Source organism: Chitinophaga jiangningensis, from assembly GCF_900142605.1.
Lineage (GTDB): Bacteria > Bacteroidota > Bacteroidia > Chitinophagales > Chitinophagaceae > Chitinophaga > Chitinophaga jiangningensis.
On the sequence record NZ_FRBL01000008.1, the window covers coordinates 288358 to 346028 of the forward strand.

44 protein-coding genes (2 of these 44 only partly in view) are annotated in these 57671 nt (G+C 49.7%); 9 read left to right on the forward strand and 35 right to left on the reverse strand.

Features of this window, described 5'->3' with window-relative positions:
• The 10 genes from BUB18_RS21770 to BUB18_RS21815 all read right to left on the reverse strand — a co-directional run.
• Positions 1–528 carry the start of a TonB-dependent receptor gene (locus BUB18_RS21770; RefSeq protein WP_073085132.1) on the reverse strand. It extends 2733 nt beyond the left edge of the window, so the window shows 528 of its 3261 coding nt (coding positions 1–528); the start codon lies at positions 526–528; its stop codon lies beyond the left edge, outside the window.
• A gap of 27 nt (positions 529–555) precedes the next feature.
• Complete coding sequence (locus BUB18_RS21775) at positions 556–1551, reverse strand: fasciclin domain-containing protein (RefSeq protein ID WP_083550506.1); 996 nt, start codon at positions 1549–1551, stop codon at positions 556–558.
• The gene (locus BUB18_RS21780) at positions 1551–2783 is read right to left on the reverse strand and encodes a fasciclin domain-containing protein (RefSeq protein ID WP_073085135.1); all 1233 of its coding nucleotides are present in this window, start codon (positions 2781–2783) and stop codon (positions 1551–1553) included. Before BUB18_RS21780 ends, BUB18_RS21775 begins: the two co-directional genes overlap by 1 nt.
• Positions 2784–2787: 4 nt before the next feature.
• Positions 2788–3861: a fasciclin domain-containing protein gene (locus BUB18_RS21785; protein ID WP_073085137.1), complete on the reverse strand. Its 1074-nt coding sequence runs from the start codon at positions 3859–3861 to the stop codon at positions 2788–2790.
• Positions 3862–3881: 20 nt separating this feature from the next.
• Entirely contained in the window at positions 3882–5057 is a 1176-nt protein-coding gene (locus BUB18_RS21790; RefSeq protein ID WP_143160042.1) for a hypothetical protein, read from the reverse strand.
• A 5-nt stretch (positions 5058–5062) separates the two neighbouring features.
• The gene (locus BUB18_RS21795) at positions 5063–6790 is read right to left on the reverse strand and encodes a DUF4397 domain-containing protein (protein WP_073085141.1); all 1728 of its coding nucleotides are present in this window, start codon (positions 6788–6790) and stop codon (positions 5063–5065) included.
• Positions 6791–6811: 21 nt separating this feature from the next.
• Positions 6812–10390 (reverse strand): TonB-dependent receptor, encoded by a 3579-nt coding sequence (locus BUB18_RS21800; RefSeq protein WP_218588080.1) that lies wholly within the window; start codon positions 10388–10390, stop codon positions 6812–6814.
• 185 nt (positions 10391–10575) lie between these two features.
• Positions 10576–11562: a FecR family protein gene (locus BUB18_RS21805; RefSeq protein WP_073085143.1), complete on the reverse strand. Its 987-nt coding sequence runs from the start codon at positions 11560–11562 to the stop codon at positions 10576–10578.
• A gap of 81 nt (positions 11563–11643) precedes the next feature.
• Entirely contained in the window at positions 11644–12228 is a 585-nt protein-coding gene (locus tag BUB18_RS21810; protein ID WP_073085145.1) for an RNA polymerase sigma-70 factor, read from the reverse strand.
• Positions 12229–12426: 198 nt separating this feature from the next.
• Positions 12427–13242, reverse strand: coding sequence for an HAD-IIA family hydrolase (locus BUB18_RS21815; protein ID WP_073085147.1), 816 nt, complete (start codon positions 13240–13242; stop codon positions 12427–12429).
• A 462-nt stretch (positions 13243–13704) separates the two neighbouring features.
• Here BUB18_RS21815 and BUB18_RS21820 point away from each other — a divergent pair, with 462 nt between their 5' ends.
• From BUB18_RS21820 to BUB18_RS21835, 4 genes are all read left to right on the forward strand, one after another.
• Positions 13705–14430 (forward strand): pirin family protein, encoded by a 726-nt coding sequence (locus tag BUB18_RS21820; protein ID WP_073085149.1) that lies wholly within the window; start codon positions 13705–13707, stop codon positions 14428–14430.
• Between the two features lie 4 nt (positions 14431–14434).
• A complete protein-coding gene (locus BUB18_RS21825) occupies positions 14435–14734 on the forward strand; it encodes a hypothetical protein (RefSeq protein WP_073085151.1) in 300 nt (99 codons plus the stop codon).
• An 18-nt stretch (positions 14735–14752) separates the two neighbouring features.
• Complete coding sequence (locus BUB18_RS21830) at positions 14753–15688, forward strand: ring-cleaving dioxygenase (protein WP_073085153.1); 936 nt, start codon at positions 14753–14755, stop codon at positions 15686–15688.
• 179 nt (positions 15689–15867) lie between these two features.
• Positions 15868–16488, forward strand: coding sequence for an alpha/beta hydrolase (locus BUB18_RS21835; protein WP_073085154.1), 621 nt, complete (start codon positions 15868–15870; stop codon positions 16486–16488).
• Positions 16489–16500: 12 nt separating this feature from the next.
• Here BUB18_RS21835 and BUB18_RS21840 read toward each other — a convergent pair whose 3' ends face one another.
• The gene (locus tag BUB18_RS21840; RefSeq protein WP_073085155.1) at positions 16501–17082 is read right to left on the reverse strand and encodes a Crp/Fnr family transcriptional regulator; all 582 of its coding nucleotides are present in this window, start codon (positions 17080–17082) and stop codon (positions 16501–16503) included.
• 285 nt (positions 17083–17367) lie between these two features.
• Here BUB18_RS21840 and BUB18_RS21845 point away from each other — a divergent pair, with 285 nt between their 5' ends.
• Positions 17368–18378 (forward strand): RNA ligase (ATP), encoded by a 1011-nt coding sequence (locus BUB18_RS21845; RefSeq protein ID WP_073085156.1) that lies wholly within the window; start codon positions 17368–17370, stop codon positions 18376–18378.
• A gap of 73 nt (positions 18379–18451) precedes the next feature.
• Here BUB18_RS21845 and BUB18_RS21850 read toward each other — a convergent pair whose 3' ends face one another.
• The gene (locus tag BUB18_RS21850; RefSeq protein ID WP_073085157.1) at positions 18452–19498 is read right to left on the reverse strand and encodes an NAD(P)-dependent alcohol dehydrogenase; all 1047 of its coding nucleotides are present in this window, start codon (positions 19496–19498) and stop codon (positions 18452–18454) included.
• Positions 19499–19606: 108 nt separating this feature from the next.
• Positions 19607–20479 carry an AraC family transcriptional regulator gene (locus tag BUB18_RS21855; protein ID WP_073085158.1) on the reverse strand — a complete coding sequence of 291 codons (873 nt, stop codon included), beginning with the start codon at positions 20477–20479 and terminating at the stop codon, positions 19607–19609.
• Between the two features lie 175 nt (positions 20480–20654).
• On the opposite strand from BUB18_RS21855, the gene BUB18_RS21860 reads away from it, so the two are divergent.
• Together BUB18_RS21860 and BUB18_RS21865 are read left to right on the forward strand one after the other, a co-directional pair.
• Positions 20655–21179, forward strand: a complete 525-nt coding sequence (locus BUB18_RS21860) for a TetR/AcrR family transcriptional regulator (protein ID WP_073085159.1) — start codon at positions 20655–20657, stop codon at positions 21177–21179.
• 4 nt (positions 21180–21183) lie between these two features.
• Positions 21184–21594: a nuclear transport factor 2 family protein gene (locus tag BUB18_RS21865; RefSeq protein ID WP_178372177.1), complete on the forward strand. Its 411-nt coding sequence runs from the start codon at positions 21184–21186 to the stop codon at positions 21592–21594.
• 22 nt (positions 21595–21616) lie between these two features.
• Here BUB18_RS21865 and BUB18_RS21870 read toward each other — a convergent pair whose 3' ends face one another.
• From BUB18_RS21870 to BUB18_RS21885, 4 genes are read right to left on the reverse strand one after another with little or no spacing between them, the layout of a single operon-like run.
• On the reverse strand, positions 21617–24745 hold the full coding sequence (locus BUB18_RS21870; protein ID WP_073085161.1) for an efflux RND transporter permease subunit: 3129 nt from the start codon (positions 24743–24745) through the stop codon (positions 21617–21619).
• Positions 24742–25047 carry a DUF190 domain-containing protein gene (locus BUB18_RS21875; RefSeq protein ID WP_073085163.1) on the reverse strand — a complete coding sequence of 102 codons (306 nt, stop codon included), beginning with the start codon at positions 25045–25047 and terminating at the stop codon, positions 24742–24744. Before BUB18_RS21875 ends, BUB18_RS21870 begins: the two co-directional genes overlap by 4 nt.
• 10 nt (positions 25048–25057) lie before the next feature.
• On the reverse strand, positions 25058–26110 hold the full coding sequence (locus BUB18_RS21880) for an efflux RND transporter periplasmic adaptor subunit (protein ID WP_073085165.1): 1053 nt from the start codon (positions 26108–26110) through the stop codon (positions 25058–25060).
• Between the two features lie 8 nt (positions 26111–26118).
• Positions 26119–27378, reverse strand: a complete 1260-nt coding sequence (locus BUB18_RS21885; RefSeq protein WP_245805717.1) for a TolC family protein — start codon at positions 27376–27378, stop codon at positions 26119–26121.
• Between BUB18_RS21885 and BUB18_RS29470 the strand changes: the two genes are divergently transcribed.
• Complete coding sequence (locus tag BUB18_RS29470; RefSeq protein ID WP_143160043.1) at positions 27377–27580, forward strand: hypothetical protein; 204 nt, start codon at positions 27377–27379, stop codon at positions 27578–27580. The genes BUB18_RS21885 and BUB18_RS29470 overlap by 2 nt on opposite strands.
• Before the next feature lie 134 nt (positions 27581–27714).
• Here the strand turns inward: BUB18_RS29470 and BUB18_RS21890 are convergent, their stop codons facing one another.
• The 6 genes from BUB18_RS21890 to BUB18_RS21915 all read right to left on the reverse strand — a co-directional run bounded on the left by BUB18_RS21890 (position 27715) and on the right by BUB18_RS21915 (position 36029).
• Positions 27715–30096, reverse strand: coding sequence for an ABC transporter permease (locus BUB18_RS21890; RefSeq protein ID WP_178372178.1), 2382 nt, complete (start codon positions 30094–30096; stop codon positions 27715–27717).
• A 124-nt stretch (positions 30097–30220) separates the two neighbouring features.
• The gene (locus tag BUB18_RS21895; protein WP_073085169.1) at positions 30221–30790 is read right to left on the reverse strand and encodes a cysteine hydrolase family protein; all 570 of its coding nucleotides are present in this window, start codon (positions 30788–30790) and stop codon (positions 30221–30223) included.
• A gap of 7 nt (positions 30791–30797) precedes the next feature.
• A complete protein-coding gene (locus BUB18_RS21900) occupies positions 30798–32045 on the reverse strand; it encodes an MFS transporter (RefSeq protein ID WP_073085171.1) in 1248 nt (415 codons plus the stop codon).
• 44 nt (positions 32046–32089) lie between these two features.
• Positions 32090–32683, reverse strand: coding sequence for a TetR/AcrR family transcriptional regulator (locus BUB18_RS21905; RefSeq protein WP_073085173.1), 594 nt, complete (start codon positions 32681–32683; stop codon positions 32090–32092).
• A gap of 88 nt (positions 32684–32771) precedes the next feature.
• Entirely contained in the window at positions 32772–33431 is a 660-nt protein-coding gene (locus tag BUB18_RS21910; protein ID WP_178372179.1) for an Imm19 family immunity protein, read from the reverse strand.
• A gap of 213 nt (positions 33432–33644) precedes the next feature.
• Positions 33645–36029: a glycoside hydrolase family 95 protein gene (locus BUB18_RS21915; protein ID WP_218588081.1), complete on the reverse strand. Its 2385-nt coding sequence runs from the start codon at positions 36027–36029 to the stop codon at positions 33645–33647.
• Between the two features lie 247 nt (positions 36030–36276).
• Here BUB18_RS21915 and BUB18_RS21920 point away from each other — a divergent pair, with 247 nt between their 5' ends.
• A complete protein-coding gene (locus tag BUB18_RS21920; RefSeq protein ID WP_073085179.1) occupies positions 36277–36726 on the forward strand; it encodes a DinB family protein in 450 nt (149 codons plus the stop codon).
• 81 nt (positions 36727–36807) lie between these two features.
• Here BUB18_RS21920 and BUB18_RS21925 read toward each other — a convergent pair whose 3' ends face one another.
• The 12 genes from BUB18_RS21925 to BUB18_RS21980 all read right to left on the reverse strand — a co-directional run.
• Positions 36808–37950, reverse strand: coding sequence for a TlpA disulfide reductase family protein (locus tag BUB18_RS21925; RefSeq protein WP_073085181.1), 1143 nt, complete (start codon positions 37948–37950; stop codon positions 36808–36810).
• A 13-nt stretch (positions 37951–37963) separates the two neighbouring features.
• A complete protein-coding gene (locus BUB18_RS21930) occupies positions 37964–39397 on the reverse strand; it encodes a RagB/SusD family nutrient uptake outer membrane protein (RefSeq protein WP_073085183.1) in 1434 nt (477 codons plus the stop codon).
• Between the two features lie 18 nt (positions 39398–39415).
• Entirely contained in the window at positions 39416–43000 is a 3585-nt protein-coding gene (locus BUB18_RS21935) for a SusC/RagA family TonB-linked outer membrane protein (protein ID WP_073085185.1), read from the reverse strand.
• Between the two features lie 19 nt (positions 43001–43019).
• Complete coding sequence (locus tag BUB18_RS21940) at positions 43020–44195, reverse strand: FecR family protein (RefSeq protein ID WP_073085187.1); 1176 nt, start codon at positions 44193–44195, stop codon at positions 43020–43022.
• 91 nt (positions 44196–44286) lie between these two features.
• A complete protein-coding gene (locus tag BUB18_RS21945; protein WP_073085189.1) occupies positions 44287–44874 on the reverse strand; it encodes an RNA polymerase sigma factor in 588 nt (195 codons plus the stop codon).
• A 150-nt stretch (positions 44875–45024) separates the two neighbouring features.
• Positions 45025–47256 carry a GH92 family glycosyl hydrolase gene (locus BUB18_RS21950; RefSeq protein ID WP_143160044.1) on the reverse strand — a complete coding sequence of 744 codons (2232 nt, stop codon included), beginning with the start codon at positions 47254–47256 and terminating at the stop codon, positions 45025–45027.
• A gap of 16 nt (positions 47257–47272) precedes the next feature.
• Positions 47273–48208 carry a family 43 glycosylhydrolase gene (locus BUB18_RS21955; RefSeq protein WP_083550518.1) on the reverse strand — a complete coding sequence of 312 codons (936 nt, stop codon included), beginning with the start codon at positions 48206–48208 and terminating at the stop codon, positions 47273–47275.
• Positions 48209–48296: 88 nt separating this feature from the next.
• Positions 48297–49007, reverse strand: a complete 711-nt coding sequence (locus tag BUB18_RS21960) for a DUF3823 domain-containing protein (RefSeq protein ID WP_073085191.1) — start codon at positions 49005–49007, stop codon at positions 48297–48299.
• 18 nt (positions 49008–49025) lie between these two features.
• Positions 49026–50873 carry a RagB/SusD family nutrient uptake outer membrane protein gene (locus tag BUB18_RS21965; protein ID WP_073085193.1) on the reverse strand — a complete coding sequence of 616 codons (1848 nt, stop codon included), beginning with the start codon at positions 50871–50873 and terminating at the stop codon, positions 49026–49028.
• An 11-nt stretch (positions 50874–50884) separates the two neighbouring features.
• Positions 50885–54022 carry a SusC/RagA family TonB-linked outer membrane protein gene (locus BUB18_RS21970; RefSeq protein WP_073085195.1) on the reverse strand — a complete coding sequence of 1046 codons (3138 nt, stop codon included), beginning with the start codon at positions 54020–54022 and terminating at the stop codon, positions 50885–50887.
• A gap of 250 nt (positions 54023–54272) precedes the next feature.
• Positions 54273–55517: a glycoside hydrolase family 99 protein gene (locus tag BUB18_RS21975; protein ID WP_073085197.1), complete on the reverse strand. Its 1245-nt coding sequence runs from the start codon at positions 55515–55517 to the stop codon at positions 54273–54275.
• 6 nt (positions 55518–55523) lie between these two features.
• Positions 55524–57671 carry the 3' portion of a glycoside hydrolase family 3 N-terminal domain-containing protein gene (locus tag BUB18_RS21980; protein ID WP_083550522.1) on the reverse strand. The gene runs 72 nt beyond the window's last position, so only the last 2148 of its 2220 coding nucleotides appear in the window; its start codon lies beyond the right edge, outside the window; the stop codon is at positions 55524–55526.

Here is a 57671-nt window from a genome sequence, read left to right on the forward strand (position 1 = left end):
GCTGGAGCCGCCAAAGCTGTTGTCTTTAGAAGCCTGTGGTACCATACGGGTAATATCCTGCAGGCTGCGGTTCACGGTGGGCATGTTGTTGAGCTGTTGTTTGCTGATATGCTGGCCTGCGCCGTAGCTGTTGGCTCGCGGGCCGGCCTTTGTTCCTTTTACAACCACCTCACCCAGCTTTGTGCTTTGATCGGCAAGCGTGATGTTCAGCAGCTGCGGCTCGCCCAGCTTCACGGTAATATTATCAATGGTTTGTGTTTGCATGCCCATCATAGTGGCGGTAATGCTATAAGGACCGCCGATGCGCATGCCATTAATGCGGTAGCGCCCACTATTATCGGTGATGATGGGATACTTAGTGCCTGAAGGGCCGTGCACGGCTATTACCGTCACCCCGGGCAGGGCCTCTCCTGTGGCTGATTGCACCCTGCCGATAAGGCCGCCGCCTGTTTCCTGTGCCAGCACTGCAAATGGCAGTAGCAGCAACAGTAAAAAGAAGCGTATATGCTTAAACGTAAAAACTTGCATGTCTGATAGCTTGAGTAACTTTGATGATTATTGGGTGATGCGCAGCACCTGGTCCGTGATATGCAGCACGCCGTTGCCAGAGATAATATCCTGTTTTACCAGTTTCACATCCGTTGTATTGCCGATCCCCCGGAGCGTGATGCCGGTGAAAGCGCCAGGCTGCTGCGGGTTAGGCGTGAGTGATACCGTAATGGAATTATGATCGCTCATCCCCTGCGTGGTAGTGGTTTTTCCGGTGGCGGTAGTAAGGATATAATCGTTTACAAAGCGGCGGTCAGCCACTACGTGGTATTTCACCAATGCGGTGATGGCTGCAACAGGAGCGGCGTTGATAGCTTCCAGCGTGGCATAGCCGCTGGCTATCATCGCGTCATTGTTTGGTGCATATATAGTAAAAGGACCTTTGCCTTTGAGCTGATCCGTCATCCCTGCCCGTTGCACGGCCTGCCAGAAAAGGGTGAGTGCAGTTTCTGCGGCTATGGCATCTCCTATATTTTCATGGAGATAGGGTTGCAGCATGCGATCGATGACCTGTACCCGGCCATTGGAAGCAGTGATAGAAGACGACAGCAAACGGCTTCCGTTAATGGTCAGTATGGTATCCTGCCCTTTCACCCAGCGGGTTACAAACAGCTTGCCGCCCCTGGAAGTAATTTCCTGGTTAAAGAGAAACGGGAGTTTATTCAGGTCGTAAGTACCTTCTACGGTATGATAAGCACCCAGGGACGTGATCAGCCCGGAGCTGGCTCCCAGCACAGCTACCACATTGATATAGCCTGATTTCACAAAGGCCTCGTCCGACGGTGCGAAGAGGGTAAATGGCCCCGGCGTATTCAGGTCCGTACGCAGATTGGAGCGCGACACCACCGTGTTCATCATGGTGAGGTTGAAGTTATCCGCCAGCACCTGCACGATCCGGTTTCCGTCTTTCGGCGCCGCGGCCTCTTCTTTGGAGCATGCCGCTGTCAGCAACAACATGCCACAGGCAGCCAGTATTTTTATATGAATGTTATACTTTTTCATCAGTACTTAACTTTATCGGAAAGAATCAGGTTTTCCATCACATGCACAGGTCCCTGGAAGGTCATGATATCTGCCTCTTCAATCGCAGCACCAGGATGACTGCTACCTTTTACCTGCACGGTGATTTTTCCACCGCTGTTACCAAAGTTCAGCGGCATAGTATAAGGTGGTACCCTGCCACCACTGCTGGTGGTCAGGTCAAACTTACCGATGATGCGGTTATCCAGGTCATTGGAAAAAAACATTGCCGGGGCACCATAGCCGGCGCCATAGGCAGGCTCAGTGGGCGTATACATACGGCCCCATTCGTGAAAGGCCAGCAGTGAATCAGTAACGAAGCCATTGATCATTTCAAAATAATCCCAGTCCAGATAAGGCATGGATCGTGCGTTTAGGGCCATGAGATCTTCTACTGAATTAAATCCCGCCTTTTTGAAAGCCTCATCAGTAGGTGCAAAAAAAGCATTGCTGCTGATTTCGTTCCCTCCTGTCGGGCCCAGGCCGGAAAAGCTGGTCCTTGGAAAATATCCCATACCTTCCGTTTCCCAGATGTCATTGGTTTGCTGTATCAGCGCGGCAAATATGGTGAAGCGCGGATCGCGGCGCAGGAAATCGAGCGTACTTTCCGTTGGGCGTTTCAGTAATTGATTTACCGGCCAGATGATGCCATTGGTGGCGTACAGTGGTGTGTGTTTGCCTGTATTTTTTCCGTTCACCAGCAAGCTGCCATCTGCGGTCATACCCAGGAATTGTTTGTAGGTATAATGTTCCATCATCGGCACACTGGAACCGGGTTTTACAATACTTTCAATAAGCACTGCATCTTTCAGCATTGTTGTACGGCGCACACTGCCTAATTGCCCACGTAAAGCTGTGGTATCAATGTATTCTGTAATAATGTGGAAGCAGACCAGCGAATCGAGGTGCGCTGTAGTTGCTGCGGCAATTACTTCACGCGTGTAGCCCGCAGCGGTCATGGCCGCATCGTCAGGCGCCATGATGGTAAACCGCATGTTCTTTCCTTCTTTTGCCAGCCGGGTATTAACAGTGCTCTTTTGCCACGCTGCATTAAACAATTTATAACCGCTCATACCGAGCAGCGTTGGCAGGTCATACCGCGCAGTATCGGTATAAGGTACAGGCTCCCCGTGTGGTGGTTGCTGGAATTCTTCTTTCCGGCAGGCAGTCATCAGCAGCAGTAAAGCGAGCGTAGAAAATAGTAAGTTTCTCATATCATTATTTTTTTTGCGCCTCTTCCGGCAGGATCACTAATCCCGGCATGTCATGCACAATGCCGTTATCGGTCAGGTTATCCGTAAGGCGGGAGGTGTTGCTGCTTACAGTACGTATCACTCCCAGTACAGGACGCGCAGGATCTTTATAACCAAAGGTGAACTCCGCAGGTGCCAGCTGGCCGAAATTTTTTGTAGCGTTAAGGGTATAATTATACACGTCTCCTTCAATCGAAAGTTCCACGCCTGTAGTGCCGTAAATGATGGCAAACGCGGGGAAATCAGTCAGGAAAAAGCGTTTATTCCGAAGCAGGTATATGCCGAATAATCGTGCACCGATATATCGCTCCGGTGTTAAAGCTTTAAGAGATTCCATGGTGATCCCCGCTCTTTTCATCGCTTCATTATCCGGAGCAAAAACCGTCATGGAACCGGCGGCACTCATATCTCCCCACAAACCAAATTGTTTGAGCGCAGCTACAAACACGCTATACTCCGCCCTGGCGGCCAGCCAGTCCTGCACCGTACCTGGTGTATACTTCATCACTTTATCCAGCACATACAACACGCCATTGGCCAGCACCACATCTTTTTTCACGGCATAGGAGCCGTTAATAAACAGCTGGTTTTGTGGAAACTGCGGATAGTCCACCGGGAAGCTGGCATAGGTCAGATATACTTCCCTGCCGGCCATATTGCCATAGCGTATATCCACACCGTTAGCAGGAATTGCCGAAGCAGGCAGCCGGCGGGTAAGGATATGATATTGCAGCGCGGCTTTCAGACTATCCTTATTCAATCGCAGAAAATCGGAGGCACGGGTAATACCCAGCTCATTAAAGGCGGTATTACCGGGCACCAACAGCGTATACGGCCCCGGGCCGTTCATCTCCGCTGCCAGTCCGGTGTATTCCATGGCGGCATTAAACAGCGACAAATCGTAGTTGTTTTTTATAAAGTCACCTGCCAGCCTGTACGATTCCTTTTGATCGGGCATCACCAGTTCATCATGCTTGCAGGCGGTGAAAGCCAGCGGCAGCAAGGCAAGCAGCATGCAGGATCTGATATATGTAAACATTGTTTTTACTTTTTGAGCAATTAATAAACAGGTGGGGCGTACTTACGCTGAATGGTGGTGAGATAGGCGTTACCGTTAACAATCTCAATCGTGTTCACTGTCGCAAAGGAGCGTGGATTATAATTACCGGAATGGATATTGACAATCATGCCCGGCAGATACAGCGCCCCTCTTTGGAAATCCTGCGGGCTGCCGTTACCATAGCAGGCCACCAGCCCATAACCTCCATCGGTAACCGCGTAATAATCAGGGTAGGGATTTTGTTCCGGATCAATACCAGGTGCCAGTAAGGTAATACGCTGCCAGATGTCCGTTACAATGTGATTGGAAGCACTGTCGGCAAACAGCGGAAAGCTGTAATACGGCGACACCTGGTTGCCTGTATTCCTCCTGAGTTGCCCAAGGTAGGCAAACCGGTAGCCGGGAATGGTTTTAACACCTCCCGGTTTGCAGAGCGACAACCAGATGTTCATTTCATCGCGTACACCATATTGCATTACACCGGAAGTGTACTGGTTCTTCTTCAGGTTTATATCCGCCTGCCAGAAGCCGTCGGCACTGTAGTTGTAAAAGTTGATGTACACCAGGGAGTCGGACAATGGCAGCTTATGAAAGTTTTCCGTTCGTAATACAATGCCCTTTTCCTGTGTTACGAAATTGCTTTGCAGTACATGCATGGTATATACTTCCTGCACGCCCAGGTCGATCACTGTGTCTACCACCTTCTTGCTGCGCACGGCAGGCTCCAGGTCAAAAAAGGGAATATCGTTCATAGGCCGGTAATAGAATACCACGCGGTGTTTGCCGGAGGGTACCTGTGCCCAGCCCGACAAATCGAATCCGTTTAACACCGGCCCTACGAGCACATTTTCTTTGCCCGGATACTCGGGATTATTTTTACGGGTACTGCTGCCGATGTGTGATGGATAAGGAGGAGCGTAAGGATCGCGCTGATCCAGGTAGTCGCCTTTCAGTGCAGCGGATACAGGCACACCATCCTTATTGATTTCCGGATCTATCAGCATGCAGAGATAGGGTCTGTCTTCATCTTTATTCTCCAATCCTATCTTCAGGTTCAGGTCATTGAACACCCGCAGGTAGGCGGGCTTTTCTATCTCCGTATATTCCACCTTGCTGCAGGAGCTGAAACCCCATAACAGTGCACAGGCGGCCAGGAGATGCATTATCTTGGTCATAACTATTACTTCGTGTGTTTAATGATGATCATTTTTGCTTTCTTCGCTTCCGGCAGACTGCCGTTTAACTGACCAATCAGTGCTACCGTATAGATGCCAGGCTCCTGCACCGGTTTTACCGGGCGGGTATAGGCATCCGGGCGTGTGATGAAGTCCGTGCTTTTTAAAACAGGTACAGCGGACAACCACGTGCCCGGGTATACGCCGGGACCTGATTTATACGCCAGTATCTGGTAGGCAGGATGCACCTGGTTAAAGCGGGCATAGGGCAGTTCTGTTGCTGCTACGCCCGGCTGCAGGTTGCGGGTGCCGGTTTCGGAGCCTGCGGGTTGACCATTATCCAGTGTAAAACTCACGTATGGTAAGTCGCTGCACAGATTGAGGAAACGGATATTAAAAGGATATTCATGCAGCAGGCGGTTATAAGTACCATCCTGTCCACTATTGCCTGTACCCACCTCATACCAGCTGCCACTCAGGTTATTATTCACCAGTGTTAGCACCGCCTTACCCGCGGCGTTTTTGTATAACCAGGCCGTGTAATTCATGCCTGGCATCAGTTGTTGTTGGGCAGATGCTATTACATTCCCTGCGGCGTTTACCGCGTCCACGGTGGTTTTACCCGTCACATATACGCCGTAGGCCGTACTGGTACCATACCCCGCATTACCGAGCTGGACGCCGTTTACAACAAAGGTGACCTTTGCCTCATCCGGATCGGCTTGTACGGCCTGCAGGCGGTAATATTCATTATTGACTGGTTCACTAACGTCAGCGATTACACGAAATGCGTTTTGATAAAACGGAAACGATTCACCGGGTGTACCATACACATAAGGTGCGGTCATTTTGGTAACCCCTACTACGATGGTGTATACGCCGCCTGCCTGGTAAGTTTTTACCGGGGCGTAGGTAAGTCCTGTGCTTACAGCATTGGGAAAGCCGGTAGCAGGTTTTACCAGCGTAGACGTGGCCGGGTCCACCAGGTTGGTCTGCTCCAGGTTGTTGCCAGGAATGCTGCTTACTTCCGTACCTGATGGCGTGAGCACTTTGAACTGGTAGGTACCATAAGGCAGCTCTACATATGACGACCAGCTGCGAGTTTGCACATCAGTGGTCGCAGTGCTTACCTTCGTACCATCGGCAAACACCAGGGTAAGTGGTACCGCTAAATTTTCAGCATTATTACTGGCTGCTACCTGGTCAGCAAAGTTTACCAGCCGTATTTTGAAATAGCCTGCTTTCGAAGGAGCGGTCACTTCACGCGGCACTTCTACCACGCGCGTTACTGCTGCAGCAGTATAAGGCAAACTTTTCAGCATGTAATAGTCCTTCGGCTGGCTGTATATTTCCGTCACTTCAAATCCGATGGAATCGCGCAGGCTCTGGTATGCAAGGTAATCGCTACTCACCATGGCTTTGCCCGTGGTGAGGAACTGGCGTGGAATAGTGAAGGTGGTACCCAATTTACCATTGGCCGGAAACCAGTAGGTGCCGGGGTATAGTGGCTCGCCACCACCGGGTAGCGGGTTTAAGGCGAGGTAGCCGGTAAGACTATCCCCGTTCAGCGACAGCTGGTTATTGGCTACCAGGTTCACTAACCGGATGGTAGAGTTGCCGCTTACCGTGGTATCCGGGCGGTTGTCGTAGGAGTAATTCACCTTTTCCTTTTTGCACGACAGCATGCAACCGGCTAACAAGAGCATGCCTGCGGCAAAACATTTATAAAACATATCTTCCCTTTTTAGTAGTTTTTAGAACAGCTTATAAGTGAAACCCATCATGATTTCAGCACCGCGTTTATAGCTGCGGTTTACATAGCGCCTGCCGTACCAGAAGCCACCGGTACCGGGATTGGCGTACACCGTTTCTATGGCAGGATTCAGGATATTTTTAGCATAGCCTTTAAACAGTAATCGCTTTCCCAGCTGTTGGGAGAAAATGAAATCCAGGGTGGGTGCAGGACGCGTATACAGATCAGGTTCACCGGTGAGGTTGATCTGTACAAGACGCTCCCCTACCATGTTAAAGGCAGCAGTGAGGTCCGTTCCCAATCGTGTGTTCTTATAGTTCAGCCAGCCGTTGATGGAATACGGTGCCTGTTCAAACAGGGGGCTGTTATCAGGAGTGTGCCTGTCCAGCGATTTATTGGCTTCATAACGGGCGTCCGTTTTTTTGATATTGCTTTGTGCCAGCAGCAGGTTGGAGCCAATGAAAAAGTTTTTCAGCGCAGGTGTTAATCTCCCTAAATCCTTTACTAACTCCAGCTCCATGCCCCATACCGTACCTGTGTTAGGATCGTTCTGGAACTGAATAGTGGGATATTCCGGGAACCTGGCGGCCAGTCCATCCGTTTGCAGACTGAATACTTTCACCAGCTGGTTGTTGATGCGTTTACCAAAAGCAGATAAGGAAAATACCTCACCCGGATTTGGGAACCACTCCCAGCGGAAGTCCAGGTTTTCCGTATGCTGATTCACAAGGTTAGGATTACCTACTACCAACCCCATCTGGAAGGCATCAAATTCAAACACATTGGTTAGCTCTCTCAGCTCAGGCCTTGCCAGCGTGGTATTAAATGCCATTCGGAAGTTCATATCCTCCCGGTAAGTATAAGTCATATTCAGGGCGTAATAGGGCTTATAACCGGTTTTATACACCGTATTCGGATTGATCAGCACTACCGGCACACTGGTACCATCTGCATTTTTGGTGGTCAGCGACGGATCGAGGAATACGTTGGCGGTGTCTACGGCCGACTGGATATTCGTTTTCTCGAAACGCACGCCGCCGGCTAAACGAAAATTTTTAAGCGGGTGCAGGTCCAGCATAGCATAGAAGGCATTGGTTTCAAAGAAACCATTGTAGTTGTTGGGTGATTTCTGTGTGTTATACAGGAAGCCCCCCACCGGGTCGGCACCTTCGCCGGTGCTGCCGGAAGGCTGTTGAATACCGATCACTTTCGGGCCCACCAGTGCATCCAGGTTACCGTTAACGGTATAAATAGTATTGGCTTTGTTTTGGGAGAAGTTAGAGCCGGGCAGGAACATCATATTCTCTCTGAACTGGCGGTCGCGGTTCAGGTAATTAATACCCGTTTTGAATTCCTGCTTCTGACCGAACAACGGGAATGGAAATGCCAGGTCCGCCTTGTAATTCCAGTTGGTTTCGTCCAGCTGTCGCCAGCGGCGGCCGTTGGGCTCTGCCTGGATGATACCGTAGGTACCATAACCATTTACATAGCCGGAGTTCAGGGCGTATAAATGTTCCGTATATACGTAGCTGCCGTTACCGAGGTCCTGCCCGATGGCAGGCTGAAAGCGCCAGGCGCCGCCACGGGGTTTGTAATCGGTGAGCGTTACAAACCGGAAGTCCGGATCGTTCTGTGCGGAGGTGGAAGTGGCCAGGTTATAACTTAACCGCGGTGAATACTGCCCTTCGAGCAACTTATGTTCCCCTTGCAGGTTAAATGTATTCAGGTTACGGCGGGTTTGTTTGAGTGAATAGATGGTGCTGTTTACATCACCCGGTAAGCCTGTATACTCGTATTTACCGTACATATTTACTGCCTGCGCCTCACTACCCCAGCTGCCCATGTACTGCATGCTGATTTCATTTCGTGTGTCAAAGCGGAAGGTTAAGCCTGCGAGCACGCCGTAGTTGAGGGTTTCTGTGCCTGTGTTTTCCTTATAGGTTTGGTACTTTCCCATATACAGGCTGTTAGGGGTGATATAGTTCGGGATGTTACGCGGACTATATACTGCCGGGTTGCCGGTAATCACACCCTGGTAGATGCTGTATTGGGTAAGGTCTCCGCCATATACATCCGTAGTCCGGCGGTAGTAGTTGGCACCGGCTACGAGTCCCAGTGTTTTGTTTTTAAATACTTTGAAGCTATTGCCATAGGTGGCGGAGTAAAGTTGATTAAGTGGTGCGTTTTTGTAGCGCGTGGTAAGCACCGGATCAAAACTGTGCATCACTTTATTAATGCGGGCGGCTTCCTGCTGCATAGCGGGGCTGCCATTACTTTCTGCGATCATTTTCTGCATCTGGCTTAAACCGCCGGGGTATTGGCCGGCGAGGTGCAGGAAGTCGCTGCTCAGCTTTTTATCATTTACTTTATTACCGAGGAAGCCGAGGTCGCTGTTATAAAAGCTGTTCATGCGGCCGCCAGGTCCAATATTAGTGTTGAAGCCTGTTTGCGCGATAATTTCCAGGGTGGCTTTGTCCGGTACCGATTTGGTTTTAAGCTCTACGATACCGGCCGCAGCGTCCGCAGGTTTATCTGGTGTAACTGTTTTATAGATGGTGATATTATCCAGCAGGGAGGCGGGCACGAGGTCCAGCGGGATTGCGCTCCTGTCAGGATCAGAAGACGCCAGCCGCACACCGTTGAGTTGGCCGATCACGCTTCTGTCGCCCAAACCGCGGATGGCTACATATTTATCATCCGTGATGGTGACTCCGCTCACGCGCTGCAACGCCTGTGTGGTGGTGATGGAGGCTGTTCTTTCGATTTGTTGTGCAGAGATGGCATCCTGCACGATGGCTGCGTTTCTTCTTTCCTGCAGGACGGTAATTTCAGTGTTTGTTTTACGACGGGCCTGTACCTGTACCTCTCCGAGGGTGCGGGTGCTTACGTTGAGGAGCACGGTGATAGGGGCTGAACCGCCGGCCACTTTTACCTCTTTGGCTTCGTAGCCCATGAGGGAGAAGAGGAGGATGGCACCTTCAGACGGGATTTCTACGGTGAAGTAGCCATTGATATCCGTGGCAGCGCCGCCGCTGCCGTTTTTAATGCGTACGGACACGCCAGGCAGCGCGTCTTTTGTTTTTGCTTCCAGCACGCGACCGGAAATTTTCACCGGTATTTTTTTCCGGGCTACTACTACGTAGCCATTGAGCAGGTGATAGTCGAGGGTTGTACCGCTCAAAATGCCGGCTATGGCATCTTTCACGGTTATATCAAGTTTGTGTAAATTGATTTTTTTATTTACGGAAGACAGAAGAGCTTCCGGCAGCAAAAAATGTACGCCACTTTCGCTTTCAATTTTCAGCAAGCTTTCTCTGACGTCTGCATCGTGGAGATGTAGGTTCAGACGGCGGGAAAGATCCTGGCTCTTCAGGTTATCTGCAAACAGCAGGCTCACGAAGGTCAACTGTGTTGCTAATACGATAAATGAGCATTTCATCAGGAAGTAAATTTTGTGTAGGTGCTTTGTGGTGGCTGGAGGCGAACCTGCTGCACCAATGGGCTTTAACACAAATTCAAAGCTGTCGGGCACAGGTTCCATGAAAAATCCTAAAGGATCTTTTTTTAATCCTTTTTCCATACTTTTGAATATTGATAGTTAGTCCCGGTATGCCCGGGAAATCTGTTAATAATTCGGCTGCTGTGGTCCTGAGAAAACTGTTGGCAGTCCGGATAAAATCTTAGAACGTTCCTGCTGCGGTCCAATGCTGGCGGGGACGTTTTTTGTTTTGTGTGGTAGTATTACTGCATGCTTATGATAAATATTTAGTGAATAGTTACTTCGTGGCCTTTCGTTGTATAGCTAAAATTATTGCCTGCTGCCAGTGTTTGCAGGGTGGTTTTAAGTTCCCCTGCAGCAAAGAGGGTGATTGTCACTTTCTCATTTGCTTTTTGTGGGCGGGTGAAATTTATTTTCACGTCGTACCAACGTTCCAGGGTGGCGGCTATTGTTGCTAAAGTTTGATTATTGAATACCAGGCGGCCTTTTTGCCAGGCGGCAACATCGGCTGCATTTACGGATTGCAGGGTAGCCTGCTGCTGGTGCCAGGATACCTGTTTGCCAGCGGTGAGTATGGCCAGTTCCTGCAAGTTCCCGTTGGCATTTGATTCCACTTTCACCTTTCCGCTGGCTACGGCCACTGTGATTGGCTGGCCGGCGAAGGCGGCGATTTTAAAGGCCGTACCGAGTACAGTGGTGGCTACATCTCCCGTATGAATAATAAAAGGATGCCTGGGATCAGTAGTAATATCAAAGTAGGCTTCCCCGGTGAGTGTTATTTCGCGGGTGTTGCCGGTAAACTGCTCCGGGTATTCCAGGCTGCTGGCGGCCCCCAGGTGAATGGTGGAACCGTCGCTCAACTGAATTATTTTTCGCTGACCGGGTTTATTTTGTTGATGAGATATCACCATAGCCGGTGGTTTGGTGCTGCTGATAGAAAAAATGCCCGTCAGGCCGGCTATAAGTAAGAGAGATGCGGCCGCTGCCACGTAATACCATTTTCGTACAGGCATTACCGTATCCTTTATCCCCATGCGGTTGTGCATGGCGGACGTCCATTTTTTTTGCTGTGCATGATCAGTGGGCATTTGCATACTTGCCGCTATATCCTTTTGCAGGCGTTCTTCCAGCAATACGCTGAGTATGGCGCTGCTACCAGGTTGTTGCAGGTATGATTCTACCAGCGCTGCTTCTTCGGCAGTGCATTGCTGATCGAGGTATTTAGTTAAGAGTGCTTTTGTAATTGTTGCCATGTGATGCAGGTGATACTTGGTCACCTACTATATAAAGGCCAAAAAAAATGCGAAAGGGCTAATGGTTACAAAAATATTTTGTCAGGAGATAAAAATCAGGATTATCACACTGGTGATATCGATATAATCTTTGAGTTCCGTACGAAAAAAGGTCAGGGATGCCTTGATGTGATTTTTAACGGTGAACAGGGAGAGATTCATTTCTTTGGCGATTTCCGCGTGGGATAAATCATCGTGGCGACTGAGTCGGAATACTTTCTGTCGCTGCTGGCTGAGGCTATTCAACTTTTCATGATAGAGTTCACTGAGTTCATTTTCCCGGAGGCGGTTGGCAGCGTCTTCCACGGCAGTTTCATGCGCAAAATCCAGGGGCAGGGTTTCTGTTTGATGGCGGGTTAATACTTTGATGACGGCGTGTTTCATGGCCCTGAATAAGTAAGGGGCCAGTTGAATGTCCGGGTCCAGCTGGTGACGCTTATCCCAGAGCCAGAACATCAGGTCCATCATGGCCTCTTCTGCCTGCGCTTCGTTGCGGATATATTTGAGCGCATAATAATACAGCTTTCCGGAGTACCGGTTGAAGAGTACGTCATAAGCCCTGGTGTTGTCTTTCCTGCATTCTTGCAGCAATAATACATCCGATTGTTCAGGTAAAGTTAATCGCATAGTTTGCCACTATTTTCCCAGAGGCAAACTTAAGTGCAATTTTCAGGTGTGCGTATTAAGGGATTATTAAGTTTTGATTAACGACTTTTCAGCCGGGGTGTACGCCTAACGTAGACGGGCATACGATAATACAAATAGGCCCCGCCAGCAGATGCAGTTACACACCGCCAGCAGGGCCGGTTTTACAGCAGCTATTTTCTAATATTCTGCTGGGACGAGTGATCGACCAATCACGCGTTCGAACAGGTTTTGGTTGAGCAGATCCTTGATGGATTCAATAATAAAATCGGGGGCATAACCGAAGTGTACGAGGTCTTCGCGACTGGTAACACCCGTAAGTGTAAGCACGGTGGTGAAGCCCATGGAGCCGGCACCGAGGATATCCGTACCCATGGTATCGCCGATCATCACGGTTTCATCCGTGGTAAGCTGCAATGCTTTGCGGGCCATGCGCATCATTACAGGAGAAGGTTTACCCACGCTGAATGCCTGTACACCGCTGGCACATTCCAGCATGGCAACGAGTGCACCGCAGCCGGCGCGATATTTACCATCTGCCACGGGGCAGTTAGGGTCCAGGTTGGTGGCGATTAATTTAGCGCCTTTCATGATCATGTTCAGCGCTTTATCTACCGATTCCAGCATGATGGTGCGGCCTTCGCCGATGATAACGTAGTCCGGCTGGTCGTCTACAATAGAATACCCTGCATTATGCAGTTCTGTGAGCAGACCGCCCTCTCCTATTACATATGCAGTACCATTTTCTTTTTTGGAGGCGAGGTAGCGGGCAGTAGCCATGGCGCAGGTAAAAATATCTTCTTCATTTACCTTAAAGCCCATCTTGTTAAGCTTGTAGCAAACATCCCTGCTGGTACGCTGGCTGTTATTGGTCAGAAACAGGAAAGGCAGTTCCCTTTCTCTAAGTCCGTTAATAAAGTCTACTGCGCCCGGAATAGGTTCGGAGCCTTTGTAGATCACGCCGTCCATGTCGATCAAAAATCCCTTTTTTTTCATAGCAATCAGATGTTGGTTAAACTATATTATAGTTGATACAAATTCACAATCATAATTAACTATGGAATGGATAAAGGCGGGTGGGCTAATGGCTTGTTTTGTAGTTAAGCCGGTATAAAAATAAGCATTATTTTATTTAAGATGTATTTTTTTATTGGCAAATGTTAAAAATTAACAGGAATTGAATGATAATTTATCACATAGATTAGTATTTAATATTTGTAGACTTTTAGCCCCAAAATGGCGCTGACCTTCGGTCAGCGCCATTTTGGGGTGGGGCGGGCCTGCAGCCCGCACCACCCCATTAGCTCTTACGTGCGCCGGTGGCTCCCAAACCTAAAAGCTATTGGTTGTACCCGCTTCATTAAATTCTTAATCTAGATTAAGACCACTTCTTAATCCAGTTCATTTGCCACCCACTCACTTCTTCGCAATTTTACATCATCAACAACGATACAAACCATGAGCAAGTATATCCTACATAAAGAAGACAGCAGACACCACGAGTATAACGACTGGCTGGAAAGTAAAAAAACATTCAGCTTCGCGGATTACTATAATCCTAAGCGTATTCATTTTGGTGCACTGCGTGTATTCAACGACGATATCGTGAAAGCCACCAAAGGCTTCGGTAAACATCCGCACGATAACATGGAAATTATTTCCATCCCACTGCAGGGAAGCCTGATACATAAAGACAACCTCGGCAACGAAGAAGTGATCAGGGCAGGAGAAATTCAGGTGATGAGCACCGGTAGCGGCGTATTCCACAGCGAATACAACCACGAAACAGAGCAGTCCACCCGCTTCCTGCAAATATGGATCTACCCTTCCGCACTGAACGTAACGCCGCATTATGGTCGCCTTACCCTCCAGAATGCCTGGTTTGATAATCAGTTCAGCACCTTTGTAGCACCGGTAGCCTCCGAAAAAGCCGCCATGATCCACCAGGACGCCTACCTCAGCATGGGTAAGTTCAGCGGAGATAAAGAATTTAGCTATACCATCCAACAAAATGGCAATGGCGCCTATTTATATGTAATCGACGGCAGTATAGACATAGACGGACATGTACTCTCAACCGGCGATGCACTCGGTATCAGCGATACAGCCGCATTCAACGGCCAGGTGAAAAGTAACAGCGCCACCATCCTGGTAATTGATGTACCCATGAACATTCAATTGTAAGATTATGACAGACAAATCATCACTGAACCTGCTGGCAATAGGCTACCACCCTGAAATCATGCAGGTGGTACACCGGCTCATCAACAGCCACAACGGCTGGAACGGTACCATCGCCAACTCGCTGGAACAGGCAGCCACACTGCTGCATAGCAACAACTATGACGGCATCCTGCTCTGCGCCGGCGTTAACGAGGCCGACGAAGCCCAGGTCAGAAATATAGCATCCAATGCCCGCATCATCCGCCACTATGGCGGCGGTAGCGGACTCCTGGAAAATGAAATTCGTATTGCATTTGAAATCTAACTTTTTAAAATAATTACTATGAACAACAATATTTTAGGCTTACACCACATCACTGCGATTGCAGGCGACGCTCAGCAAAATCTCGACTTCTATACCAAAGTACTCGGACAACGACTGGTGAAAAAAACCGTCAACTTCGACGATCCCGGCACCTACCACTTCTACTTCGGTAACGAGCAGGGAACACCCGGCACCATCCTCACCTTCTTCCCATGGCAAAACATCGGTAAAGGTAAATCCGGTACCGGCATGGCTACGGAAATCAGCTATACCGTTCCTACCGGCAGTCTCGACTTCTGGAAAGCACGCTTCCAACAATTCAACGTGCCTTTCGAAGAAACCATCGAACGTCTCGGTGATAAAGTATTACGCTTTACCGATCCGGACGGACTTCAACTCAGCTTCGTAGAAACGCCTGCCACGGATAGCCGCCTCCCATGGGAAACGGCCGACATCAAAAAAGACGTCGCCACCAAAGGCTTCCACAGCACCACGCTGACGCTAAAAAATATCGACGCCACCGCAAAAGTGCTCACTGACCTCTTCGGCTACACGCTGCTGGCACAGGAAGGCAACCGCTACCGCTTTGGTACCACCACCGTGGAAAGCGCCAACATCATCGACCTGCTGGCAACGCCGGATGGCGACCGCGGCCACAACGCTGCCGGTACCAACCACCACGTGGCCTTCCGCGTAGCAAACGATGATATCCAGATGGCCCTGCGTGAAAAAATCGTAGCCGCCGGACACCACATCACACCGAAAATCGACAGGGACTACTTCTACTCCCTCTACTTCAGAGAACCAGGAGGCGTACTCTTCGAAATTGCTACCGACAACCCCGGCTTCACCGTGGATGAACCACTGAACGAACTCGGTCAGGGCCTGCGACTCCCTAAACAATACGAGCCGCACAGAAAAGAAATTGAAGGCGTATTGCCGGTATTAAAATAGTTATCTCAGGAAGACACCGAAGGGTACAACCGCAATAAAAGCAGCGGCCCGCACAACACGCAACCGCGGATAACACCGAAGGTTACTAACACAATAAAAAGCAGCGGCCCCGCGCAGCGGGGCCCCCTCCCGGGATGACACCGAAGGTGTCATCCCGAACCAATCAAAAAAAACAACTAATGACACATCAGAAAAACATAATCACCGCCGGCAGGCCCATCACCGAAGCTAAAAAAGCCCTTATCATGATCCACGGCCGTGGTGGCTCCGCCAGAGACATCATCACCCTGGCACCACACCTTAACGTAAAAGACTACACGATCATCGCACCACAGGCTACCGGCAACACCTGGTATCCGCAGTCATTCCTCGCACCACCGGCCGAAAATGAGCCCTGGCTCAGCAACGCACTGGACGTATTAAGTGAGGTAGTAAACGACACCGTGGCCGCCGGCATCAGCAAAGAAAATATTTACTTCCTGGGATTCTCGCAAGGGGCCTGCCTTACGCTGGAATTCACCACCCGGAACGCAGACAAGTACGGTGGTGTAGTGGCCTTTACAGGTGGCCTCATCGGCGATCACATCTACCAGGAAAATTACAAGGGAAACTTTAATAATACGCCGGTGTACATAGGCAGTAGCGACCCCGACTTCCACGTACCAGTAGCAAGGGTACATGAATCGGCCGAACTACTCAAAAAAATGGGGGCTGACGTAACCGCAACGATATATCCTCAAATGGGCCATACGATAACGGTAGACGAATTAAAAGAAGCAAACAGACTGGTGTTTAAGTAAGCCTTAACCGGCTTACTTTTTTTTATGCATAGCGCCACGCACCTTACTCAAAAACTCAGGCGACACACCCAGGTACCTTGCAATTTGGTTTTGCGGCACCCGCTGCACTATCTCCGGATACTTTTCCGTAAACGCGATATAACGCTGCTCCGCCGTTTGTGATACCAGGCTGTGAAACCGGCGCTGCAACGCAAACAGCGACCGCTGTACCAGCAATCGAAACATGGTTTCGAACTGCGGCACCTGCTCAAACAACTGCTGCTTACTCTTGTAATCAATCAGCAGCAACTCACTATCCTCCAGCGTTTCAATAAACATATTGGTCGGCTTCTGCTCTGTAAAACTATACAAGTCACTCACCCACCAGTTCTCCACGGCAAAAGACAAAATGGTTTCGGTACCATCATCACTGAGAAAATAAGTTCTCACCAAACCCTTTACAATAAAGGCTTCGAAGTCACACACCTCCCCTTCCTGCAACAGATACGTACGCTTACGCACCCGCCTGAACTTCAGCAGGGAATGAAAATATTCCCGCTCCTCATCGGTGAGTTGGATACACTTGTCTACAAACTGGTCTATTTGCTCGTACATAGGGTAAAGATAAGACAGGTTTAGGAGTCTCCAAGTTTCCTTGTGAAAAATGAATTTTAATATTAGTCTTTTTTGCCATTACCTTTGCACCGCAAAAAAAGAATATTAACAGCAACATGCAACACATCCCAACATACATGATTCCTGCCGCCTCCTATCCAATGTGGGAGCAGGAACCTGTGGGGATCAATGATGCTGACAATTAGCGCAACCTGATTTATGCATATACGGCCCCGCAAGCAATTGCGGGGCTTTTTTTATTTAATCCCATTAATCATCAACAACATGAGAAAACTGGCTAGTATCCAAAAAATTACCGGTCTGGAACCCATAGCAGGCGCGGATGCCATCGAAAAGGCTTACATACTGGGCTGGCAGCTGGTAGTGAAAAAGAATGAATTTAAACCCGGTGACTTATGCATCTATTGCGAAATCGATAGCAGGATGCCGGAGGTACCTACATTCGAATTCCTGCGTCCCCGTGGCATGCGAATTAAAACCACGCGGTTGCGGGGACAGGTATCCCAAGGCATTGCATTTCCGCTTGACCTGTTACCTGCCGGCTTCCCCGTAACTGAAGGTGCTGACTGCACAGCAGTGTTGGGCATCACTAAGTACGAAGCCCCCATGCCCGCCTGCCTTACCGGTGCTGCCAAAGGTGCCTTCCCATCCTTCATTCCAAAAACGGATGAAACAAGAGTACAGGTATTGCAGCACATCCTTGATAAATACAAAGGTGAAACCTGCTACATTACAGAAAAGCTGGATGGGAGCAGCGCAACTTTCTTTATCAATAACGGTGAATTCGGCGTTTGCAGCCGCAACCTGGAACTGCTGGAAGCTAATACCAATAGTCTATGGCAGGTAGCACGGGCACTCCGGATCGAGGAGAAACTGCGTTCACTCCATGGCAACTTCGCATTACAGGGTGAGCTGTTCGGAGAAGGTATTCAGGGTAATAAACTCAGGATGCACGGGCCACATGTCCGGTTCTTCAATATCTTCGATATCAGCAAGTCTGCATACCTGGGATTTCATTCATTCATGGCCACATTGGAGCAACTGGAACTCGAACCCGTACCGGTATTGACCACCACTTATGTACTGGATAACAATATCGACGCCCTGGTAAAAATGGCCACCATAAAAAGTACCATATGCCCCGATGCCTGGGCAGAAGGAATTGTGATCCGCCCGGTGGAAGACAAAATTGAGTCTTACAATGATCTATTCTCCTACGGCCGGGTTACATTTAAAGCCATCAATCCGGAGTTTTTAATTAAATACGGCGAATAACAACAGCGCTGTTCCTGAGTGGGAACAGCGCTGTTTCGTGTAGGCTATTACGTTATCTGCTCTGGCTAGTACCCTACAACGTAGCCATATCAATCACAAAACGATAACGCACATCTCCTTTCAGCATACGCTCATAAGCCGTTGCGATATCCTTGATATCAATCACCTCTACGTCGGAAACAATATTATTTGCTGCACAGAAATCCAGCATCTCCTGGGTTTCAGGCAAGCCACCAATCATAGAACCAGCCACACTCTTACGACCACCAATCAATGCAAATGGAGGAATTTTTGCAGGCTCCGGTGGCACACCAACGCAGATGTGCGTACCATTGGTTCTTAACAGCGACATATACGCAGCAATATCATGTGGTGCACTCACTGTATCGAGAATAAAATCAAAGGTATTCTGTGCAGCTTTAAACTGGGCCTTATCGGAAGTGAGCAGGAAATTATGCGCTCCTAATTTTTTAGCATCTGCTTCTTTTGCAGGAGAGGTACTCAGCACCGTTACTTCTGCGCCAAATGCCACACCAAATTTCACCGCCATGTGGCCTAAACCACCCAAGCCCAGCACTGCCAGCTTATGCCCTTTGCCCACTTTCCAGTGGCGCAGCGGAGAGTAAGTAGTAATACCGGCACACAGCAGCGGTGCTACATTTGCCAGTGGTTGGCCTTCCTGTACACGCAGCACGAAATCTTCCTTCACCACGATGGTTTTGGAATAGCCGCCATAGGTAGGCATACCATCGGTGTAATGGTTGGTAGCGTTGTAAGTCTGGATGTTACCATGGTCGCAGTACTGCTCCAGGCCATCTTTACAGTTGTGGCATTTCCCGCAGGAGTCCACCATACAGCCGGTTCCGGCCAGTTCACCCACCTTGAATTTAGTGACCTGGTCACCCACTTTCACAATTCTTCCTACGATTTCATGACCGGGTACCATTGGGTAAATGCCCGGAAACCAGTCGTCGCGGATCTGATGCAGGTCGGAGTGACAAACACCGCAAAACAAAATATCGAACTGCACGTCGTGAGGTCCTACCTCCCGGCGTTCAAACGACCACTCTGCCAGATCAGCACCTGCACTTTGTGCAGCATATCCTTTTGTTGTAATCATAAATAGTAATAGATTTTGTGCTCGGAAATAAACGTCTTGTACGACAAATTTACGATCTCCCTAAAAAATCTCCTTTACTATGGGGATCAATTAAATGTTCCATTTAGCTCATGCCTGTGCTTCCTGGCGAATGGCGGTAGGACTCACCCCGAAATGTGCCTTGAAGATCCTGGAAAAATGCGAGGGATTCTCAAAGCCCACCATATAACACACGTCCAGTACGGGCATGCCGGTATTTTCCAACGCCTCCCTGGCTTTCTGTAAACGGCGCATACGTATCCACTCCGCCGGCGGCATGTTATAGATAGCCATGCAGTCTCTCTTAAAACCTGCCAGACTCCTCCCCGAAAGGTACGCCAGCTGCTCCAGGCTAAGCTGGTTAGCGAAATTAGCCTCCATCACTTCTACCAGATCCGCCTTCACGGGCTTTTTCAGCTGCAAAAACTGCTGCAGCAAAGGTTTGTCGGTAGCTGCAATGTTATACAACAACTCCAGCATTTTTATTTTCAGCAACCCGGTATCTACCTGTTGGGGCTCATTAAAGTATGGCATCACGGATTCAAAAAACCGCTGTAACCGTTCGCCAACAGGCTTTACGATCACCTGGCTATCTGTATCTGCATGATCGCTGGTAATGTCCGCCATGCGGATAAATTCCTGTATAAACTCATCTTTCAAAAAAAACAGGATGCTCTCATATACATAGCCCGAACCCGGCACACCGGTTTTATTATACTGAATAAGGGACGCCTTCTTTACCAGCAGCATCTCATGTTGCCGCACAGGATAGGTTTGCTTACCGTATGTAACAATATTCTGCCCCTTGGCCACGTACAGCAGCATATGCTCTTCCAGGAACATGCTGCCCGTAGTACAATCGGCATGGGTACAACTTTCAATAGCAGAAAAGCCGTTCAGTTGCAGGCTCCGGTGATTAAACGGTGCCGCAACCAGCTCGGACGGAACGCTGACAGACTTCATCAATTCTAGTTTTTTAGTAATTCCCAACCCTGTTTTATGGTGTTTTGACGGCAAAGTGCTCAGCCGGGGTATTAAACGATACGTAAAATTACTAAAAAACAAGTTATTTCATCTTCCCGGAAAAAATATACAGACAGACTTGTCTGTTCACTTTAAATTACCCTATCTTTGCATCATGCATACGCCCAGACAAAGAATTCTTGACACGGCCGCCGTACTGTTTCACCAACAGGGATACAACAGCACCGGTATTAACCAGATCATCAGCGAGGCAAATGTGGCAAAAGCAAGCTTTTACCAGCATTTTAAATCCAAAGATGAGCTCTGTGTGGCCTTCCTTGAAGCACGGCACGACTATTGGTTTGCCGGGTTACTGGAATATATGAGCAAGGGCAAAAACACGCAGCAGAAAATATTAGCGGCGTTTGACTTCCTCATACATATGAACAAAAAGGAAAACTTCAGGGGCTGCAGCTTTCTGAATATCCTGTCGGAAATATCCATGGAGCAGGAAGCAATCCTGGCGGTAATTCAGTCGCACAAAAAAGACCTGCGAAAGCTTTTTGAAACAGTGCTGAACGATGAACTGCTGACGGCACAGGTCTACCTCCTGTTCGAAGGCTCGATCATAGAAAGTCAGCTCTTTAAATCCAATGAGCTGATTAAAAAATCCAAAGAAATCATTGCTAAATTAATCTGACATTATGGAACAACGTCACCCCCTGCCACCATTTACACTGGAAACGGCAAAACAGAAAATCCAGCTGGCAGAAGATGCCTGGAACAGTCAAAATCCCGAAAGAGTAGCCCTGGCTTATACCCCGGATAGTGAGTGGAGAAACAGGAACCAGTTTGTCAACGGCCGCGAAGCCATTGTAAAATTCCTCACGGAAAAATGGGAAAAAGAGCTGGATTATAAACTGAAAAAAGAATACTGGGCCCATGCCGGCAACCGCATTGCGGTACGATTCGAATATGAGTACAGAAACAAGGCTGGCCAATGGTTTCGGGCATACGGAAACGAAAACTGGGAGTTCGATGAAAACGGCCTGATGCAAAAAAGATACGCCAGTATCAATGACCTTGAAATCAACGAAGCTGACAGATACTTATAATAAAGTAGCTGTCAGCTTCGGATTAAGCCTGCGCCGTTGGCCGTTGGCCATTTCTTTCCAGCCAGTAGTAGAGAGATGGAATGACCACAGGCACAAACAGCAGCGTGGCGGTTAGTCCACCGATGATTACCGTCGCCAGCGGCCTTTGTACATCCGATCCGATCCCGGTACTCAGCGCGGCCGGCATAAGGCCAATGATCGCTACTATCAGCATCATCATGATGGCCTTCAGCTGATCTACCGCCACCTTCTGTACAGAAGCCCTTACCGTGAGCGGCGATTTGTAAATCTCCCGGTTCAGCGCAGATACCAGCAAAACGCCCGCCATCACGGAGATTCCGAAGATAGACACAAAGCCCACGCCTGCAGATACGTTGAAGTGATAGCCCCTGATAAACAGCGCCACTATCCCTCCCGCCATCGCCATCAGTATGCAGCTCATGGTAACAAAGGTGTGCTTCATATTTTTAAACAGCATAAACAGGAATACAAACACGATAACGATCGTCAGCGGAATTGTAAGCAGCAGCTGCTTTCCGGCACGTTCCAAATTTTCATATTGTCCACCGTAAATGATGCTGTAACCTTTGGGTACATGAATTTCCTTGCCTATTTTTTCCTGCAACTCTTTTACAAAAGAGCCCTGATCCCGGTTATGCACGTTAGTGCGTACCGTCACCATTCGCTTGCCATCAATACGGTATATATTCGTTTGCCCATCTACAAAACGGATGTCCGCCAGCTGCTCCAATGGTATAAGTCCTCCTGTGGCGCTGGGCACCTGCAGGGTCCTTATCACATCTATTGAATTTCTGTTTTCAGGGAGATATCGGACCACCATATCATAGCGCTTCGTCCCGTGATAAATGGTTCCTACGGCACGGCCTCCAATCGCCGCTTCAATCATGTTCTGTATATCACTAACGTTAATGCCAAAACGTGCGGCGTTTTCCCGGTTAATATTGATCGCCAGCTGCGCCTGCGTGCCCTCCTGCTCAATGTTTACGGAGGCGGCGCCTTGTGTGCCCTTCACGATCACGGCTATACTGTCTGCTTTGCGCCGCATCATCTCCAGGTCGTCCCCTACAATGGAGATGGCCAGGTCCGCCGCACTTCCTGTCACAATTTCCATCACCTGGTCAATAATAGGCTGGCCGGAGTTGAAGCTCGCACCGGGGATATTTCGTTCCAGGTCCGCCTGTATACGCCGTACCAGCTCCTTCTTGGCAATGGTATCGCTCCATAGCTTATAATCCTTCAATCCTACGAGGATTTCTGTTCTGTTGGGCGGGAAGGGGTCTGTTCCATCATCGTTGCGGCCTGTTTGCGTAATCACATATTTCACCGGCGGATACTTACCGATCACTTCCCGGATCATCGGGGCAATCTTTGCGTTCTCCTGTATAGTAACGCCCGCCGGCATAAAGGAACGCATGAATATAGACCCTTCATCCAGCTCCGGCAGGAACTCTGTGCCTAACGCACTGCCTAGGCCAATCAGCAGCATTACCAATACCCCCGCAGTGAGCACCGTTTGCTTATGAAAGCGCAGGAAGAAATTTAAAGAGCGGGTATACCATCTCTCTACTTTATCCAAAATTATATTGCGGTGTGCTTTCATGGGCTTATCGGCAGACAATGCATTCTTATAGGCAAAAGAGATCAGCACCGGAATTAACGTGAGCGCACATATCATAGCACCTATTACCGCAAATGCCAGCGTGAGCGCCATGGGAGAAAACAACTTGCCTTCTACCCTCGTCATCAGTAAAATAGGCGTATAGCCAAGGATGATAATGGTGACGGAGAAAAATATTTCCCGGCCCACTTCCTGCGCCGCCTGTAAGGTCACCCGCATCACACCTCCCCGCTTCTCTTCCTCCGTGGCTGTGCGGTAGCGTCGGATCAGGTGCTCCGCCATTACACAGGCACCATCCACGATAATGCCAAAATCAATAGCGCCGAGCGATAACAAATTTGCCGGAATACCGGTGAGTCGCATCAGTATAAAAGCAAACAGTAAGGCAAACGGAATGGTGGCCGTTACCACCAGGGCGGAGCGGATACTGCCCAGGAAAAACACCAGCACAATCACTACAATGCTCACGCCCATAAACAGTGTATGCGCCACCGTTTCCAGCGAGTGATCGATGAGGAAACTCCGGTCATACAATACCCGCAGCTTCACGCCCTCCGGCAACTCCGTAGCAGTGAGGTCTGCAATTTTCTGCTTCAGTACCTTCAATACTTCGCTGGGGTTCTCCCCTCTTCTCAGCAGGATAATACCTTCGGGAGAACCAATTTTATCCAGCTTTTCATCCGGCACGGCGTAGCCCAACACGCCGGAAGGCGGTGGTGGCGCTATTTCCACGGTGGCCACATCGCGTATATACACCGGCGTACCATTCACCGCCGTGAGCACAATATTCTGGATATCTTTTTCCGACCTCACCGCACCGAGGCCACGCACGGCAAAGCCCTGCCCGCCGCGCTCCATCACGTTTCCACCGGTATTGAGGTTATTTTTTTCAACGGCATCAATTACTGACTGCAAGGTGAGATTATACTTACGCAGCTTTTCCGGTGCCGTCAGTATATGAAACTGTTTGAGCGGCCCGCCGAAATTGGTAACGTCTGCAATGCCCGGCACCTGCAGGATAGCCGGGCGTATTACCCAGTCCTGCAAATCGCGCAGCTCCATGGGCGAAAAGTTAGGCGGCGCTTCTACCACATAGCGGTAAATTTCGCCCACGGCGGTGGTAAGTGGGGCCAGCTCCGGCGTTACGCCATCGGGCAACTCCATAGTGGCAATGCGTTCTATCACCTGCTGCCGCGCAAAGTAATCGTCCGTACCATCCTTGAAAGTGAGCTGCACCACGGCAAGGCCGAAGATGGTGCGGCTCCTTCGGTCCAGAACACCCGGCACATTGTTGAGGGCACGTTCTATGGGAATGGTCACCTGCTGTTCTACTTCTTCCGCAGCGCGACCCTCATAAGGCGCCACCACGATTACGTTGGTGTCAGCAATATCCGGGTAGGCTTCAATCTTCAGCTGCGTAAAGCACCAGTAGCCAATAGCCGAGAGCACCACTGCCGCAATGATAACCGCCCACCTGTTGCGTAATGAAAATATGAGTATGTTCCGAATCATGGTTCAAAAAGGTCTACCTGGTGAGTCACAATAAATCCGCCTGTATATTCCTGCCGCAGTGCCTGCAGCACTTCGCGGACTTTCTTCTCTTCGTCAATAAAAGTGAGCAGGATGGGCGGCTCGTCAAAGGAAAAAATCTGGTCCGGCCGTTTCATCTGCTGGTTAGCGCCAAAGCCCATCACGCCGCGATAAGCAGTGGCACCCTTGATATTGCTGCGTAGCAGGAAGTGCATGATAAATTCATACAGCGGCTGTGCGCCGTGCATGTCATCTCTGTCAATAAAAATCTGCGCCTGTAACATGGTGGCTGTTTTAGTATCCGAATGAAATACCTTTTAACTGCATAGCACCGTCGGTCACTACCTGGTCGCCCTCCTGCACACCGCGGTACAGGATGATGCGACTACCAACCTGGGGCCCGGAGAGCACCTCCTGGCGCCGAAAGCTGCGGGCATCTTTTTTCACAAACACATAGTCCTTACCCTGCACGGTAAGCAGCGCTTCTTTCGGGACGGACAAGCTATTGCCTTCATCGATACCGAAGCGTACGTTGGCAAACATCCCGGCGCGCAACAACCCTTTAGGGTCCTGTACCCCTATTCTCAGTTTAACCATGCGTGTTATATTGTCCACCACCTCGCCTACGCTTTCAATGTTGCCGGTGAAGGTCATGTCGGGATAGGAAGTAAACTGCAACTGGCAGTTGCCGCCTTCTTTTACTTTTGTGACCTGGATTTCCGGCATATCACATATCACCCATACCTTGCCCAGCTTTGCTTTCATTAATTCCTGCGGCTCAAATCCCGCCATTTTCAGGCGCGACTCATGTTCCAGAATTGCCGTCTTTTCGTTGTTGAGGTCCGTTTGTGCCAGTGCCAGGTCTGTTTGGGCAGCTATCAGATCTGTTTTGGCATCGGATACATCTTTTCCGGTACCGGCGCCGTGGGCGGCCAGGTCCTGAAAGCGTTCCAGCTCGATCTGCTTTTGCGCGATGATGGCTTTACGTTGCTGGATGATACTGCCTTTCTGCCGGATGCTGATGATATGTTGCAGCATTTCGGTGTAGTTGACCGTGAGGTCAGGGGCATCAAAGAGCACGAGGTTTTGATCTGTATTTTCAGAGGAGGGTGCAACGGTGGCGACTACACGTGCAGGCGCTGTTAGTTCCGTATTGATGTCCCCTTTGGTGATCGTTACCGTTTTAAAAAAACGGAGTGTGACACTGTCTGGCGGGAAGCGGATTACCTCGCCGCTGTCGCTTACCTCCGGCCGGGTATCCGGGTGGGCGGGTGCTTTCGGGGATTCGTGCGAGCCGCAGGATGCAAGCAGCGCCGCCAGTATTACAATTAAGCCGAGCCTTTTCATGTCAGGAGTTATAATTGATTAATCAATCCGGTTACACAAAGCAGTTGCAGGTAGCTTTTGCGATAGTTGTATAAGGCATCGCAGTATAGCTTTTCGGTATCAAACCAGTTGCGTTGTGCTTCCAGGAAATCGATGATGGTAGTGCCGCCACGGGTATAGGCATATTTTACAGATTCCAATACCTGTGCTGATTTTCGGAGTATACCACTATACTTTTCTACGGTTGCTTTATTCACCTGGTAGGAACGTAAAGCAATTTGCACTTCCGTTTGTACCTGTAGCTGTACGGCGGAGAGCCGTTGTTCCGACTGCTCCAGCTGTATGCGCGATTTCTTAACCTCACCCTGGTTGCGATTAAAAAATGGCAGGTCGATGGTACCAAAGATGCCCACATAAGGCACGGTATTCTGCGGGTTCCAGATGACGCCCAGCTCCGGCACCGGCACGGCCAGTGAGCGCTGCAATTTTACATTGCTGCGGGAGAGTTCAATATTTGCTTTCGCTACCGCTACATCTGCCCTGCTGGCGTATGACACAGCTACCAGGCTATCCAGCACCGGCACCAGGTTCATGCTAAAGATGGAGTCGCCATCGTACACAGTGATACTGTCGGTACCACCCAGCAGGAAACGGAGGTTTTGCTGTTCGTTGCGGTAGGTTTGATCTACATTTTTGAACTGGAGGTCGTACTGTTCCTGCAGTAGTTCCGTACGTGCGAGATCGCTGCTGCTGATCACCTGATTTTTAAGCCGTATCTGCTGAATACCTACCAGTGTATCAATATTGGCCCGTGCCTGGTCGATGAGTTCGAGGGTGCGTTTATTGTACCATACATCCAGCCATTTCACGCCGGCATCCAGGAGGAGGTTACGTTCCAGGTCCATGTAGTTTTGTTGCGTTACCACTACGTTCTGGCCGGCTACTTCCTGTTTGTACCTGCGTTGTCCGCCGAGTTGAAATTCTTTGGTCAGCTGCCACCATACCTGCCGGTTATGGGGGTTGGAGAATTTGGTGCCGGCTTCGAAGTAGCGGTCGTTCACGAGTTGCAGCGTCTGGTTATTTAATACCGGGTTGGGGCGTAGGCCTGCTGTGACCAGATCACTTTGTGCAATGCCGGTGTTGAGTCGCTCCGGCTTTAGCCAGGGGTTATTTGTTTTCACTACATGTAGTGCCTCTCTGAGCGTCAGCTGCGTTTGTGCGCGGGTAGTAATGAAAGGGGCGATTACCGACAGGGCAAGCAGGCCAGCCTTTCTTCGCATCGTCATCATGCTATTGAATTTTTGCAATTATGCCAACATGCAATGCGTGGCAGGTTATGCGCCGGATGCACCTGATCTCTCCCTGATAACCAAACAACTGCCATCACATAGGAACAAGAACAATCCCGGGGCAGCTTCTGTTTACGGGGCTGCACACTATTTCATGCCGGCGGGTGCAAAGGTAGCGGCGCGGGGGAGCGGGGATGATTAGCGGCTTGATAGAATTAGATTAGAAATTGATTAGAAAGTATAGGCCCAGTGCTGGCAGGGAGATAAAACGGACTACGCCCGACTTCCATATCCAGGAAGTCGGGCGCAGCAACTTATGTAGTCATTTCATCTCTATCAATCACTCCTCAAACTCTTCACCGGGTTCATCATCGCTGTTTTCACGGACTGTAACCCGATTGTACACACGGCAACCAGCAGCATCAATCCACCAGTTACAATAAACACCCACCAGGGGATGCTGATCCTGTATACAAAATCCTGCAGCCAGGCGTTCATGGCCCACCAGGCAACAGGACTTGCAATCACAATTGCAATGAACACCAGGCGGATGAAGTCTTTGGTGAGCATACTGATGATGCCTGTTACGCTGGAACCTAATATTTTCCGGATACCGATTTCGCGGGTGCGGCGGCTAACATTGAATGCTGCCAGTCCCATTAAGCCTAAACAGGTAATGAACAAGGTAAACACGGAAAAGATGTTTACCAGCTTTGCAAGGCGGCTATCCGCCTGGTATTGCTGGTTAAAGGCATCATCCATGAAAAAGTATTGAAACGGATGATCGCGGAAAGTTTGCTGCCACGCCGCTTCAATAGCAGTCAGTGTTTTACGGATATCACCACTGCTCATTTTCACCCCGTAGTAACTGGCGTCGTTGTTCATAAACGGATGGATCATCGGCAACAGGGATTCTTTCAGCGAGCGTTGATGGAAGTCTTTCATTACTCCAACCACGGTGGACTTATCCCCCCAGAAATTAATCTTCTGCCCTATGGCGGCTTCCGGAGTGGCAAAGCCCAGTCGTTTACTCGCTTCTTCGTTGATGATCACATCCAGGTGATTATTGCGGCCAGGTACAAAATTGCGACCGGCGAGCAGCTGCAAATCCAGCACTGGTATAAAGTCCGCATCAATGCCGTACAGGTAATAGTTATAACTGGCGGGATTGGTATCTCCCAAACGGGTTACATTGTAGGTGGTAGAAAGCGTTTCCAGTCCCAGGCCGGGCATACAACCAGCCAGACTCACCTTTTGTACTCCGGCGAGTTGCATCAGTTCCTGCTTGAAGGCGGTATAACTGGTGGTATCATTTTGCAGATTGGGTGCACGGAGGATGAGCACCTGGTCTGTATTCATGCCCAGACTTTGCTGTTGCATAAACGACAGCTGCTTATACATCACCAGCGATGCAATCAACACAACGGATGCGATGGCAAACTGGCTTACCACTAGGATTTTGCGTAGGCCACCACCTTGTAAATTGCCGGTAAAGCTGCGGGTGAGCGCGCCCACCATGTTAGCGGACGACAAGGCATACGCCGGGTAAATACCGGACAGCAGTCCGTTTGCGATAAACAGTGCCACACAGGTGAGCCAGAATGAAGCGCTGCTAAATATCCCTGCGGCAGCGCCCTCTCCTACAATGTTTTTATAAAATGGTAGGGCAGCCTGTATCAACACCAGCGACAGTATAAACGCCATCAGGTTGATCAGCAGGGATTCTGCCAGGAACTGCCGCAGCACCGTCCATCGGGAGGCGCCCAGAATTTTTTTGATGCCCGCTTCCTTTAACCGGGATGCCGAGCGGGCGGTGGTGAGGTTTACATAATTGATGGTACCGATGATGAGCAACAGAAAAGCAACGATTTGCAGGAAGCGTACCGTTTGTGCGTCGCCGTTAACATCCGGCTCAAAGGATTTTTTGGAAAAGAGGTGAATGGACCCTATCGTTTCTGCCACATAGCGCTTGTCCTTCAAACGGGGGTGCGCCGCAGAGAAGGCTGCCAGCTTAGCGTTAAAAGCTTCCAGGCTGGTGCCCGGCTGCATTTGCAGGTAGGTATAATTGTTATTGCCGTTCCAGCTTTCCAGGGATACACCGAATGTTTCCACGATGTGCATGGACATCAGTACGTTCATGCGCAGGTGCGTGTTGGGTGGCATGTCCGCAATCACCCCGGTAACTGTGAGTGTTTGGCCGCGCAGCAGCAGCGATTTCCCTATCGGATCGGCATCACCGAAGTAACGGCGTGCAGTCGAGGCCGTTAGTACTGCCTCCAGCGGTCCTCTGAGTGCTTTAGCCGGATCGCCGGCAATAAAGTGTTGTGGGAAGATGCTGAATACGCTGGGATCAGCGGCGAAAAGTCCGTTCTCCAGGAACGACTGGTGCGACGGGGTGGTGACTTCGCTCTCGCCTATACGCTGTATGCGTACAAAGTCCTTTACTTCCGGCATCTGCTGCTTCAGCAGGCCCGGCAGGGGCGGATGCGTTTCACAGTCTGTGGTTACATAGGCACCATCCTTATAGAGGTTCAGCGTAACGCGCCAGATATTATCGGCGTTGGGATAGAACTTTTCATAGCTCCGTTCAAATTTCACATATTGTATAATTAGCAGGAAGGCGGCCATGGCAACAGCCAGCCCCGTCACATTGAGCAGGGAATAGAAGCGGTCTTTGCGCAGGTTGCGCCAGGCGATTTTCAGATACCGGATATCCATAAGCATAAAATTAAGGTAAATGCAGGGTTTATGCCAGGCTACCATCCTATTGATTATCAGTAATATTCATGGAGATATGGTGTTCATAATCGGACAATGGTGTTCGGAAATGAAGGACTTTCCGTTATGATGACTGACTAATCCATCCTTCACTACTCATCACCTCCATATACTTTGGAAACAATTTTCTCATCAGCACCTCATGCAGCTCCTCGTCCCGGTCGAGGCAGCCATCGGAAAGGATGGTGATATTGAAATCTTTATCTGCCGCTTCCAGTGCGGTGGAGAGTACTACCCCGCTGGTGATGACACCGCAGAGTACAAGATGGCGAATGCCCTGCGAGCGAAGGATCATTTCCAGGTCGCTGCCCGCAAAGGCGCTGAAACGTTTTTTAATGACTACCGGCTCGTTGTTTTGCGGCGCCAGTGCCGGTAGTATCTTTGTCATTACTTCCGGCGGTACGCTGCCCATGGTGGCAGGAAGTTTTCCGAAGGTCCGGTGATCCGGGTGAATTTCCGGAAATCCTTTTTTGAAGCCTACCGCTACGTATACTACCGGTAGGTTATTGCCCCGCGCATGCGCAATGGCATTGGCGATGGGTGTTGTTAACTTGTCTGCCCCCGGTAAGGTGGACAATAGCACTTCCTGCATATCGAGCACCAGCAGGGCAGTATTTTCTTTCGTGTGTGCCATTCTGATTTTATTTAGCGATCAAAGTTTCGGTGTGGAGCTGCGGATATTTTATCTCCCTATGTAAAAATTTATAGAACCCGCCGGCTATGCAAAAGCTCAGCAGCCCCTGCAAATGCATGCAGTACTGCGGTGATATAATTTTAGCCAGCCAGCCTATTAACAGGCTTCCCAGTGGTAAGGTTCCGTAGGTAGCCATCGCAAGGAAAGCCACCACGCGGCCCCGCAGCTGCCCTGGGCATACCATCTGTACAATCATGATACCGATCGGTATGGCGGACATCAGTGCAAAACCACATACAAAGCAGCACAACAGGTAAAGTGGCAGCCAGGTTACAAATGGCATGGTAAAAAGGCCAGCACCCAATAGCAGGAGGTTTTTAAAGAGATATTGTTTGAGCGTGGCCGGATATTTACGGCCTGCGAGATAAAGGGTACTAATAAGTGCACCCAACCCCGATGCGGCATTCATATAGCCATAGATAGCGGCATTCCCTTTAAACACCACATCGGCGAAATATGGCTGCAACGTATCGCTGGTGGCCACCAACAAACAGATAAAAACATTCAGCAAAATGAGCGGGCCTATTTCTAAGTCGGAGCGTGTAAAAGTCCAGCCGTCCTTAAAATCTTTCCATGGGTCCTTTGTCGTAGTTACCTCCACGTGTGCGGGGAAATGCATGAGGTTCAGGCAAAAGATTACCGCGATAAAACTCACGGCGTTGGAGGCAAAACAAAATGTAGCACCAAACTGCGCCAGCACAATGCCGGATAAAGCCGGGCCTGCCAGCCTCGTGAAATTATTCAAAGACGCATTCATGGCAATGGCGCCGGGCAGGTCAGCCCCGTTCTTCACTATATCATTCACCATAGCCTGCCGCGCCGGAATATCAAAAGCATTGGCCATGCCCAGCAAAGCGCTGAGCAACAGGATGAGCCACACTTCATGGGCACCAAGGTAATAAGCCAGGGTAAGACACACTGCCTGCAAAGCGGAACCCACCTGGGTAAACATCAATACTTTAAAACGATCGTAACGGTCCGCCACTATGCCGCCCAGGGGCGACAAAAAGAAAGAAGGAAACTGCTCCGCAAATACCGTAAGCCCCACCCACATGAGCGAATGCGTGAGCGAGTAAATCACCCAGATAACTGCCGTACGCTGCATCCACATGCCTATGCGGGAGATGAGCTGACCGGTGAAAAACAGACTGTAATCCCTTGACTTAAAAACCCTGAAGGTATTGGCAATATTCATTTTGGACTAAATTTCAAATTCGGTCGAAAAATAAGCAAAAAAATTTAGCGCAGCCCTTTGTAGAACAGTTCGCAAAAGGCAGCAATGGTATCAGCAGGTTCCAGGTCGGTACCATGGAGAATGATTTCACGGTTGATGCCCCTGAGAGATGAAAGGAAAATAAGGATGGCCTGGTCCATTTCGGTTTTGTTTAGTGCCCGCAGCTCCCGGCGGTGAATAGCCCCGGAAAGCAGCTGCTGCATCACCGTTTTTTCCTTGATGAGATATTGGTGGTGATTGGCTTTTTTAATATCGATATACTTGGAAAGCGTTTCGGAATCCATACCGGTTTCCGTCACCTTGTACAGCGCTTTCCGCTTGCGGCTCATTTCATACTTTACCATGGCAAACGCCAGCAGCTGCTCCGGCAACGTATCCTTGCTGCTTATTGCTTTGATGGTCATCAGTACAATGTCGTTGATCTCCACTTCCAGGGCTGCATTAAAAATCTCCTCCTTGCTTTTGAAGTAGTAGTACATGGTACTTTTGCCCATGCCGGCCACCCTGGCTATCTCTTCCATGGTAACAGCACCCATTCCGGATTGATGGAACAGCTGCTGCGCAGTTTGTATGATGATATCTCTTTTACCGGATGACATACATCGAAGGTAAGTATATTTTGGACTAAATTTCGACTTTGGTCCAAAATTTCTCTAAGTGATCAGTAAGCCTGCTTTTAGCTAAAAATCAGACGAGTGCAGTTTTGATAATTTCGTTCACGGGCAAAATGTCCTCATCCTCCTTCTGCCGGCTCCTTTCCGAGTGTTTACGGTTAATCACCGGGCCTACATTCTTCAACAGCTCAAATACATTCTGCTCATGATCTTCAAAAATCAGGTGCCTGGTAAGGAACTGCGTGATCAGTTCCAGCTGCTCCCCACTTAATTCCAGGCTGGTGTTTTGAAGATGTTGAGCGATCGCGGCTTCGATTTCCGCCTGCTCCTCCACATTACCCACGGTAAGGGGCAGCAACAGCAAAAACAACAGCGACTCGTTATGGGCGGCTTTTGCGGTGATAGCTTTTAGCTCCTCCCAACTGAAGAGCGACAGGTGAAAGTGACCGCCGGTATTACCAAGGTAGGTATCATTAAAGAAGTACACGGTTTCATGCGGGCGGAATTCAGCATACAGGGTTACCTCTTCGTTGAGGGGGTGTATAAAGGTGTAGCCGGTCCAGGGCTCCTCCTCTTCAGTGCCGGTAAGGCCGTTGAGCCACTCGCCGGACGGCATTTCAAAATGATCAAACAGGTAATCAGACAGCATAATTTCCAGGTCATCGCTAGAGGCAAAAGGGAACTGGGTCAGCAAAAAGAGGCAGAAGTTACGGTTAGATAAGGTTAATTCCATTGTTAGCAGGTAGTGATAGTAGTTATTTTGATCCCGGCGCATCCATAGGACACGGCTTTTTTGCTGCGCCGGATTTATATCTCCCTGCAAAGATAATACTTAGCTGGCTACAATAATACAAGATAGCCGCATTAACCTGGCGATTAATGCGGCTATCGGATGTATATCTGATGATCGATAACCCACACGTATAAACGAACACAGATTGATAGCTTAAAATGCGATTCTATACTTTTTTCCCGCCTGGGTCTCTATCTCTTTCTGCCTGCCCGCATTTTTAACGATCAGCTTGCCGCCATTACGGGAAAATATTTCCGCCGCTTTCAACTGGCCCTCCTGCCAACGCATACTTACTTCAAATCCGCCTCTGGCACACAATCCTTTCACATCCCCGTTAGCCCATTCCTTTGGCAGCGCAGGCAGCAGCTCTACAAATCCCTGATGACTCTGCAGCAGCATCTCGGCAATGCCGGCGCCACCACCAAAGTTGCCATCAATCTGGAATGGCGGATGGGCGCAAAACAGGTTGGTATAGGTACCTCCACCGCTCATACGTATGCCCGATTCATTGCCAATAAAGCGCAGGAGTTTCTTTAACGCATCATAGGCCTTGTCCCCGTTTTGGAGTCGCGCCCACAAATTGATACGCCAGGTGATAGCCCAGCCGGTACCATCATTGGTGCGTATTTCCAGCGATTTGCGCACTGCATCTGCCAGTGCAGGCGTGCCCGTAGCCGTAATACTATTTCCCGGGTAGGCAGCAAATAAATGCGACAGATGGCGATGACGCGGATCTTCATCTTCCCAATCATAATACCATTCCTGCAGGTTACCTTTTTTACCTACCTGGTAAGGATAGAGTTTGTCGAGCGCCGTTTGCACCTGCTGCTGCATGGTGCCCTGCAACTTCATAACTTTAGATAATTGCAGGTAATCGGTAAACAGCTGCCTGATCATCGCTAAATCAGCAGTAGTACCATAGGCCACCGCACCCTTATAACCGGTAGCCGGAATGATATAAATATTTTCCGGTGAAGTGGCAGGAGCGGTCACCAGGTGGCCTTTCTTATCGTCCACGAGGAAGTCGAGGCAAAACTGCACCGCGCCTTCCATAACACGCAGCGCCTTGCTGGCCAGGAATTGTTTATCACCGGTAAACGCGTAATGCTCAGCCAGGTGTGTACTTAACCACACCCCGCCCATGGGCCAGCTGGCCCAGTTAGCAGCTCCTTCGCCAAACGCACCTACGGGATTGGTCATCGCCCAGATATCCGTATTGTGATTACATACCCAACCTTTGCAATTATAGTAATCCTTTGCGGTAACGGCACCGCTGCGTTGGAGTTGCTCCACCAGGTGAAGCAATGGCTCATGAAACTCCGACAGGTTACCGGTTTCAACACCCCAGTAATTCATTTCCGCATTGATGTTGGTCGTGAAATTACTGCTCCACGGCGCACGCAGCTCTTCGTTCCAGATGCCCTGCAAATTAGCAGCAATACCACCGGGCCTGGAAGAACTGATCATCAGGTAGCGACTATATTGGTAATACAGCGCAATTAAACCATTGTCCGTATGGCCCTGGGAAAAACGTTGCAGTCGCTCGGCAGTGGTGAGATGCGTAAGGTTACTATCTCCCAAATGAAAAGAAACCCGGTCAAAATACTTCCTGAAATCAGCCTGGTGGCGGTTATTCAGCTGATCGTAGTTACTGCCTGCGGCCTTTGTTAAATAAGCGCCGGCAATTTGCATTTCATTTTTCCCCTGCGTGCCGGGGTTTTTATCGATGCCATTGTAGCTGGTGGCCATTGACACCAGTAACACCACTTCCTTCGCATGGCTGATATGCAGGGTACTATCTCTCCACTCCTGCTTTCCATCTGATTTCAATACCTGCATTTTTGCCACAAAACGCATGGCATTGGCCGTATCCTGGATGATAGGATTGGATGACTTACGGTAGTTAGGCTCCACGTGCACGGGACTAAAACCTTTCATGGTAAGTGCGTTATTACCTGCGGCCGCGTGGTGTATCAGCAAACTGTTAAACCTGCAATCCAGTTCCAGCTTATCCTTTCCGGTGGCGCTAAGTTTGATCACCATCACCTGGTCAGGATAGGAAACAAAATATTCACGTTTGTATTGTGTGCCGTTGATATCGTAACTAACGGTGCTGACTGCACGCTGTATATCCAGGCTTCGTTTGTAATTGGTTACATCACTGCCATGCTTAAAGTCCAGCAGCAGGTTGCCCAAAGGCATATACGATTCCGAATACTTTCCCTGCATGAACTTCATGAGGGAGTCCGCCTGGCGGTAGTTTTCCTGGAAAAGCGCCTCCCTAACGGGCTGCAGGTAGTTTTTGGCATTGGGATTCATATGCGCATCCACCGGGCCACCGGACCACAAAGTTTCTTCATTGAGCGAGAGCCGGTCGGAGGTAATACCGCCATACACCATGGCTCCTATCCGGCCATTGCCGATGGGCAATGCTTCTTCGAAATGAGTAGCAGGTGTTTTATACCAGAGTTGCAAACCCTGGTTATTTTGCGCCACCCCGGCAATTGGCAATGCCAACAACAACAAGTATTTTAACATAGTACACATGGAATTTTGTTATAGCAACATTTCATTGTTCACGCTATAATTTCGTACAAAGTAAACAGAAGGAATTATTTATGCAAACGGCGGGTCGGAATTGTATAACAGAAAGTCTTATTAATAACATTACCACCTGTTTCAACCGGTTGCAGGCGGCCGTCGCAATCGACCCTGAATTAGTCGTGGTTCCCCCGCATTGTTTAGCCTGCTTCCTGTTAACTTTGAATCATCAGAAACTGAACGTATGAAAACGATTCACCATCCGGACGACAGATCCTCCCTGATCGCCCGTATTCATGCTTTACCGGAAACAAATCCTGGTCAATGGGGTAAAATGAATATGCATCAGATGATACAACATTGCATTCTCTGGGAGGACCTGATGCTCCGAAAAAAGGAATTCCGCCAGGTTTTTATTGGGAAGTTATTTGGCAAAATGGCGCTGCGGGCACTCACAAAAGATGATGCACCCATCAGGCGTAACGCTCCTACCGATCCGCATATGAAAATCACGGGTGTGGTTACGGAGCGCATCCCGGTATTAAAACAACAGTGGATTACCCTGCTGCAGGAACATGCACATTATCCTGAAACCGGCATCATGCACCCCTTTTTTGGAAAAATGACGGGCGCTGAAGTGGGCATATTGGTATACAAACATACTGATCATCACCTGCGGCAGTTTGGCGGGTAAACTATTTTTTTTAGGGAGAGATAAAATAACACAGGGAGCGGGCAAACGCCTGCTCCCTGTGGTTCCATTAAGCTGTTTTCACTATTTCACTGGCGGAAGGAATTTTTCCAGCTCTCCGGTTAAATGCTCCCCTCTTAAGTTACGGGCAAGTATTTTCCCATCCGGACTTATCAGCAGGTTCTGAGGAACGGCAGTTACGCCATAAGCTTGGGCCACGGGGTTGTTCCAACCCTGCAGGTTACTCACATGCACCCAGGGCATACCATCCTTTTCAATGGCGTTAATCCAGTTGGTTTTCTTATCGTCCAGGGATACACTGATGATGATGAAGTTCCTGTCTTTATAAGCATTCCAGGCTTTTACCACGTTCGGATTTTCAGCCCTGCAAGGACCACACCAGCTGGCCCAGAAGTCCAGAAATACGTACTTGCCCTTAAAATCGGACAAGTGCAGCAGTTGACCGCTGGTATCCGCCTGCGCAAAGTCAGGCGCTGTTTGTCCCACAGCAAGGCTTTTAGCCAGGGCGAGTTTAGCAGCGATTTTTTTCGCTTCAGGGATATTTCGGATGCTGCTATCCAGGGACAGGAACATGGGTTCGAAGGATTTCACATGAATGATAGAGGATCGCTCTTTTACCACATCCCAGCTAAGCCATGATTTAGGATGACTCATTACAAAATCATCCGTAATTTTCCTTCGCTTTTCTGCCAACGGTGCCATAGCAGCAGATAAAGCAGCATCGCCGGTGGTATCTTTTGTTTCGAAATGCTTCAGGCGTTCCCGGATAATGGGCGCCAGTTGCGCTACCACTTCAGCTTCCAGCCTGCCTAATTCCAATAATTCACTTTGGGTTTTACCACCTGTAATGGTAGCCGGTTTTATGGAATCCTTTCCTTTGATACGAATGATGGCACCACCATCGATAAAGAATTCTTTTTCATCCCTGGCCAGGTATTTATTAAAATCGAAGGGCCCAGGATTCAATTCTTTTATTTCGATGCTGGCTTTTACCGGATGCTGTACTGTTCCGGCAAATTGAAATTTACCGTTGCGGACCAAAGCTGAATCGTGTACCTTCTTTTCTCCGTCATAATATTGCAGGAATGCTTTCCGTTCTTCTTTCAGGCCGGGGAAACTTCCCTTGATTGTAAAGGACTGCTGGGCCATGGCCACAGCACTGGTGAGCAGCAAACCTGTGCTCAGTATTACTTTTATTTTATTCATGGGTAAATGTTATTTATGGGTTATTGGTCATGCCAGGATTCAGGTCCATTGTAAGCCGGCTATAGCGGATGGTAAATCGTTCCTGCTTCAGCGTTAGTTCCTGCGGCGCACCAGTGGCCGGATAAATCCGGTGTGTATAAACTTTTTGGCTGAATAGCGGGTCTACTGACATGCGGCGCATATCAAACCAGCGACTCCCTGTCATCGCAAATTCGCGCACTCTTTCACCATTGATCACGTAGTCGATCAGCTGCGCCTGCGTCATACCGGCAGGTACCACTGCTACGGCAGCCGGCATACGGCGGGCGCGCAGCATTTCCAGGTCGGCCCGCGCACCATCCGGGTCGTTAGCCCGGGCTTTACATTCAGCACGCATCAATATCATATCAGGTAAAGTGATGCCGGTATTTACCGCTATACCGGGCATGCCTATACGGCGTAATACTCCTGGAACACCGTAGGCCCCACCGCTGAAAGGTGCTGCCGTAAAGAGTTTAAGGCGCAGGTCCTGGTTGTGATACAGTGCACGTGTTTCCGGCGTGATAACCAGTTCACTATTGGTAAACGCCCAATAATTCACGGTATTCTTTACAAATACATATTCTGTTATAGCATCCGGCGCCGGTGACGCCGGCCCCAAAGCGCCTATCGGCAGAAATACACCACCCGTTGCGAACTCTACATTGTAATCGTATAGCCGTACAGGTATACTGGCCCCCTGCAGGTGTGTAAACGCATTATTCAGTTGCTCCAGCGCTTCCGGAAATCGGCCCATTGTCAGGTACACCTTGCCCAGCAAGGCTTCCCCGGCAGTTTTGGACATACGCATACGCCAGTATACTTTTTCCGGCAGGTCAGGCAGGGCGGTTTGCAGGTCGTGCAGTACCAGATCGTATACTTCCTGTACGGTGGCGCGGGTAAATTGCCGCTGGGTAACGTCCGACTGCGTACTGATCGGGCAACCCGGATCAGTGGCAGCGGTAGCCGGATGATAAGGTTTACCGAAATAGTTAACCATCATAAAATAGCACCAGGCGCGGCCCACCAGCGCTTCGGCCTTCAGCCCGCGCTTCTGCTGCTCCGTACCGTTGGTACTGCTCATCACTTCATTGATCACTTTGTTGTACACATACACCTGCTTCATGAAATCAATGACTTCCGGATTGTTTTCATTGGGTTCGTAGATATCGTCTGCCCATTTGAATAAACGCTGCGTTCGTAGCGGAGCGCCGCTAAGCCAGGGTTCCACTGCCGCCACCTCGTCCCCCATGGGTATTTGTGTGTCCGCGGTTACATTGAGCAGATCCAGGTTGTTCAGTAACAGGTTATAGTCGTCCGTTTTTTTGGCGATGAGTTTACCCTTTGGTTCCACCTCCAGGAAATCTTTATTACACGCAGCCAGCATCGTTACACTCAGCAATCCCGCTAACCAGATTGTATACTTCATGATTGTTTGGTTTAAAAGTTAGAAAGACACATGTGCACCTAATGTGAAGGTTCCCTGGTTCACCGGTATCGCGCGGATACCGCCGGCTACCGTACCTCCCAGGGCATTCATAAACTCCGGATCGATATTATATTGATTTGCTTTCCATAGCATCATATTGGAAACCTGGAAGCGGAAGGTGATCGCCTGTGCTTTTAAACGCTGTACCATCGCCGATGGCAGGGAATAGAACAGGGAGATATCACGGAATTTCATGTACGAGGCACTCACCACATTGGTATTAGCCGCCGTGTAATATTCCACATCCCTTTCCGAGGTACTGACAGATGGATTGGCGATATATTTCGGAATATTGGTAAACGCTTCGTCGCCGGGCTTTTTCCAGCGATCGGCAAATTCGGCATTTGGATTACCACTGGTAAACGAGCTACCGCTGGACGGAATGAGCCGGCCGCCACTGTAGTTCCCATTCACATCTCTGCGCATTACTGCTCCCAGGTTGTAAATAATATTTGCCGACAATGACAGGCTGCGGTAGGTAAAGGTATTACTGAAACCGCCTGACCAGGGCGACTGTGCGGTGCCCATCAGCAGGATGTCCGCAGGTTTGGCGATGTTGCGGTCCGCCGTAACTTTACCACCGGCGTTAATCTGCGGGTTACCCTGACTATTGAGTCCTGCGTAATCATAGGCAAACACCGGTACTGCCGGATAGCCTTCCACAAAGCGTTGTGTAAGCAACTGTCTTCCGGTGTTGATTGGCGTAGCCATGTTCAGCTTTGTGATACGGTTACGGTTATATCCCATGGTGAAAATGGTCGTCCAGCTGAAATCCTTTGTGCTTACATTTCGTGATTGCAAACTCACCTCCACTCCTTTATTTACTATATCTCCGAGGTTACCTGTTACTGCGGCATAGCCAGTAAACGGATTCAGTGCCATGTTACCAATCAAATTGGTGGTTGCCCGCTGATACACGTCCACCGCACCTTTCAGGCGATCATGAAGGATAGAGAAGTCCACCCCGATATTGGTAGTAGCGGTACTTTCCCAGGTGAGCCGGTTATTGGCAGGTGAGGCGATGTATAGCCCCTGGTTATTATAAAAGTAGCCATTAGTGCGTGGTGCCAGGATATCAAAACTGGCTGCGGTGCCGGGGTTAGGGCTGTTGCCTGTGATGCCGTAGGTGACGCGCAGGGCCAGGAATTGCAGCCAGGAAATATTTTGCAGGAAGTTTTCGCTGCTGGCTGTCCACTTACCACCCACACTCCATACCGGCCTGTTTTGGGCTGATTTATCGCGACCGAACAAATTGCTCTCATCTATACGCCAGCTGGCATTGAGGGCGTATTTGAGTAGCCAGGTATAGGCAGCATTGGCATAGTAAGAAGTGGCGCGTGCCTTTATTTCTGTTTGTGCAAATACGCTGTCGCTGTTGAGAATACTACGGTTCAGGCTATTGGGCAGCACCGGGTTGGCAATGCCGGGGTTGGCGAGGGACTTATAATCCACCACACCGGCGGTTTGCAGTAACGGATCGTAGCCACGTGCCAGGTTACTGTTATAGTTTGTTAGCTGTTCGGTAGCTTCCTGGCCTGCCAGGAACGTCAACTGATGCTTACGCTGCTGCCAGGCCTGGTCATAGATCAGCTGATTGCGCACCGTCCAGTTGGTTTGCAGCGTATTGGCCACGGAGTAGCGGCCACCGGAGGATGGCAGGTAGTACACCGGTTTGCCACCCGGTACTGCCACCGTAAACTGCACCAGCTCCTCCCGTACGCGGTAGGCTTGTTCACTGTCATAAGACGTAGTCCTATTGCTGCCCTTGAGGTAACCATACACACCTTCGTAACGGAGCCCTTTGAGGAGCTGCACTGTAAGTCCGCCCGTTACACGCGCCAGCAGGGCGTTGCTATTGGTTTGCCCGTAATCAACTTCGTCCAGTGGTATGTAGTTCAGGCTCACACCGCTCTGCCGTTCCAGGGCCATACGGGTGGAATCCTGCAGTCGTATGAATGAAGCTGTACTTAGGTGATTACCATTTGCATCCTGGAACAGCTGATAAGGCAGCATCATGCTGTTGACATTGATATTGCGGGGCGAGTAGGTTTGGGTGTTGGTAAGATCCGTGATCAGATATGCTTTGATGTATTTGTTGAACTGTAAATCCTGCCGGAGGTTTAGTTTGAAGGAATTATTTTTTTCACCCGGGCGACTGGAGTGCACGCCGGTATAGGCCATAGAGCCATAGAAGCCGTAGTTAGCCGTGCCACCGCGTACGGACAGTGTGTGGTTGGTAAGCGCTGCATTGCGGTACCAGAGGTCACTGATCTGATCCAGGTTATTGATGCCGGCCAGGCTATCCAGCTGGCTTTTAGCCTGTGCAGCGGTAATGAGGCCACGGTACTGGTTGTACAGGATCATTTCGTGCGGTGGTACACCTGTTAGGGTGGTGGGGCTCACCACGCTGCTCCATTTGTTGCTGGCTAAGTCAGGCGAAAAAATAGCGGTGGCTTCGTCAATAAACTGGCGGCTGTTGAGTACCGGCATATTTTTCAGGTCCGGCTTTCCCTGCAGGTTTACGAATCCGTCGTACTCTAATGATAAGCGGTTGGACTGTTTTCCCTTTTTTGTGGTGATCACAATCACACCGTTGGAAGCACGGGCACCCCAGATGGAAGCGGCGGTAGCATCTTTCAAAACAGTAATATCCTCCACATCCTGTGGATTGATGGCATTAATATCATTCATGGGAATACCATCCACCACCAGCAATGGGCCATGGCTGGTGTTATCCGAGATGGATGCCAGGCCACGAATCAGGATACTATTCCCGCTTACCGGACTGGGGGCGTTGTTGATCGTCAGGCCGGGCACCAGGCCTTCTATCCGTTGCACGATGTTCATGCTGCCTGAACGGTTTTTGAAAATCGCATCATCAGGTTTTGAGAAGCTACCGGTAGTCCGTTCTTTGGAGATCACCTGATAGCCGGTGGATACGATGTTAGCGGTGGCTAAATTTGTTACGGAAGATGTCAGCGTCACTACGAGCGGCGCCGCGGAGCGGATTACCAACAGCTGTGGCAGGTGGCCCACGCAGCTCACTTCCACCTCGTCACCGGCAGTAATACCTTTGAGTTGAAACCGGCCATCCGCCTCGGAAATAGTCTGGATGTTTTTTCTCCTTACCCTCAAACTTACACCGGGTATAGTCATACCGGTACTATCCTGCACCCTGCCGGTGATGATCCATTGCTCCTCCTGCTGCCCTGCAGCAGGCGCTGTTTTAGGACGAATAATGACACGATTGCCCGTGATCTGATAGGTTAATGGTTGGCCATCCAGACATTTGTTTAACACCTCGGCTAACGTTGCATCTTTGAGTTGCAGCGTAACTGGCCTCAGGTGCTTCAGTGCTGCTTCGCTGTAAATAATGCTGATGCCTGTTTGCCTTAAAATCTCTGTAAACACTTCCTGTAACGGCTTCTCCCTGACGGAAAGAGAAATGCGTTGTGCAGTGGCGCCTGCAGCGCCAAGCTGCAGGCAGCAGGTCAACAGAACGACTGCACCAATTTTTAATAGTTGGTTTTTGATGTGCTTCATTTCCTGGGTGGATGTTTTACTATGGTTGACTGGTTGATAAAACAAATACTGTATCGCCTGCTATCCGGAACCTGTTTGGACCGCTTGCTTCCAGCATGGCTAAAACATCGGCCAGTTGCTGGTTGCGGCCTATACCACCGCCATAGCGACTATTAACTGCTGTTGTTTGATATACTATCCTAACGTTGTACCAGCGGGCAATTTCCCGAAGAATGGTGGGCAAATCGGTGTCGGTAAATTCGAACATCCCATTTTTCCAGGCGGTGGCTTTACGTATATCCGCCGGTCGGACATAGATATTTTCATTAGCCATATCCGTTACGGCCTGCTGCCCGGGAGCCAGCGTCACGTTTGCTTTTCCGGCAGTTACCCGTACTTTACCCGATGCCAGCGTGGTGAGTATATTGGCTTCATCCGTATAGGCGTTTACGTTAAATCCGGTTCCTAATACTTCTATCATGGTTTGGTTGACGAATACCTTAAACGGATGTCTGGCATCCTGCGCTACTTCGAAATAGGCTTCACCGCGGAGCTTTACCACACGTTCGTAACCAGTAAAGGCGGTTGGAAACACCAGCGACGAAGCGGAGTTGAGCCATACTTTGGTACCATCCGGCAAGCGCAGTTCAAACTGGCTGCCGCCCGGTGTGGAGAGTTCATTCATTACTGCTTTGCTGGCAGCGGTGCTGCTGTAATCCAGTGTTTTACCAGACTTGGTTACCACTGCGCCTTCCTGGTTCGTGATCGCACCATCCATGGCTGCGTCCAGTTCTACCCTGTCGCCATCCGCGAGGGTAAGCGTAGCGCGGCCATTCCCGGTAGATACCGCTGTAATGGGCTTTACAGGGTGGTTCGCCGTGCGATAGTGAACGATCATGGTTGCACATAGCAGCAATAGCACAGCCGCGGCGGCGCGCCATATATATGACATCCTTATACGTGGTTGTTTTTCTTTGATGCCAAGCTTGGTAAATATGGCGGTGGTGGCGGCAGCGGTATCCACTTCATCGAACTGCCGCAGCTGCGCTGCAAGCCAATTTGTGTTTTGTAACTGCTCCATCAGTTGCTGATTGGAGGCGGATTCCCCTAACCAGCGATGCCACAATTCCTGTTCTTCCGGCGTAGTTGGCCGGCCTTCCCTGATTTTGGCGGCTATCCTTGCCAGGTCCATCGCCTGCTCTTCTCTAATGCTCATAGTTATGCGCTTTCCAGGGATCATCCCCATAAGAAACACCGCCGTATGGAAAAAGTACCATCGGCATCTAAAAAAAATTTAAACAGGGAAATTAAAAAGGAAGTAATAGTCGGAGCAGTAACTGCAATACCTTCGGATCATGGCCGAATTTCTTACGCAGCAGCTCAAAGGCTTTGTATTTCTGGTTTTTCACTGTCTGTAACTGTAGCTTCAGCTTATCAGCAATTTCCTGTAAGGAAAGGCCCTCCTCTACACTGAGGTAAAAAATTTCCTTCATGCGTGCAGGCATCAATGCCACTTCCTGGTAAATCAATGCCAGGGTTTCGGCTTCCACTAACTGCCGCTGTCCATCATTATCCATCTCGTTGGCCGCTACGGCATGATTGCGTAAAAGCTCCCGTTCCCTGCTGCGATTGGCATTCAGGCAGGCATTACGGGTGGTAATAAAAAGAAATTTACGTAAGGCCGGCATGGAGTCGAAACGGCCCTGGTAGCGCCACAGCGCGATGAATGATTCCTGTGCGATATCCTGTACCTGCGCCTGCTGGGATAACAGTCCACTGGCATAATGACAAACCACAGGAAAATACAGCTTCACCAGTTCGGCAAAAGCATCATTGTTCTGTAGTGTCAATTCGCGGAGCAGCCACTCCTCTTTATGCGTGGTGAATAACGACAAGTAATGGTATGGATTGTTTCCGCAATAATAGTAAAAAAAGTAAAGGGGTAGAAGATTTTGGCGAAGGCTACAGTTTATGAAATGCCTAAACGAAAAAAACCTGCGCCAAAGCACAGGTTCTTTTCTGCATTTATCAAACTTAAATAATCCTTATTCAATACCCCAGCGCTTATTCGGCTTGCTGCCCATTTCAAGTTCCAACGTTCCGCCGCTCATCAACTGATCATGTGTAAACCAGGGAGTGTTTATTGTTACGCCATTGAGTCTGGCCGACTGTATATATTTATTCACTTCCGAGCAATTATTTGCTATCACAGTAAAGTCTTTCCCATTTTTTAAATGTACCCTTACTTTAGAAAATACCGGGCTACCGATGGTATACACCGGATCTCCCGGCGTTACGGGGTAAAAGCCTATGGAGGAAAACACGACAAAGGCCGACATACCGCCACCGTCTTCATCACCGGGAATACCGAAGATATTATCGTCAAACCAGGTTTTTAACAGCAGGCGTATACGTTGCTGCGTTTTCCAGGGCGATTTCGTATAGTTGTACAGGTAAGGAATGAAAAAGCTCGGTTCGTTGCCCATGGAGTACTGCCCAACCAGGCCCGTAGCATCCGGGAACTTCGCCCAGAACTCATAGCGGGAACGCCCTAAGCCCTCCCGGAACAGCTGATCCAGGCGGTTCTCAAAACCTTCTTTCCCTTTCATGAGCTTAATTAATCCGGGAATATCCTGCTGTACCTGCCACATATATGTCCAGCCATTGTTTTCATCGTAGTACTCACGGCCGCCCATGCCACCGTCGAACACGGGATCAATGGGAATCCAGTTGCCGGCACTGTCCTTAGGCAGGAAAAACTGGCGGTCGGCATTCCAGAGATGATGATAATTCTGCCCTCTGGCCGTAAATAATTTTGCATCCGCCGCCTTGCCGAGGTCTGCTGCCAGCTGGCCCACCGCCCAGTCGTCGTAGGCGCCGCCCAGCGTTACCGCTACTGCCTGGCGCTTTTCAAAGCTGTGTACCTGCGGTACCGGGTCTTTTTCGCCCGGCTTCAAGGCAGGAAAGTAGCCTTTGGTATGGTAAAAATCATCCAGCTCCGTCTTAGGACCGTTGCGCCATGGCAACATGGTAGCGCTGGTCGCATTTTTCCGCATACCGGCATAGGCTTTGGCTACGTCAAAATTACGGAGCCCTTTGCGGTAAGCATCCAGGAACATTACAGAAGAGTGAAAGCCGTTCATGCACGCGTGATCGCCGTATACGACGGGGAAAGTAGGCATCCAGCCGCTCTGTTCGTACATGCGAACGTACGACTGCAACATGTCCTCTTCTCTCTCCGGTAATAAAATACTACGCAGGGGATGCAGGGCCAGGTAAGTATCCCATACCCAGTCATCCACATAAAACGGACGATCATCCGTATGTACTTTATTATCGTATCCGCTGTAATACTTGCCGTTTTCAGTAATATTCACCATGCGCTCATAGCAACGGTACAACGCAGTATAAAAACTGCGGCGCTGCGCCGGTGTACCACCTTCTACCGCAATTTGTCCGATTACCTCCTGCCAGGCCTGCCTTGCATTGGCAGCCACCATCTCAAAGGTTTGCCCGCCGCCAAGCTCCAACTCAAAATTCTGCTTTGCCTGCGCCTCGCTGATAAACGAAACGGCATAGCGGAGGGTCACTTCACTTTTATCAAATGATGCCCATGCCTTGCCTTCTAACTCCCTCAGCGTAGTGGCGTCACCGTTAGCCCACCCGCCGGAGGTTGCCGGCTGGTTAAAACGACCGTACACATAAACGGGTATATCCTTTAACCCATCCTCTGCCGTAAATACCTGCATACCCGCTATGGTACTGTCATTATCGAACCGCCACCAGTTGCGTGCACGGTCATACGTGTTAAATAGCAAACGCTTTGCACCCTGTGCCGGAAAACTAAAGCGATAGTACCCCACTTTCCTGCCCGGTGTATATTCCACGGTGACATCCTTTTCCACCAGATTAGTGTAATAATGCCAGGGAGCACGCTCTTCGGCTCCCTGGTCATATGACAAACGGGCTTTCCAGGATGACTCACTCAAATGTTCATCTGTATTAGGCTGCATGGCAAATAACTGCCCCAGCCTGTGCGACACCAACAACAACGGAAAACTGCTGATCTGATCATCCAGGTAGTCCTTTCGTACAGGCGTCATACGCATCATTTCATTCGGCAGCTGCATAGTAGGCCTGGTGGGCTCCAGCAAAGTACCTACGCCGCCTATTTCCGGGCGTATGTAGTCCAACACATCATCGGTTTGCTGCTGCGCCATAGCTATGCCACTGATCAGCACCGCCGCGCAGGACAATATTATTTGCTTATTCATCATCTGTATATTAGTTAAACTACTTACCCGTGGTCTGCTTCACCAGCTGGATAGTACCATCAGGATTGTAGTACAGTTTATCCACGCAAATGCTACGGAGCCAGTCGTGGCCGGACAGCGAACTGTTATGATAAAATGCATACCACTGGCCCTTGTACTCCACTATGGAGCCATGGTTGGTATAGCTGTCGGTCGATTCCATATATACCCCTTTGTATTCCCATGGTCCCAGCGGACTATTGCTCGTCGCATAACACATGCGGTTATGTTTGCCGTCCTTATCGTAATTATCTGAATAAGAGAGATAGTAGATGCCGTTACGCTTGTGTACCCAGCTGGCTTCGTGGAAATCTACTAAACCTTCCATGGGTTTCAGCTCCCCGTCTATGGCCACCATATTATCTTTCAGCTTACCGCCCATGCACCGGCCACCGCCGCCATAATAGAAGTACACCTGACCATCGGTATCTGTAAACACGCAGGGATCAATCATGGATTCCAGCCCTTCAATATACCCCTGCACCTTAAAATCGCTGGCTGGCTTGGTGCTGGTAGCTACACCTATTTTCCAGGTCTTATTCCATTCGGTGCCACTGGGATGCGGGAAGTAGTAATAGTACACGCCATTCTTATATGCACAGTCGGGCGCCCACATAAAACCGCCTTCCTTACGCCCCCAAGGCACCTGGCTGGAATTCAGTATCTCCCCGTGATCTTTCCAATGCACCATATCATCGGTGGAATACACATGATAGCGGTCCATCAGGTCGCAGCCCTTCGGCGGCGCCACATCATGAGAAGGGTAAACATACAGTCTGCCATCCGCCCATACATGCGCAGATGGATCAGCGGTATAAATATCTGTAACAAACGGATTTTTCTGTGCCTGGCAATCGTTGGCTATAAGCGCTGCCGCAAGCGTAAGCATAGAAACGGCTAGAAACATTTTTTTCATCAGCAACTTTTAATATCTAATTGGGCTAAATAATATCTTAAAGATTTGGAGAGAGGCAGACGCCTCCCTCCCACGTTATGAAGAACCATCAAGGGACATCTACCTTGACTATTTCTGAGTAGTTAAATTTTTTATTGCTATCATCTACGCGAACGCCTACACGGGCATAAAACGTGCGACCACTTAGCAGATTAGGCACTGTAATGGTATAGGTAGTCTTGGCCATATCATCACTGTAGTTGGCATTGATACCTAAAATATTCGGGCCCGTGTATACGTCATAGATGGTAGCACCGCTGCCAACAAACTGCGTATTGTTGATAAAAGGCTGTACATCCAGCACGCGCGGCAGGCCTTCCGTTTTAGGTGCAAACAGGTTAAACGTCATCTGTAACGTAGTGCCGGTGAGCTTCCACGTGAAGTTTTTAATCTCCATGTAAGGCGTCACTGTGAAGTCTTTGGTGGTATTACCACTGATATCTATTTCCGTCGTATCCACCGGCCAGAAAGCGCCGTTGCGGGGGATCACGCGGTAATGACCACTAAAGATGCGGGTATCTTTGAAGCTGCCGTCCGGCTTAGCCGGGATGTTATAAGGCACCGGCGTGCTGCTCCAGCTGAGTTCATCCAGCTGAATCTGAAATCCTCCGGTTTCGGTGAGCAGGTTTTTACCGGTCACACTGTTAATCAGATTACCTGAGAAGGTGGCGTCTGGCCCTGCATAGTTGTCCTTTTTGGAGCAGGACGTGGCCATACATATTGTGGCTGCCACCAGCAGGCTATTTATTAATTTCTTCATAATACTAAAGTTTAAAAATTAGTAACCCGGGTTATTAGGATAGAGGTTAGGGTTCTTACCTAATTCACCGCCAGGCAGTGGTTCGTAATACCATTTCTTTTCAAAGAAAAAGCTACGGTGTCCCATCTCTTCCTGCTTCAGCATAATGTATTTGTTCTCATTCTCTATCCAATAAGGGTAGATGCCATAGAAGCGGGTGTTATCCAGCACCTTGTCCGCAATACGCCATCTCCGGAGATCCCACCAGTGGTGGTGCTCGAAGGCCAGCTCCTTCATACGCTCGGTACGAACGGTGTCGATGGTGATATTACCGGTAGCCAGCGCTGCACCTGCCCTGTCGCGCAACTGATTAATTACATTCAGCGCATCCGCTGTTTTATCCGCTGTGCCCAGTTCCATGGCAGCTTCAGCGCGGTTCAGCAATACTTCCGCATAGCGCATGTCAATCCAGGTTTGTACGCTCTGGTATAATCCGCAGGTCGACTGATCCGCCTTATAGTTAATATACTTTCTAACGTATAAGCCTGTACGCGTACGGTTATCATTGCCGGCGGTGGCGTACATCCCGGCCAGTCCCATTACGCGGCGCCCGTTATACAATTGATTAATGTCTCCCGATACTACCAGATTATCCGGCTGATCCCAGCTGGAAGTATTGTTGTTTGCCAGCTCTTCTGCGGCAGTACCATTAAATTTCTTGTAAATACCACGCTGCACATCAAACTCTTTACCACGGAGCGTTGCACCGGGGAAATAGATGCTGGCCAGCAAACGTGGTTCCAGTCCCTGTTTCAGCTCGGAACGATCGTTAAAGCGTTTAGGCGTTCCATCAGGATTGGTAATGGGTAATGGCCCGGTAAATTTTTCCACGAGGTCGAGGGTAGGATAACAGGCAGCATCTCCATCTGCCGTCATATACCTGCAGGTCATGGTAGCATCCCAGCTGTGCGCGGTACCGGTGGACATAGAATAATCCTTCACGTACATATTTTCAGGACTGCTCTGGTCCAGGAACAGGTCCACATAGTTCTGCTCCTTGTTGTCACTTTTGCGGTACAGGCTGTAATGGCCTTCCACCAGCTTTGCAGCATCATAGGCGGCCTGGAAATAGCGGGTAGCCTGATCCGCAGGGATACCTGCCAGCCCTTTCTGTCGTGCATCACCATCTACATAGTTAGTAGCGCCGTATTTAGCAATAGTACCGGCATACAGCATGGCGCGCGACTTATACCCTGCGGCCACATATTTGTTAGCTCTTGCCCTGATATTAGCATCACCCATCAGGGAGATGGCACTGTCGAGGTCGGAGGCAATGAAATCGTAGACTTCCTGCTCTTTATTCCGCGGCACACTCAGGTCTTCGATGCTCTGCTCCGGGTAGCTTTGCAGGGACCTCACAATCGGCACACCACCGTAACGCTTTACCAGCGCAAAATAGAAGTAGGCGCGACAGAAATACGCTTCCCCTAGGAACTGGTTGTATTTATCCGGCGTAAAGGCCTTTGCATATTTCGGGAAGTTCACGATCATATAGTTGATCGTACGGATCTTGTCGTAAGGCCAGAAGCCGAAGCCCTGTGCGGCATCGCCCACATTGTAACGGCCTACCATTTCACCGGTGAGGTTTCCGGGCTGCATGAAGTTCTGCCACCTCTCTCCATCACCATTCATAAAACCTCTTTCAGGCCGGTAGATGAAATCTTCGATGGGCATGGTGCCGTATATGCTTGCCAGGTAGGAGTTCACACCGGTTTCATTGGTGAAAATATCCTGGTCTTTGATGATATTGAGTGGTGCTACATCCAGCTTGTTACAAGCCCCGAAGGCCAGTCCAACCAGTATAAGCACCAGATATTTTGCTTTCATGTCGAAAAAGTTTAGAATGATACAGAAGCACCTACACTATAAGTCCTGTTTTGTGGGTACAGATAACCCGCCTGACCATAGTCCCAGTTTTGACTACCGCCTGCCTTACCCGGATGCTCGGGATCTGAATATTTCAAACCAGTGATGGTAGCCAGGTTGTAGGCGTTACCATAAATACGCAGGTTTTGTATACCTACTCTTTTCAGGACGTTGTGCGGCAGGTTGTAACCAATTTCAAGTGATTTTACGCGCATGTAACTGGCGTTCTGTACGGCTTTGCTGCCTTGTGCAATCGGACGTCCGGTTACGGGATAGTTACCTGCCACCCATGTTGTTTTAGGATCAAATACATTGGCTTTAGGGTCCACCGGATGCCACCTGTCGAGGAACTGCACCAGCGCACTGCGACCAAAAGTTAACGGTTGCGCATACTGCTCATCATACTCCACATGGAAGTTGGCAGCCCCCTGTAACAATACATTCAGATCAAATCCTTTCCAGCTGGCGCCAAGGGTCATACCGAAGTTTACCATCGGCTTATCACGGATAGCGATAGGCACCTGGTCTTTATCATCGATCACGCCATCCTGGTTGATATCCTGGTAGTAGTAATCGCCTGGCAAAGTAGCCTGGTTACCGCCACCGGTATTGATACCATAGTTATATATCTGATCATAGCTGCTGAACTGGCCACCATACAGCGGTCCCCACCACATGTTGGCGATACGGTTGTTCAGATTATTTTTATAATTCAGGTAAGAGTTGCCCTGGCGGGTTTGCTCCACATACATATTTTTGAATCGGGTGAACGACACGTTACCGGATATATTATACTGCACACCTGCTACCTGGCTTCTGTGCCCCAACACAATTTCAAAGCTGGTATTCTGATCGCTGTTGAGGTTTTCCAATGGCAGCGGCAAGCCTACGGTACCAGGCACCTGCGCACTTTTAGCAGCCGGCAGCCCTTCCCTGTTTCTAACGAAATAGTCCACAGAACCGGACAGCAAACCATTCCACAGGTCCATATCCAATCCTACGTTAAAAGTTTTAGATTTCAGCCAGGTGAAGTTCTGGTTGGTAACACCCTGTGAGTTAATACCATTTACATAAGTACCACCCAGGATGGCACCCTGGCCAGGATAGTTATAACCCGCTACCCACTGGTAGTTTACGTTGGCATCATCGCCAAGTAAGCCATAAGAACCGCGGACCTTCAGGTTAGAGAGAATGCGCGGATCGATGATGCGCTGCACAAAAGGTTCTTCGCTGATACGCCATGCTGCCAACGCCGCGGGGAACAGGCCCCATCTGGCGGTAGGACTAAAACGGCTGCTACCATCATTACGCATCGTTACTTCCAGGATGTATCTGCCCAGGTAATCATATCCTACCCTGCCGATCAAACTTTTCATCACGGTTTCGTAGAGGCCATTGCCATCCATGGTCCCGCGCTGATCTGCGTTATCGCCGGCAAACAAATACGGAATACCTAAGGAGTAGTTACGCTGAGCCTGGAAGTTATCACCACGCTGGTGGTTTTCTTCGTACAGGACCATTGCGTTTACGTTATGGCGCTTGGCAAACGTACGCTTGTAATTCAGCGACAACTGCATCACTGTGGTAGTGGAGGTATAGTAACCACGGTTTACCCATGACGGTGAGTTCACGGTTGACGGGATGTAGAGGTCATTCTGGGCATCATACAGGTAGAGGTTATACGTTTTTTTACCGGTGGTATTATCCGCCATGCCCATACCATAGTTGTATACGCCTCTGGCGTATAATCCTTCTATGCCGGGGATATCATATTCCAGGTAAGCCTGGCCCTGGAAGTTTTTATTTTTATAGGTGCTGTTACCTACCAGGTTGTTATCGATCAGTGCTACCGGGTTACCATTTTCGTCTGTCACACCGGGATATTGCGGATTATTATTGGCGTAGATAGGTAAGGTAGGCTGATAGTTCATGGCATACTTCAGAATTTCCCACACGGATCTGCCCTGCGGGGTATTCTTATTATCTACATAACCAGATACATTCACGCCACCGCGCAAACGTTTGGTGAGGGTAACGTCCACGTTGGAGCGGAAGTTATACTTATCGTAGTTGATCGCATTGGTTTTGAAAATACTACCCTGATTGAGGTAACCGAAACCGAAATAGTAACGTACTTTATCGGTACCACCGTTTAACGACACATTGTGCTGCGTTTGCGGGGCCGACTTCCGGGTGATAGCGCCCATCCAGTCGGAGCTGGGTTTGTTGCCACTCAGGTATTCGTTGATGTTGGCATCCGAATAAGTGGGCGAGCGGAGTGCGAAGAAGTTGTTGAATCCGGAATAATCTCTTTCGTTGGTCAGCAGCATGAAGTCCACCGCATCTACGCCTTGTGGTACATTCAGGAATTGCTGCCAGCTTTGGTTAATAGAATAGTTGAGATTAAATTTTCCGTTGTCATTTTTTGCGCCGCGTTTGGTGGTGACTACGATTACACCATTGGCCGACTTCACCCCATAAATAGCAGCGGATGCATCTTTCAGGACGGAGAGGCTTTCGATTTCGTCCGGGTTCATACGACTGAGATCACCGGAGCTGCGCGGAATACCATCGATGATAATCAATGGCGTACCGCCCATACCGCGGATGTCGTACTGGGTATTAAACGATCCTGGTTCAGCGCTCAATTGCACGGTGCGTACGCCTGCTACTTTACCCGTGAGCATGTTCACCACGTTTTCGTTTTTGGTAACAGTGAGTTCCTTACCACTCAGGGTAGCCACAGCACCTGCTACGGTAGCCTTTTTCTGGTTACCGTAACCTACTACCACCACATCGTTAAGGCTGGAGTTGGATACCTGTAAAACCAGGTCGATGGTAGTACGGCCATTAATCAGTTGTGTTTCAGCTTTGTAACCTACAAACGATACGGTGATCTTTGTAGCCGCGGAATTTGCGTGTACGGTATACTCACCATTTTCGTTGGTGTAACCGCCGCCAAGGCGCTTGCTGTCGCTTTCCAACACTACGTTGGCTCCAAACACAGGCGCCCCTTTTTCATCTGTTACCCGCCCCTTCACGGACACCTGCTGGGCCATCATGTATAGGGGAAGAAGGCAGAGTAACAATAAGTAATAGACTTTTTTCATGTTTTAAATAGTTTAAAAAGCATTCAAACAGCGGGGATAGTGGAATCTGAATAATGGAATTAAGGTGACATAATTGTTGTCGTGGAAAATGTTGATTTTGGTTTGTCCGGCAGCTATCACCTGCCGATGTTGAATCATCATAACGTATTTCTGGTAACCTGAAATTTGTAAGTGCAAAAAACGATTCTGCCATTAACAAAGCGGTTAATCAGACATTAATAGCGCATTAATTTTCATTTTTTTTGATTTTTTATTTGCGTTTTGGTTGCTGCTCCGTGTAGCCGGGCTTCCCATGAAACCAGTTAGCAGCCTGCCCGGCGAGCCAGAGGTAATAGTCGCTGCCCAGCTCGTCCTCAATGCCTACAAACACGCCGCCGGGATGCAGTGGCAACTGGCTGGTGGTAGCACATTTAAATATGGAGGTGCCTTCATTCATTTCATCGAACATGGCGATGTAGAGCATTTCCGCTCCTGCTGCTTTGGCGCCGGCCACCTGCTGCCAGAAAAATGCACCTTTGTTGCGCGCAATGGTATGTGCATTTGGTCCGTTCATATTTCTCCAGGAAAATCCGGGGAAAGCCAGCGGTACATAGTCCACTTTATTCTCCTTGCACCATTCAATATCTTTTACAATCGTAGGGTGAAAGTCGGGATAAGCTGCCTGGTCGTACCTGCCCACCAACCAAGGGGCAACAATGTCCACCTGCTTCAGTAAATCATGCAGGGCTTCGTCGTGCAGGGCATCGGAGCCAAACTCTCTCCAATAGGTAGGCACTCCCAGCATTACACTGAAACCGCGTTGTTTGAGGCCCGCTACAATGGTAGCTGCTTCACCAAAGCCGTATTTCCGGTGATCGTTAAACCCCACCCCCCACACGGTTACCAGCGGTTTACCGTTATGGTGCAGGTAGGTAGGAGCTTTGTTGCCATCTTTTTCCAGGAGGCCATAGGTGGCAGCGAGGGTATCTATATCGCGCAGCAACAACTGCTCCTCACCCGGCTGCATACCGCTGAGGTCATACATGATGCAGATGGCGCGGTCATTTCGCTTTGCTGCTGCCATGGCATTGTTGAGTACCGTGTTAAAATGCCGCTGACCGCTGGGGTTTCTTATCTCCCCAACAAACCTTTGCATAAACACCCCATCAATGCCATAGTCTTTCATCCATTTAAAGTGGAGATCTACCGTGGATTGATCATAAGGGCTGAAAACCTTTGCCACGCTGCTGTCTGCATAGCGAAACGGGGTGGCATATTGTTTTTTATATTCCCGCATATCCGGCCATAGGTCTATTTCGCAGGAGCCGGGAGCAAAAGTACCACGGCGTTCGTAGTGATGCCATCCGCGGTTAGCCCCGTCAGTAGCGGTGTTGAACCAACCCTGGTAGCCCGCCATTACCAACCCTTTATAGGTGGGGTAATGGAACGGACTTTTCTGGGCATGTGCGTGGAATGTTAAAATGCAAACGGTCAAAAATATCAATGCCTTTTTCATATGCTGTTAGTTGACGTGGAATTGTCCTTTCAATCGGATATCTTCGGAGGAGCTGCCGGCCATTACCAGGAATTCACCCGGCTCAATGACGTGTTTCATCTCCCTGTTCCAGAGGCCGAGCGCTTCCAATGCGCTCAGGTGAAAAGTGAGCTGTTTACTTTCTCCCGGCTGTAGCGCCACTCTGCCGAAGGCTTTGAGCGCTTTCTCCGGAGTGGTCACGGTGGATACCACATCTCTCAGATAAATCTGTACTACTTCCTCTCCCGCCACTGTACCAGTATTCGTTACCGTTACCCTGATGGTGAAGCTGTCTTTCACCTGGGTGGTAGCCAGTTCGAGCTGATCATATTTAAAAGTGGTATAGCTGAGGCCGTGGCCAAATGGGAACAGCGGTGTGCTCTTTTCGTCCACGTAGCGGTGGTAGGAAGTGGGTTTGTGACTATAATAATATGGCAACTGTCCTTCGCTGCGGGGGAAGCTGACCGGCAGTTTACCACTAGGGTTGGTGATACCCAGCAGCACATCTGCGATGGCTTGTCCGCCCTTTTCACCGCCGAACCAGCCTTCTACGATGGCAGGAACCTGGGCGGCCACCGGATCGATGCAGAGGGCGCGCCCATTCAGCAGCACTGCTGCCAGCGGCTTGCCCGTGGCCGACAACTGCCTTACCAGTGTCAGCTGCGCCGTATCCAGTTGAAGGGCCGCACGGTCCTTACCTTCTCCTACTACCTGCAGGTCCTCTCCCAGTACCACTACTACGGCATCTGCCGCGTTGATGGCCGACTGATCAAAACCGGCAATGTACCTGATCTGCAGGCGATTGCCGGCTCTATTTGTCAGTCCCGACAGCAGCGAAATGGCGGTATCGGCTGTATTGGAATATCCTCCGAGGTAATTACTTTTTGCCAGAGCACCTACTACTACGAGGTTTCGTATATTCTTCAGCGGTAGTATATTGTTTTCATTTTTAAGCAGTACCACCCCTCTTTCGGCGGCGTTTAGCGCCAGCTGCTGATGGGCTGCACTGCGCGTTACTTTTGCCAGCAGGGTTGTATCTATATATGGATGATCGAATAATCCGAGCAGGAACTTTACCCGTAGCACTTCGGCCACGGCGGTATCCAGTTTGGCAGCTCCGAGTAGTTTCATTTTCAGGGCGGAGTCCAGCGCCTGTTCAAACTCGTCGTGACCAAAATCATAGAACTGCATGTTCAGGCCTGCGTTGATGGTTTGCGCCATGGCATCAGCCCGGGAAGCGGCGGTGCGGTGGTTTTCCAGTCCCATACGAACGGCGCCGAGGTCGCTCAGCACAAACCCTTTGAACCCATATTCCTTCCGCAGCACGTCTGTGAGCAGCCAGCGGTTAAACACCATTGGAAGTCCGTCTATTTCATGATAGGCAGCCATGATACCCAGGGCGCCGCCCTGCTTAACTGCCTTCTCAAAAGTAGGCAGGTGACTGCTCCTGATTTCGCGGACACCGATGTTTACAGGTCCCTGGTTGCTGCCGGCTTCCGGTATGGGGTGTACCACGTAGTGCTTGGGCTCACTCACCACTGCATCGTGGCGGCTCACATCCCCTCCCTGCAAGCCCTTCACCATTGCCAGCCCGATTTCCGAAACCAGGTAGGTATCTTCCCCGAACGTTTCTTCCTGGCGGCCCCAGCGTGGATCGCGGGATACGTCCAGCAGGGGTGCGAGAATCATAGCTGTACCGTTGGCGCGACTCTCCCGCGCAATAGCACGGCCTACCTGATACACCAGTGCCGTATCCCAGGTGGCAGCCAGTTGCAATGGCACCGGGAAGCTGGTACTGCCTTTACGGGAATAGCCATGCAAGCCTTCTTCAATAAACAATACGGGAATGCCTAAACGGGTTTTGGTGATGGCGTGGCGCTGCACCTCGTTGGACAAACTGGTATAAGCCGGATAAAAGTCGTGGAGGGAACCGAAGGAACCTTTGGCAAATGCTGCATTAATGAGTTTTTCATCCAATGTTAATGCCTCGTGTGTTTGTTCTGTCATGGGCGATACACTCCATCCCCGGTACATATCCAGCTGACGGATTTTTTCCAGTGTCGTCATTCTCGCTAACAGGTCTTTCACCCGGGTATCCACCGGTAAGGAAGCATTTTTGTAGGGAGGCTGCTGACA

Excerpts from the sequence above, each read along its gene's own strand:
- BUB18_RS21775 (WP_083550506.1), bottom strand. The coding sequence starts at position 1,551 with ATGAAAAAGTATAACATTCATATAAAAATACTGGCTGCCTGTGGCATG.
- BUB18_RS21780 (WP_073085135.1), bottom strand. The coding sequence starts at position 2,783 with ATGAGAAACTTACTATTTTCTACGCTCGCTTTACTGCTGCTGATGACT.
- BUB18_RS21785 (WP_073085137.1), bottom strand. The coding sequence starts at position 3,861 with ATGTTTACATATATCAGATCCTGCATGCTGCTTGCCTTGCTGCCGCTG.
- BUB18_RS21790 (WP_143160042.1), bottom strand. The coding sequence starts at position 5,057 with ATGACCAAGATAATGCATCTCCTGGCCGCCTGTGCACTGTTATGGGGT.
- BUB18_RS21795 (WP_073085141.1), bottom strand. The coding sequence starts at position 6,790 with ATGTTTTATAAATGTTTTGCCGCAGGCATGCTCTTGTTAGCCGGTTGC.
- BUB18_RS21800 (WP_218588080.1), bottom strand. The coding sequence starts at position 10,390 with ATGGAAAAAGGATTAAAAAAAGATCCTTTAGGATTTTTCATGGAACCT.
- BUB18_RS21805 (WP_073085143.1), bottom strand. The coding sequence starts at position 11,562 with ATGGCAACAATTACAAAAGCACTCTTAACTAAATACCTCGATCAGCAA.
- BUB18_RS21810 (WP_073085145.1), bottom strand. The coding sequence starts at position 12,228 with ATGCGATTAACTTTACCTGAACAATCGGATGTATTATTGCTGCAAGAA.
- BUB18_RS21815 (WP_073085147.1), bottom strand. The coding sequence starts at position 13,242 with ATGAAAAAAAAGGGATTTTTGATCGACATGGACGGCGTGATCTACAAA.
- BUB18_RS21820 (WP_073085149.1), top strand. The coding sequence starts at position 13,705 with ATGAGCAAGTATATCCTACATAAAGAAGACAGCAGACACCACGAGTAT.
- BUB18_RS21825 (WP_073085151.1), top strand. The coding sequence starts at position 14,435 with ATGACAGACAAATCATCACTGAACCTGCTGGCAATAGGCTACCACCCT.
- BUB18_RS21830 (WP_073085153.1), top strand. The coding sequence starts at position 14,753 with ATGAACAACAATATTTTAGGCTTACACCACATCACTGCGATTGCAGGC.
- BUB18_RS21835 (WP_073085154.1), top strand. The coding sequence starts at position 15,868 with ATGACACATCAGAAAAACATAATCACCGCCGGCAGGCCCATCACCGAA.
- BUB18_RS21840 (WP_073085155.1), bottom strand. The coding sequence starts at position 17,082 with ATGTACGAGCAAATAGACCAGTTTGTAGACAAGTGTATCCAACTCACC.
- BUB18_RS21845 (WP_073085156.1), top strand. The coding sequence starts at position 17,368 with ATGAGAAAACTGGCTAGTATCCAAAAAATTACCGGTCTGGAACCCATA.
- BUB18_RS21850 (WP_073085157.1), bottom strand. The coding sequence starts at position 19,498 with ATGATTACAACAAAAGGATATGCTGCACAAAGTGCAGGTGCTGATCTG.
- BUB18_RS21855 (WP_073085158.1), bottom strand. The coding sequence starts at position 20,479 with ATGAAGTCTGTCAGCGTTCCGTCCGAGCTGGTTGCGGCACCGTTTAAT.
- BUB18_RS21860 (WP_073085159.1), top strand. The coding sequence starts at position 20,655 with ATGCATACGCCCAGACAAAGAATTCTTGACACGGCCGCCGTACTGTTT.
- BUB18_RS21865 (WP_178372177.1), top strand. The coding sequence starts at position 21,184 with ATGGAACAACGTCACCCCCTGCCACCATTTACACTGGAAACGGCAAAA.
- BUB18_RS21870 (WP_073085161.1), bottom strand. The coding sequence starts at position 24,745 with ATGATTCGGAACATACTCATATTTTCATTACGCAACAGGTGGGCGGTT.
- BUB18_RS21875 (WP_073085163.1), bottom strand. The coding sequence starts at position 25,047 with ATGTTACAGGCGCAGATTTTTATTGACAGAGATGACATGCACGGCGCA.
- BUB18_RS21880 (WP_073085165.1), bottom strand. The coding sequence starts at position 26,110 with ATGAAAAGGCTCGGCTTAATTGTAATACTGGCGGCGCTGCTTGCATCC.
- BUB18_RS29470 (WP_143160043.1), top strand. The coding sequence starts at position 27,377 with ATGCTATTGAATTTTTGCAATTATGCCAACATGCAATGCGTGGCAGGT.
- BUB18_RS21885 (WP_245805717.1), bottom strand. The coding sequence starts at position 27,378 with ATGATGACGATGCGAAGAAAGGCTGGCCTGCTTGCCCTGTCGGTAATC.
- BUB18_RS21890 (WP_178372178.1), bottom strand. The coding sequence starts at position 30,096 with ATGGATATCCGGTATCTGAAAATCGCCTGGCGCAACCTGCGCAAAGAC.
- BUB18_RS21895 (WP_073085169.1), bottom strand. The coding sequence starts at position 30,790 with ATGGCACACACGAAAGAAAATACTGCCCTGCTGGTGCTCGATATGCAG.
- BUB18_RS21900 (WP_073085171.1), bottom strand. The coding sequence starts at position 32,045 with ATGAATATTGCCAATACCTTCAGGGTTTTTAAGTCAAGGGATTACAGT.
- BUB18_RS21905 (WP_073085173.1), bottom strand. The coding sequence starts at position 32,683 with ATGTCATCCGGTAAAAGAGATATCATCATACAAACTGCGCAGCAGCTG.
- BUB18_RS21910 (WP_178372179.1), bottom strand. The coding sequence starts at position 33,431 with ATGGAATTAACCTTATCTAACCGTAACTTCTGCCTCTTTTTGCTGACC.
- BUB18_RS21915 (WP_218588081.1), bottom strand. The coding sequence starts at position 36,029 with ATGTTAAAATACTTGTTGTTGTTGGCATTGCCAATTGCCGGGGTGGCG.
- BUB18_RS21920 (WP_073085179.1), top strand. The coding sequence starts at position 36,277 with ATGAAAACGATTCACCATCCGGACGACAGATCCTCCCTGATCGCCCGT.
- BUB18_RS21925 (WP_073085181.1), bottom strand. The coding sequence starts at position 37,950 with ATGAATAAAATAAAAGTAATACTGAGCACAGGTTTGCTGCTCACCAGT.
- BUB18_RS21930 (WP_073085183.1), bottom strand. The coding sequence starts at position 39,397 with ATGAAGTATACAATCTGGTTAGCGGGATTGCTGAGTGTAACGATGCTG.
- BUB18_RS21935 (WP_073085185.1), bottom strand. The coding sequence starts at position 43,000 with ATGAAGCACATCAAAAACCAACTATTAAAAATTGGTGCAGTCGTTCTG.
- BUB18_RS21940 (WP_073085187.1), bottom strand. The coding sequence starts at position 44,195 with ATGAGCATTAGAGAAGAGCAGGCGATGGACCTGGCAAGGATAGCCGCC.
- BUB18_RS21950 (WP_143160044.1), bottom strand. The coding sequence starts at position 47,256 with ATGATGAATAAGCAAATAATATTGTCCTGCGCGGCGGTGCTGATCAGT.
- BUB18_RS21955 (WP_083550518.1), bottom strand. The coding sequence starts at position 48,208 with ATGAAAAAAATGTTTCTAGCCGTTTCTATGCTTACGCTTGCGGCAGCG.
- BUB18_RS21960 (WP_073085191.1), bottom strand. The coding sequence starts at position 49,007 with ATGAAGAAATTAATAAATAGCCTGCTGGTGGCAGCCACAATATGTATG.
- BUB18_RS21965 (WP_073085193.1), bottom strand. The coding sequence starts at position 50,873 with ATGAAAGCAAAATATCTGGTGCTTATACTGGTTGGACTGGCCTTCGGG.
- BUB18_RS21970 (WP_073085195.1), bottom strand. The coding sequence starts at position 54,022 with ATGAAAAAAGTCTATTACTTATTGTTACTCTGCCTTCTTCCCCTATAC.
- BUB18_RS21975 (WP_073085197.1), bottom strand. The coding sequence starts at position 55,517 with ATGAAAAAGGCATTGATATTTTTGACCGTTTGCATTTTAACATTCCAC.